This is a genomic window from Thioalkalivibrio sp. ALE11, from assembly GCF_000381205.1.
Lineage (GTDB): Bacteria > Pseudomonadota > Gammaproteobacteria > Ectothiorhodospirales > Ectothiorhodospiraceae > Thioalkalivibrio.
The window spans coordinates 1-57,671 of sequence record NZ_KB906172.1 but is presented as its reverse complement, the minus strand read 5'-3'; the positions used below and the strand labels follow the sequence as shown (position 1 = coordinate 57,671).

Below are 57,671 nucleotides of genomic sequence, written 5' to 3'. Positions count from 1 at the left end.
GCACCTGGTCGCCCACGCGAATGGTGGCGCTATGGTTGTCCAGCACCATGATCGACGGGGAAGAAAGCACCTCGACACGGGAATCCTCCGCGAGGGCGCTGAGTACGGCACGCACTTCGCCGGCATTGTCGACGAGGGAGTAATTGAAGCCAGGGAACTGGCGCGAGATGTCGGCCGACGAGGAGGTGCCAAATATACCGCGCCCCTCGTACGAGCCCATGCTGTTTTCGAAGAACCACTGCAGACCATAGCGAAGTTCGTCGCGCAGCGTGACCTCCACGATGCTGGCATCCACAAGAACCTGCCTGGGCGCGATATCCAGCTCACGCAGGGCGTCGCGCAGGATCTCGTAATCCCGCTCACTGGCCATGATCAACAGCGCATTGTTGGTTTCGTCGGCGAGGATGCGCACATCCCCTTCCAGGGCACCACCCATGCTGGATTCGTCGGCGGAGACGGCGGTCGCCCGTGTCTCCGGGGCGTCCGCAGCCCCTCCATTGTCATTGGGGTTCCCTTCACCCGAGTCCTCTGCCCCCAGGCGCACCTCTTCCATTCCCGGCGCCAGGCTCGGCGAGTCCTCGTCTGCCGCCGGAGCATCGGAAACGGGCTCACCGTCAAAGAGCTGTGAAAGGAGATCGGCAACCTGGCCCGCCTTGCCATGCTCCAGACGGTGCACATGCAAACGGGTGCTATGCGGATCACGGCCGCGGTCCAGCCGCTCGACCCATTCGCGGGCCTCACGGAGGTATTCCTCCTGGGGCGTAATGGCCAGGATCGCGTTGAGCCGCTCGACTGGAATGAACCGAAACAGTCCCGCCACCGGGGACTCGCTGTCTGGGCCGAACAGGCCTTCCAGTTCGCCCACGATATCCTGCACGTCGGCGTTCGCCAACGTGAACATGCCCACGGACATGCCTTCGAGCCAATTCACATCGAAGATCTCGATAGTCTCAAGCCACTGCCCGAGCTGCTGGCGGTTACCCGCCAGGATCAGCATGTTCCGGGCAGGGTCGGTACGCACGACGGCCCCGCTGGAGGTGAATGGCTCGAGGATCTTCGCCATCTCCGACACGGCGATGTACTCCAGGGGCACGATGCGCACGTTCATGCCGGGCTGCCCGGAATCCAGACGAGGAACCTGACCCCGCAATGCCCCTTCCCGGGGCACGACCCGGAACAGACCATCATCCTGAACGAGTGCCGCGCTATTCATCTGCAGGAGGTTTTCCAGCGTCGGCAGAAGGTCGTCGCGCGACAGGGGGCGGGAAGTCTGCAGGGTGACTTCGCCGGATACGGCAGGATCCACGACGTAGTTTTCGCCCAGCTGCTCACCCAGGATGAAGTGCGCGACCTCGGTCAGGTCCGCGCGTTCAAAATTGAGCGTGAGGTCTCCGGTTTCGGGATCGATGCGTGCGGGCTGGCGTGCACGATCTTCATCAAAGAACCGGCCGGTGCCGGGAAACAGCTGGACCCGTTCCTCGTCGTCCGTGTCCACCACCGCCGACGCATCGGGATCCAGGGGCAGGGGCTCCACACGGCTGGCGGCCCGGGAAGAACGTTGAACCCGGCCCTCCGGTGCCGGTCTCTCGGTTGCCGACCTTTCAAGCACCTGCTCGAGACTGCGCGATTCATCTTCACCAGCGCCGTCGCGCTCGCCCAGGGAGGCACACCCGCCGAGGAGCAGGGCAGCCCCGGCCACCATTGCCAGCCACACTCCCCGAGGCACCTTCAGGGGAGTACTGGACACTGGCCCGAGGGAAAGACGACGCGAATTTGGTTGCATTGATGGACCGCTCTTGATCATGTTCATTCGTCATTAACTCGCAGGGGGCTCATCCGGATTGTCACCACCCCCACCAGGCGCACGCCCCATCCTCAGTCGCGCGCACGCGGACGGGATCGGACGGGTTCCGCCGGATCCCCGACCGATCCGGAAGGCCGCAGTTCCAGCCGTTTTCGGGAATCGCCAGCAGTGAATTCCACGAACGAGGGCTCGATCACATCCAGGCTCCAGCCTTCGATTTCCTCACCGGGTGCCAGACGCAATTCACGCGCGGCACCCTCAACCTCGAGCCACGCATAACGAGCCTCGCCGACAACGAGGACGCTCCTCAGAGTGGCCTCCAGCGGGTCGGGCGGTTGTTCGGGCTCTTCGACCTCGGGTTCAGGATCCTCGTCGGGAGGATCGTCCACCGGGGGACGCCGCGTGCTCATAAACAACGGACGCTCGATCATGTTGGTATAGGACGGCGCCACCAACCCCGGCCGGAGGGTCGCTTCCAGCGCCATTTCATGGGCCGTGGCGTCGGAGGCCGCCACTGGCTGCTGAAGCGTTTCGTGCTCGCCCAGCACCCCGGCCTGCCAGCGTTCCAGCCATATCCAGGTGATCAGGGCGCCGGCCAGGATCAGGACCAGCGCGACCACCAGGGAGACATTCCCCCGCCTCACCGCCTGCTTCATGGTGCTCCGGCCCCCATATAGGCATGCAGGTCAAACTGAGCGTTGACCCGCCCGCTTTCCTCGCTCTCCATGCCCCGCCGCACGCGCCGGCTTTCCAGGCGCAGATTGAGGTCATCCACAAACATCAGCGGCGTTCGATATTCAAGCTCGGAAAGGATGCCGGCCAGCTGTTCGCTGTCCACCGACAGGCGCACCGAGACCGTAACCCGCCGAAACCCCTCTTCCTCTCGCACAGGGCGCACCTGGGTGGATTGCAACTCCCCGCCATGTCCCGTGACGACATCGGAAAGAAGCTGCTGGACCTCAGCCGCCGCAAGGGCGGGGGTCTCGGCTTCCAGAACATGCCCCAGGGCTTCATGCTGTTCGCGCAGGGCCTCCACCTCAGTGCGCAGCCGCGGCAACTGCGCGGCGGAACGTTCCAGACGCTCCCGTTGATGCTCAGCTGTGGCAATCGCATCCAGGTAATGCGGGTAGCGAGCCAGGTATGGCCCCACAAGGGCGAACACCACGATCATTACCAGGGCGAGCAACAGACCGACGGCCACGAATCGCCGCTCACGCTGGTTCCACTGCTCAACCTTCATCGGCCGCTCCGCTCGTTACCCGCAGGCTGATTCGGAACGAATCCTGACCCGAGCGGGAATCCGTGGTCACCGGCGCGGCGAAGGAAACATCCCGGAACAACGGCGAAGACTCCATCCGTTCAATCAGCCCGGAAGCGGAGGCCGCCAGCCCCTGGATCTCAACGCGATCACCCCGCACCTCCAGATCCCGCAGCCAGGCCTCGTCAGGCAAGGTGGCGCTCAGCTCTTCCAGGATCTCCAGTGCCGCTGGCTGTTCCTGCTTGCGGGACACCAGATACTGTGTTTGATGTTCGAGCGAATTCCGCTCTTCTCGCAGGTCTTCGGCTTCCATCGCCACTCCGCGCAGGTCCGCCACTTCCTGGTTCAATTGAATGGCGGTATCGCGAAGCACCCAGAGGGGGAGAGTCAACGTCAGGAGAAGCGCGACCGCGACCGCACCTGTCAGGAGTTTCCGGACGCTCACCCACGAACGTGCCGACACGGTTTGCCCCGAACGAGGCGCAAGGTCCATCCCCACGGCCCCGGCCGCGAACACATGGGCGGGATACACCTCGCGAACACGCAGCCGTTCCATAAGGCCATCGAGACGCTGACGCAGCGCAACCGCCAGCTGCACCCGTAGCGCATCGTCGGGAGTCCGCCCAAGAATCCGGTAGGAGTAATAGACAGAGTCGGCAGTGAACGGAGTATACCGATCCATCTCGTAACGCAGAACCTGGGCGAGATTCTCACTGGCCGCCGCGGGCAGCTGGATCTCACGGACCAGCGACTGCGGTGGATGCAGGCACAACACCAGCTTGCTGTCCGATCCGAGCTCCTCCCGAGCCCGCTCCAGCACTTCGTGCAGTTCGGCGAGGTCATCGTCGACCTGTCGTTCAAGGACCTGCTCTTCCAGGGCCAGCGCAAGCACACGAACGGAGCCGCCGTCCGTGTGCAGTTCGATCCGACGATCCGCGAACCGCAGGCGCTCACGCACACGAGGAGGCAGCATGCCCGCCAGTTCGCCGACCCACCAACGCAGGAAATCGCTGGCGCGCCCACGCCAGGCACGCAGCTGCCCGCCGAGCGTCCCGGAACGCTCGATCACGCCAACCTCATGTTCTGAGAAATCTGATCAGCCGAAGCCGGCCGACCGTTTTCAATCCGAGGCACTGCGCCCCCCCGTTCTGTAACGCGTAATTTGAAAGGGCTCGACTCCCTGATCCCGCGCTCGAACCATGTCGACCTCGATGCGGTACTCGAAACCGGAGGGCAGGCGAGCGGAAGACTCGACAGTGTACGCGTCCGAGACTGCTGACCCCAACCGGTCCGTACCATCCAGACCGGGTACCGGTTCACCGGCCTCCTGTGCCCGAACACGCTGTTCGAGGAAGCCGTCGACGGTTGCCTCATCGGCCCCGGGAAGGGCCATCAACACCGCCCTCGACGCCGATGGACGATGGACCGAGCCCTGACGTGAATGCACCGTCACCATGGGTTCCAGTCGACGATAAACCTCGGGCGTCATCCCCGGCACAAGAAGCAGCTCCTCCACCGAACGAAAAGGAGCATTGAGCGGCCCGTAACTCAATCCGGCCGCCCGATACCCTTGCTCCCCCTGACTGGCCTGACGCCTGTGCGGGCTTGAATCACGCCAGTCAAGGAGATTGTCCAGCACCATGTCGCGCTCGTCAGCGTGCTCCAGTCCCGCCTGCAACAGGGCCCCATCCAGCAATTCCCGACCCGCTGAGTTGAGGTCAATACGGGCCGCTACCGAGGTCACACGGACGTCCAGCTCCGCAGACTGCCATTCAACGGTGCGTACCCGCCCATCAGCTTGCCAGCGCCTCTCGTCGTCCGGATGCGCGAGCCCGAGCATCGCCAAGCGGACACCGGCTTCCGCCGTCGAGCGCCCCTCGACCGTATCGATCATGTTCTGGACCGTCCGGGCCTCCCGAGTCATCCCCAGGCTGAAGCTGGACGCGATTACCGTGAGCAGGGTCACAACCCACAGCACCATAATCAGGGCCATGCCACCCTGGACCGGACGCCCCCCCGGTCGGATGACGCGCTTACACATAGAAGCACGCAAGGGGCCCCGACGGGCCATCATCGATGAGGCCCAATGTCAAATTGAGGTGTGGGCTTCGCCTGGCGTGGAGCGACCGACAGATATATCGACGTCTGCGAACCACGGTCGCTCTGCAGGGTCAACGTAACAAGATCGGGGAGCCGGTCGCGGACGGACCATTCACTGAACCACTCGGCTTCCTCATCCAAGTTCGACCGACCATAATAGGATAACTCCATCGCATCGATTCCCGCCAGCAGCAATTCAGTATCTTCGACCTGGTCAGCCGGGGCCTCCAGCGTATCCGGATGCAGCAGACGAAAACGCAAGACTAGACCCTCGCCGCGCGCGGTCTCTCCGAGCTCCAGGGTCTGCCACTGGATCCCGCCGCCGCCCCGGTGAGCGGGCAGCGGCGAGGCCCAGCGCACGCGGTTTGGTTCACCCTCGAAGGCGATCCGCGCCTGTTCGCCGTCGCGCTCGAGCATCAGCGGCATGGCCAGGGCAAGCTGCCGGTCCAGCAACCGCAGGGCCAGCTCCTCTTCTGCCGTTTCAGCAACGCTTCGCTCGGCTGCGTCCCAGCTGCTCACCCCCAGACGCAACGCCGAAAACAACGCCGTCATAATCAGGCTGAGCAGGACCAGCGCGATCAGGACCTCCATCAGGGTGAAGCCTCGGGCTGACACTCGCCCAGGCATCGACGACATCAATTTTCCTCCTGAAGGCGCAGCGTCGAAAGACTGAATTCCCTTTCGCCTCCCCGCCCTTCCCACGTCACACGAGCCGTTATGCGATATGCGACAAACGCATCGGATTGCAGATTCTCCGCGAGGTCCGATTCCTGCTCGACCCACGTTTCCCAACGATAACGCGTGCCCTCGAATGCGCCTGACCTGTGGCCGGTTTCCAGCGGACGCTCGACAGAACGTTGCTCCAGCAACGACTGCGCAAAACGCTGGGCCGCAGTGTACTGTTCCGCCATTCCCGCAGTACGCAAACCGCTGGAGAACACCTGGAACAGAACGGCCAGGACCAAAGCCATGATGGAGAAAGCCACCAGGACTTCGATGAGCGAGAAGCCACCCGCCCGCCGACCTGATCGACAGGCCCCCGGTTCCTTCAAAATACTGCGGTTACCCATCCCGGATACTCACTCGCCCGGTGAGCCAACGAACGTCCACGACGTAGCTGCGCCCTCCGGATTCCAGGGTCAAGCGGCCACCGGTGGAAGATCCGTCCGGGAAAAAGGCGATGCTCCCCTGGTGCTCGCCTCGCACCTCCGAGCGTCCGGTCACCAGTTCCAGGCTGGTATTCTTTCCGAGATCGTGGAGCCGATCATCGTCCACACCTTCCAGGTGGTAGCGACGCTGTTCAAGATCGATCACCACTGCCGTTTCGCGCTGTTCGGCGATTGCCCGACCCCGCGCATAGCGCAGGCCCGAAGCCACATCGCGCGCCGCGCCCTTGAGTTCCATACCTGGCAGCGCTGCCCCGAACTGCGGCATGACCAGCGCCATGGCCGCCCCGGCAATCACCATGACGACCATCAATTCGATCAGGGTAAACCCACGGGAAGCCGTTATGGGTCGAGATTCAGCCATCAGCAAACCTGCCCCGCGCGCTTCCGAAACGCCCCGACGCAATGGCATCAATCCCAGCTGGTAACTTCCTGATTCTCTCCTTCGCCGCCCGGCTGATTGTCAGCGCCGTACGTCCACAGATCGAATCCGCCGTGCTCGCCTGGCTGGCGATAATTGTACGGATTGCCCCACGGGTCATCGGGCACCGAGTTGCGGCGCAAATACGGACCATTCCAGTTTCTGACACCCGAGGGCTCCCTCACGAGGGCTTCGAGCCCCTGATCGCTGCTGGGGTAGCTACCGACATCGATTCGATACAGGTCCAGCGCGGCACTCAGGTCCTCGATCTGCAGCTGAGCGGTCTGTGTCTTGGAGTCACTCAGATACCGCATCACTTGTGGCCCCACAAGCCCGGCAAGCAGGCCCAGAATCACCAGCACAACCAGCAGCTCGATCAGGGTGAACCCCTTGCGTCGAGAGGATGCACGGCGCGCAACGCCCGTTTCATGTCTTTGCGGATACATCATTTTCGTATTTCCCGTAATCAAAACCATCAAAGGCGGATGCGGCCGGCGCCGCGAGGCTCGCTCCCGCCCACACCCGACTCCTGCCGATGGGACCAGCCGTCAGAATGCCAGTTCATTCACACTGACGATCGCAATCAGGATCGACAGGATAATCAACGCGATCACCACACCGAGAGTCACGATCAACAGGGGCTCCAGCAGCGCCAGCATGCGCTGAATGGCGGTACGGACCTCGCGATCGTAGATGTCCGCGACCTGGATCAGCATGCTTTCCATCTGGCCGGTCTCCTCGCCGACCTTGATCATCTGGAGCCCCAGTCGCGGGAACAGCCCCCCTTCCATCAGGGGTTCGCTCATGCCCTCCCCGCTCTTCAGCCCTGCCTCGGCCGCTTCAACCCCTTCCGCCAGAACCTTGTTGCTCAGGGTCTCCCGGACGATGGACAGCGCGGTGAGCAACGGAACGCCGTTCGCCAGAAGAGTACCGAGCGTTCGGCTCATGCGAGCGACCTCGATCTTGCGCACGAGGTCGCCCACCAGGGGCAGACGCAGGAGCCGACCGTCCCAGCGGCGGCGAGTCCGCGGGTTGGCCAGTTGCTGCCGCATGAGCAACAGAATGACCAGGAGCCCTCCCAGCAGCGCCCACCAGAAGTCACTCAGCCACTCGGCCGTCCCGACGACCACCTGCGTCAGCAGCGGCAGCGCCTGCTCGGCATCTTCGAACAGCTGGGTGAAATGCGGGACCACGAAGACCATCAGCACGAATACCGAGATGACCGCCACCGTCAACAGGATTGCCGGATAGATCAGCGCGGAGACGACACTGTCGCGCAATTCACGGGCACGCTCGAGATAGTCGGAGAGCCGCTTGAGGACCTCCTCCATGGCGCCCCCCATCTCCCCCGCGCGGATCATGCTGATATAAAAGCGGGAAAACACGCCTGCCTGCGCCTCCAGGGCCTCGGACAGCGCCTGGCCCTCCCGCACCCGCTCCAGCACACGTGTCGCCATCCGATTGACCTTCGGATCCTCGGCCAGTTCCACGATGATCTGCAACGAACGGTCCAGTGGCAGGCCTGCCCCCAGAAGCGTTGAGAGTTCATGCGTAAAGACCTGGATATCCTGCGCCCGAATCCTGGAGGCGCCGAATGAAAGCCCGCCCATTCCTCCGGCGGGCGCCACCCGGATCGGGATCTGTCCGGCCGCCTGCAGCTGCGCGATAACCTGCTGTTCGTCCGCCGCACTGACTTCGCCCTCGGCCGTCTCGCCACCCTGCATGACGGCCTTGTATCGATACACCGGCATCGCGCTCAGTCCTGCGTCACGCGGAGAACTTCTTCCAGGGTCGTCATGCCCCGCGCGACCTTGTCCAGACCATCTTCGTACATTGTACGCATACCCTCTTCCCGCGCGGAGCGTTCAATGTCGCTCGAGATAGCGTGATTCATGACCTTGCTGCGTACCGAATCCGTCATTACCAGGAACTCCATGATCGCCAGCCGCCCCCGATACCCCGTACCCGCGCATTCATCGCAACCGACCGGACGATGGACCTGCAGACCGTCCGGCGGGGCGAATCGTTCCAGACCGTATTCCTCGCACACTTCGGGGAGCAGCTCCACCGGTTCACGGCAATGCGGACAGAGCTTGCGAACCAGACGCTGCGCCAGGATCCCGTTCACGGTAGAGGTCAGCATGTAGTCATCGACCCCCATGTCCAGCAGGCGGTTCACCGTGCCGGCAGCATCGTTGGTATGCAGCGTACTCAGGACCAGGTGGCCCGTCAGAGCCGACTGCACCGCGATCTGAGCCGTTTCCAGGTCGCGCATTTCGCCGATCATGATGGTGTCCGGGTCCTGACGCACGATGCTCCGCAGCGCCGAAGCGAAATTCAGTCCGATCTGAGGCTTCACCTGGATCTGGTTCACCCCCTCGAGCTCATACTCAACGGGGTCCTCGACCGTCAGGATCTTGCGCTCCGGCGTATTCAAACGAGACAGGGCGGTGTACAGCGAAGTACTCTTGCCACTCCCGGTAGGCCCCGTCACCAGGATGATGCCATGCGGCATATCCAGGACCCGCAGAAATCGCGCAAGGCCTTCCCCCTCGAACCCCAGGGTCTCGAAGTCGAGCACGATGCTCTGCTTGTCGAGCAGCCGCATCACGACACTTTCGCCGTGCATGGTCGGCACTGTGGACACACGGAGATCCAGTTCCTTGCCCTGGATCCGGATCTTGATCCGGCCGTCCTGTGGCAAGCGGCGTTCCGCAATATTCAGGCGCGCCATGATCTTGATGCGCGAGATCACTGCAGCGGTTGAACGTGCCGCAGGGGCATCGATGTCGTGCAGGATCCCGTCGATACGCAAACGCACCTTCAGCTTGCCCTCGAATGGCTCGATGTGAATATCCGAGGCGCGCGATTCCACCGCACGCTGGAGGATCAGGTTCACCAGGCGGATGATCGGTGCCTCGCTGGCCATGTCCCGCAGGTGCTCGACGTCCTCCTCGCGCACGTCTTCGTCGCCGCCCGCTTCCGCGGCGACTGACTCCTCGGCACTCTCTTCGGACCGAACGATGCGTTCCAGAGCCGCACCGATATCGGCCGGCAGTCCGATAGCCGGGCGCACGGTCTTCCCCGTTGCAAGCTGAAGAGCATCCCGCACGAAGCGGTCCCGGGGATCTGTCATTACCAGCCACAGACCGTCATCCTCGGCCTCCAGCATCACCGCACGCGCCTCATTGAGGAAACGCAGCGATGTCCCCTGCGGGATTTCGATGAGTTCCGGATAATCCGACTCCGCCAGCAGCGGCCACTCGGTCAGCGCCGCCAGGGCATCGGCATGATCGCGGTCGGTGATCATGCCGAGCCGCAGCAATACGGCCATCAGGTCAAGGGATTCGCTACGGGCGAGACGGCGGGCCCGCTCCAGGTCCTCGGGGCGCAGCCGGCCCTGCTCACTCAGCCAGACCGCGAGCTGCTCATCGGCAACGGAGTCACCGGCAGCTTCTGCCGGCGGCGACACTAATTGGGCTTCCATCTGGATTTCCGGCTGGGTCAAGGCATGGAACAACATGCAACCGGCCCTTCGGGCCCGGCTGCCGAGGCCTATCATACGCCTCGGCGCAAACCATCGCTAACGTTCACGCCACGCCCATCCGGATAATGCAGCAGCTCCCTGGTGATCGCTATCGCAGCCAGCGGTGCAGGCCGCCGCCACGGCGGATGCGGCGGCCCGCGGCGGTTTCGAGGCGGCCGGGGCGAGGTTCCAGCAGGGTGAAACGGCGGCTGGCGCGGGTGATGGCGGTGTAGACCAGCTCGCGGGTCAGGATCGGGCTGTCGGTGTCCGGCAGGATCAGGGCCACGTGGTCGAACTCGGAGCCCTGCGCCTTGTGCACGGTCAGGGCGAAGGCGGACTCCACGCCCTCCAGGCGGTTGGGCGGGATCCAGCGCACCCGACCGTCGGTGGCGAGGAAAGCGACCCGCAGCACCCGCGACTCCGGCCCGGAAGAGGCTTCGTCGTCCTGCGGCCCGTCCTCGCCCGCGGCCAGCCAGCGCGGCACGGCCAGCGCGATGCCGATGTCGCCGTTGATCAGGCCCAGGGCGTAGTCGTTGCGGGTGACGATCACCGGCCGTCCCTCGACCCATGTGCCCTCGCCCGCCAGCAGCCCCCGCTCCCGCAGGGCCGCCGCGATGCGGCGGTTCAGCTGCTCCAGCCCCCGGGGGCCGCGACGCACCGCGCACAGCAGCTGGAAATGCCCGTGCGCCTGCAGCACCTCGCGCGCCCAGTCCTCCCATGCACCGCGCGCGGCGCCGCCGGCCGGCCGCAGCCGCGCGAGGGCCTCGAGGTAATGGCGATACCCGGCGGCCTCGCGCTGCGGGTCGCCGTCCAGCACCCGCGCCAGCCAGCCACGCCCGTCGCCGGCCTCCAGGGTCAGCCGATCCACCGCGCCATCGGGCGTGGGCAGACGCACCTCCCCGGCCCGGCCCACGTTGACCGCGGTGGCCAGCTGACCGATGCCGCTGTCGGCATCGAAACGATGGCTGTGGCGCAGCATCACCACGTGCTGATCCAGCGCCTGGCCGGCGCCGTCCTGCAGCGCGGCCGGGATCTCCGCGCCGGCATGTGCCTTCAGCCAGGCCACGGTCTCCGGGGTGTAATGCCCGTCGGATGCGCGGGCACAGAGTTCGCCCATCACCGCGCCGGCCTCCACCGAGGCCAGCTGGTCGCGATCGCCCAGCAGGATCAGGCGCGCGTGGCGCGGCACCGCCTCCACCAGCGCGGCCATCAGTTCCAGATCGATCATCGACGCCTCGTCCACCACCAGCACGTCCACCGGCAGCGGGTTCGCCGCGTCGTGGCGAAAACCGCGCGCCCCCGGTCGCGCCCCCAGCAGGCGATGCAGGGTCACCACCCCGGCGGGGATGCGGCTGCGCAGGCGCTCGCCGTCCGGCAGGGCCTCGAGGTTCAGGCGGTCCAGCGCCCCGCCCACCGACGCATTGAGCCGCGCGGCGGCCTTGCCGGTGGGCGCGGCCAGACGGATGCGCAAAGCCTCGCCGTCGCCCTGCAGGCCCTGCAGCAGCGCCAGCAGGCGCAGCACGGTGGTGGTCTTGCCGGTGCCGGGACCGCCGGTGATCACGCCGAAGCCGCTGCCGGCGGCCAGGACACAGGCGATGCGCTGCCAGTCCGGACCGCCCCCCGGTGCCGTGGCGGGAAACAGCCGGTCCAGCCATTGCCGGGTGCGGGCGGGGTCCAGGGCCTCGCGCCAGGCGGGTGCGTCTTCCAGCCGGGCGCGCACCGCCTCGCCCACCCGGCGCTCGGCCTCCCAGTAGCGGCGCAGATAGAGCTGCCCCCGGGCACGCACCAGCGGGCTGGCGCCCGGCGTGTCGTCGGCGCACAGCCGCGCGTCCGCCAGCGCGTGTTCCAGTTCCGCCCGGGTGGTTCCGCGCAGGGCCTCGGAGGGCAGCACCGCGGTGGCCGCCTCGCCCTCGGGCGGCAGCGCCAGGGTGCGGTCGGGGGCCTCCAGCAGCGCGTCCAGATCGAGACACACATGCCCGCGCCCGGCCTGATGGCTGGCCAGCGCCGCCAGCAGCAGGGCCAGCGGCTCCAGCTCCGGGAGTTCCTCGTGCAGCAGACGCACCAGCGCGCGGTCCACGCCGCGCAGCCAGCCGGCCTGTTCCCATTCGGCCAGCCGCGCGAGCACGCCGGCAGCATCCGGCCGGGTTGCGGTGGCCACAGTCATGCCCCGGCCTCCGTGGAGCGCACCGCCGGGCGATCCGGACCTTCGGCGAAGGCACGGTCCAGCCACTCGATCAGCTCGCGCGGCGGGCGCTGATGGAACACGCCCCGCCCCGGCGCATCCACCCCGCGCAGGAACAGGTAGACCCCGCCGCCCATGTGCGTGTCGAAGTCGTAGCCGGGCAGGCGGGCCTTCAGCAGGCGGTGCAGCGCCAGGGTATAAAGCACCAGCTGCAGGTCGTAGCGGTGATCCAGCACCGCCGCGTTCAGCTGCGCCGTGGTGTAGGCCTCCGGCCCGGCACCCAGGCGGTTGGACTTGTAGTCGGCCACGTAATAACGCTCCCCGTGCCGGAACACCAGATCGACGAAGCCCTTGAGCATCCCGTTGATCCGCTTGCGCCCGGCCGGCGGGCGCGCCTCCCCGGGCAGGACATCACGGCGCACCGCCGCATCCAGGGTGTCGCTGTGCAGCCAGCGGGTCTCGAACAGGAACTCGAGCTCGGCCTGATAGCTGTCCAGCCCCGCCAGCGAGAACCCCCCTGTGCCGTCCAGCGGGAACTCGGCCGCCAGCAGGTCGTGCATCCAGCCCTCCAGCACCGGCACCCAGTCGTCCCAGCCGCGGGCACCACAGCGCCGCGCGACCTCGGCGTGCAGACGCGCGCGATCGCCGGCCACCCGCGCAAAGCCCTGTTCGCCGGCCCATTCCAGCAGCCCGTGCAGGAAGGTGCCGGGCTCCGGGCCGTGCGGGAAATCGTGGTGCCCGCCGGCCGGGGCCGTGGTCACCGCCCCGGACTCACGATCGCTGTCCGCGTCGAGGTCACGCCCACCGGCATCCTCGCGCAGGATGTCCTCCTCGGCGGTATCCGGGGCATCGGGGCCGGCATCGGCGAGCGCGGCACTGTCGTCCGGGCCCGGCTCCTCGCGCCGTGCGATGGCGCTGTAGCTGGCCACCCACCAGGGCTCGCGCACCCGGCGCCGCGGGACCCGCGCGGGCCCGGTGGCCGGCGCGGCCTCGCCCGCGCGGCAGCGTTCGGCCGCCGGCGGCGGCAGCGGCTCCACTCGCACGTGGCCTTCGTCGTCGCGCAGTTCCTCCATGCGCGTGGCCAGTGCCGGCGGCTCCACGCCCTCCGGACCGAACAGCAGGTAGCCGACGGCCGTGCGGTGCAGATCGCTATCCTTGCGGTTGCCGTGGCGCACGGGCGCGATCGCCATCCAGCAGGCGTGGCGGGCGCGGGTCATGCCCACATACAGCAGACGCAGGTCCTCGGCGCGCTGCTCGCGCTGCTGGCGTTCCTTCGCCGCGTCGTCCATGTGAAACCGCCACTGCGGGGCCGCGCCCGGCGAGCGGTCCAGGAACGGTACGTCCTTGCTCGTCACCTCGCGGAAACCGCAGACGAACGGCAGGAACACCAGCGGGTACTCCAGGCCCTTGGACTTGTGCAGGGTGACCACCTTGACCAGGTCCTCGTCGCTCTCCAGGCGCAGGATCTGCTCGTCACCGGGCGCGAAATCCGCATCGCGATGCTCGGCCAGGTGGCGGATCAGCGCCTGCTCGCCGTCGAGTTCCGCGTCCGCCTCCTGGAGCAGCTCGCTCAGATGCAACAGGTTGGTCAGCGCGCGCTCGCCGCCCTCGTCCGCGAGCAGGGCACGCGGCACGTCGAAATCGTGCAGCAGGGCGCGCAGCATCGGCAGCACCCCGCGCGCCTGCCACAGCCGGCGATAGGCGCGGAACTGCTCCACCCGCGCCTCCCAGCGCAGCTCGTCCACGGTCAGCCGGTGCAGCTCCGCCAGCGGCAGTCCCAGGGTCGGCGTCGCCAGGGCCGCACGCAGCAGCCGCTCGCTGGTGGGCTCGGCACAGGCGCGCAGCCAGCGCAGCAGATCCCCGGCCTCGGCGGTGGTGTAGACCGAGTCCCCGCCCGAGAGGTACACGCTGCGCACGCCCCGCTCGCGCAGCGCGCGTTCGATCTCGGCGGCCTCCTTGCGATCGCGCACCAGCACGGCCATGTCGCGCGGGCGCAGGCGGCGGAAGCGGGCCTCGCCCGCGTCCCCGCCCTCGACGAAGCCGGTGTGACCGTCCTCGCCGCCGTTCAGCAGCTCCACCATGCGGCTGGCGCAGGCCGCCGCGGCACTCGCCCGCCAGTCGCGGATGCCCACCGGTTCGTCGCCGCCGGCCTGCCACAGGGTCAGCGCGGGCAGCGCGGTGCCGTGTTCCGTCAGGGTCTCGGAGCGGCCGCGGGCGGTGACCGAATGGAACGGGAGCTCCCCGCCCCCGAAGCCGAACGCGCCGTCGGGCCAGGCCTCGGCACGAGCGAACAGGTGGTTCACGCCGGCCACCAGGGATTCCACCGAGCGGAAATTCTTCGGCAGGGTGTAATGCCGCCCGGCGGTGGCGTGGCGGGCACGCAGGTAGCTGTGGATGTCGGCCCCGCGGAAGCGGTAGATCGCCTGCTTGGGATCCCCGATCAGCAGCAGCCCGGTGGCGTCCGGGTTCTCCTCGATGCGGTACACCTTGTCGAAGATCCGGTACTGGTCCGGATCGGTGTCCTGGAACTCGTCGATCAGGGCCACCGGGAAGCGTTCGCGCAGGGTGCGTGCCAGGGCCTCGCCGTCGGGACCGTACAGGGCGTCGCGCAGGCGGGTGAGCAGGTCGTTGAAGCCGATCTGCGCGCGCTGCTGCTGGGCACGGCGAAAACGCCGGTCGATCGCGGCCGCCGCGGCCTTGAGCAGGCGCTCGCTCTCGTCGGCACAGACCTCGGCGTGGTCGTTCAGCGCGATGAACGCCGGATGCAGGTCGGCGGGCAGGGACTGGCCCTTCTTGCAAAACCCCTCCTGCGCCATGCCGGCCGCGCTCATGCGCTCCAGAAGCGGAGTGCTGCCGCCGATGCGCGGCTGCAGCAGCCCCGGGGTGTCCGCCCATTCGCGCATCGCCTCCAGCAGCTGGTCGGGGTTCTTGTATCTGGTCCCGTTGAGCACGTCACGATGCAGCTGGCGGAACTGCGCCTCCACGGCCTCGCGGTCCTCGTTCCAGCGCTGCTTCATCGCGGCCAGCCGCTGCAGGCGATCACCCAGCCAGGCGTTCAGCCCGTCCGGGGTGGTCAGCGCCTCGGTGGCCGGCGGCAGCGGTTCCACCCGCCCCAGCAGCGCGCGCACCTTGCCCAGCAGGGCCTCGGGGTTGGCACCCCAGGCGCCGCGCAGCAAAAGCAGGGCATCGACGCCCTGCGGATACATGAAACTGCGCCAGAAGTCCCGCGCCGCCTCGGCCAGCAGTTCGCGCTGGTCGGCCGCCAGCTCCTGACGGAACGGGCTGCCGGAGGCGAAGGCGTGTTCGCGCAGCACCCGCTGGCACCAGGAGTGGATCGTGGACACCGCGGATTCGTCCATCCACTCGGCGGCCACCTCCAGGCGCCGCGCCGCACCCGCGCGTTCGTCCGGGTCCGGCCACTGCGCGCGCAGATCGAGGTGGACGGGTTCGGCGCCGGCGACCTGCTCCGGGGCTTCGGCGCGGAACACCCGCGCGGCGGTGGCCAGGCCGTCGCGGATGCGCTCGCGCAGTTCCTGGGTCGCCGCCTCGGTGAAGGTCATCACCAGGATCTGCGGCGGCGTCAGCGCCCCGCAGCCCTCGGGCAGCGGGCCGTGTCCCAGCACCAGACGCAGGTACAGCGCGGCGATGGTGTAGGTCTTGCCGGTGCCGGCGCTGGCCTCGATCAGCCGCGAGCCGTGCAGGGGCAGCGCCAGCGGATCCAGCTCGCGCACGTCCTCATGGGTGTCCGTCCCGGGCGCGTGGGTCATGCCGTCTCCTCCCCGGTGTTCAGGCTGTCGAACAGCGGGCGATACAGGCGCGTGCTCCAGTGCGCCATCGCCGGGTCCGCCAGCAAGGCCTGCGGATCCGGCCAGGCGCGCGCCAGCGCCGGGCGCCGGGCCAGTTCGCCGGCCTCGTGGTAGCCGTCCCCTTCCAGCACGCGCAGCGCGGCCGCGTGCGCATCCCGGTCTTCATCCTCGGCCCGCAGCCAGGCCCCGGCCGCCGCGGCCGCCAGCGGCAGCGGGCGTTCCAGCGCGGCGGCCCAGCCTTCCAGCAGGGTCTCCAGATGCGCGCGGGCGGTGGCCCGGTCGAGGGCCACGAAACGGCACTCGGTATCCAGGCCCACCAGACGGGTCTCGACATCGGCGCGCGCGGCACACGCGATCAGGTGACGCACCCAGGCGCCCGTCAGCTTGTCGATGCGCCAGGCCTTCTTGTCCTTCAGCCGGCTGACCGTGGATTCCAGCTGCAGGGCCGCCTCCTGCGGAGCGCCCTCCGGCGGGATCCGCAGCGCGGCCGGCAGGGCCTCCAGCTGCCAGCCGGCCGCCGCCACGCGCACCGCCGGCAGCGCCGGGGCCCGCCGCGGGAAGGCCTGCAAAGGTTCGGCGATGCGTTCCAGGAGTCGTTCGGCGTCCCCGATCAGTTCCGTGCGCTGCAGCTCGCCGGCCGCCCCCAGCGGCAGGTGCCCGGCGCGCAGCAGGCGACGGGATTCCGCCTCCAGGGTCGGACGGCGCCGCTGCAGCCATGCCTGCGCGTCCTCGTCCGCCTCGATCTCGCCGTCCTCCAGGGCCGTGGCCACCAGCCGCTGGCGCAGCTGCCAGCCCTCCAGCCCCGCCACGCCGAACGGCTCCAGGTCCTCGGTCGCGCCCGGGTCCTCATCGAAATGCACGCCCAGACGCTGGGCGAAGAACACCTCGACCGGGTCCTTCAACAGCCGCACCAGGGTCTCCGGCCCGAGCACGGCGTCCTCCGCCTCCGGAGCCGGGGGTGGCAGGGTTTCGTCCTCCACCATCGCGTCCGCTGGCGCCGCGCCCGCCGCCGGGGCGGCGTGCACCGCCTCCCATTCGGCGGCATAGGTGAAATGCCGCGCCGGCGCGGACGCCGGATCCGGATCCCCGGCGGGGAAGTTGACCGGCGCGAAGGGCTGCAGCGGGTGTTCGATGGTCAGCTGCTCCAGCAGGGGCGTCTCGCCCGGGGGCTGCCAGCCGGCCGCCAGATGGTCGCGCAGCTGGGCCACCAGCACCGACGGCGGACGCGGTTCGTTGTCGCGCACGCTGCGCCCCACCCAGCTGACATGCAGATGGTCGCGCGCGGACAGCAGGGCCTCCAGGAACAGGTAGCGGTCGTCCTCGCGCCGCGAACGGTCGCCGGGGCGGTAATCGCGGGTCATCAGGTCGAAGTCCACCGGCGTCGGGCGCCGGGGGTAGTCGCCGTCGTTCATCCCCAGCAGGCAGACCGCCCGGAACGGGATCGCGCGCATCGGCATCAGGGTGCCGAAGTTCACCGCCCCGGCGAGGAAGCGCTGCCCCACCCCGGCCTCCTCCTGGCTCGCCAGCCACTGCTCGCGCACCACGGTCAGCGGCAGGGCCTCGGTCAGGCCGGCGGCGTCACAGTCCTCGCGCCACTGCTCCAGGGCATCCTCCAGACGCCGCAGGCTCAGCAGCTCGTCCTCGTCTTCGCCCAGAAAGAAGTCCTGCAGCAGGCCGTGCAGACAGGCGGCCCAGTCCTCCGGGCTCTGCGCGCGGCGCAGGGCCTCCCAGGCCCCGGACAGCGCCTCGATCAGGTGGTCCAGCGGCCCCAGCAGCGTGGCCGCCAGTCCGCCGCTCTCGGCAAACGGTTCGATCGCCTGCCAGGCCTCGCCGTCGCCCACCGCGTAGCCCAGCAGCATGCGCCGCAGGCCGAAGCGCCAGGTGTTCTGCTCCAGCCCCCCGGGCAGGCCCAGGCCGGCGCGCTGACGGGCATCCAGCCCCCAGCGCACGCCGGAGGCCTCGGCCCAGCGGTGCAGGGCCGCCAGATCGTCCTCGCCCAGGCCGAAGCGCCGCCGCACCGCGGGCACGTCCAGCAGATCGAGCACCTCGCTCACGCCCATGCGGCTTTCCGGCAGGGCCAGCAGGCGTTCCAGCGCGATCAGCACCGGGTCGCGCCCGCGCGGCCCCTGATCGGCCAGGGTGTAGGGGATGTGCCCGGGCTCGTCGGGCCCGCGCTGGCCGAACACCGCGTCGATGTACGGTGCATACACGTTGATGTCCGGCACCATCACGATCACGTCGCGCGGGCGCAGGTCGGGATCGGCATCGAACAGTGCCAGCAGGCGGTCATGCAGGATCTCCACCTCGCGCAGCGGGCTGTGCGCGACATGGAAGCGTACCGAGGCATCGGCCGGGTCCACCGGCGGCCAGGCCTCGCGGGTCTCGCCGAGCGGGCGCAGCGCGCGGATGTCCTCCTGCAGCTGGTGCAGCAGACAGGCCTCGCCGTGCGGCTCGAAGAAGTCGATGCGCTCCCAGTCCAGCCCCTCCAGCACATGGCGACGGCGCGCCGGATCGTCATGCTCGTCGAGCAGGGCGATGTAGTCGCGCCCCTGGCGCCCCCAGGCGGCCAGCAGCGGATGGGCGTGGCTGTGCAGCGTGGTCTCGTCCAGCACCTCGGGCATGTCCGGGCGCCGCGCCTGACGCCGGCGGCGGGCGCGCAGCAGGTCGCGGTCGGCCACGATGTCGGCCCAGTAGTGCTCGCAGGGGTTGTGCACGCAGACCAGGATCTGACACACGCCCGCCAGCCCCTCCAGCGCCTCCAGGATCTGCCCCGGCATGGAGGAGATGCCGAACACGATCAGCCGCCGCGGCACCCCGGCGGGTCGCTGCTCGAGATCCGCCACCGCCCGCATGTAGCGCTCGTGCACCGCGGAGCGGCTGACCCACGCCTGTTCGTCGCCCACGTCGTCCAGCAGGGCCCGCCACAGCTCGGCCTGCCAGCGCTGCTCCGGGGCCAGTTCGGGCTCCTCGCCGCGCGCCCCGCGCAGCACGTCACGGCCGTCGGCCCAGTCCGCCAGCCAGTCGGCACGGTACACCTGATACTGGTCGAACAGATCGGCCAGACGCTCGGCCAGCTGGTAACGCTTGCGCAGGTCGCCGCCCGCCTCCGGGCCGTCGTCACGCAGGAATTCGGCCAGCGGGGCAAAGGCCGGGCGCTGCAGCAGCGCCGGCAACAGGCGCATCAGCCGCCACAGCAGCGGGCGCTTGGCGAACGGGGATTCCAGCGGCACCGCCTCGGCACCCAGCACCGCGCGATAGGCGGACCAGATGAAGCGCGAGGGGAGCTGCATGTCCAGCGCCGCGGCGATCCCGCAGCCGGGCGGATCGGCATCCGGATCGGCCGCCAGCGCGTGCCGCAGCCACTGCGCCATGCCGTTGCTCTGCACCAGGATGGTCTCGTTCTCCAGCGGCGCCGGCGGCGCCCGCCGCACCCACTCGACCACCAGCGAGCGCAGCGACTCCAGCCGGTTGCCGTGCAGCACCACCATCCCTGGCTGCAGTTCCTCGCTCGCCTCCACGCCCGCTCCTGCCGCTGTCCGTCGTCGTGCCGGCTACCGTCGCAAAAGCCCGCCGGGGTGTCCAGCGACCCCGCAATCCGGCACCAGGGTCCACGTCACCTCCGGACAAAAGGCTGTGACCTCAATACGGCTCAGGTAAACTCCCCGGCATGTTTGCGGACTCCGGAACGTTCATGCGCACGCGGCTGCCCGGCCTGCTCAACCTCGGGCTGGTGGTTGCGCTGGCGTGGATGACGGCCGGGTTGATGTGGCTGGCACTTGCCCCCGAAGCCTCACTGCCGCCCGCGGACCCGGCCGCGGCCCCCGCCACCCCGCCGTCATCGGCCGACACCTCGGGCGCAACGGACGCCGACCGGACCTCGGGTTTCGCCCGCAGCGCGCGTCACGAGCCTTTCGGCAGGCCCGAATCCGCCGCGCCCCCGCCGATCGAACAGGCCCCCGAAACCCGGCTGCAGCTGGAACTGAAGGGGGTCCTGGCGGATGGCCATGGCGACGGGACCGCGTTCATCGCGGCCGGCGGCGGAGACATCGAGCTCTACCGGCCCGGCGACACCATCGGGGATCAACTGGCCACGCTGGACCAGGTGCACCCCGATCGCGTGGTCCTGGTACGGGATGGCCGACACGAGATCCTGCGGCTGCCGGGCGGCGAGGACCTTCGCATAACGAGCGCATCCGCGGACGCAACCGAGCGCGGACAGCCGGTATCCCGGGCCCCGGAGCCATCCACGGCGCCCGCGACGGGGGCCGATGGCCGCCTCAGTCGCGACCGCTGGCTGGAGGATCCCGAACGGGTCATGGAGGTCGTACGCGCCCGCCCCGTGATCCGTCAGGGGGAAGTCGCCGGAGTCGAGGTCCGGCCGACGCGCAACCGCCGCGATTTCGAACGTACCGGTCTGCAACCCGGCGACATCATCACCTCGGTGAACGGTCGCGGCATCGGTACCATCGAAGATCCGGAAAGCCTGCTCGCGGACCTGCAGGGCGCGCGTCAGGTCAACGTCACTGTCGAACGCGACGGGCAAACCCGTTCGCTCAGCATCGAGTTCACCGAATGAGATTCCGCCTGCTCCCCGCCAGCGCCTGGCTGACCGCGATCCTGCTCGCCATCCCGGCCGCCCCGCTGGCCGCCGACGAGCTCACGCTCAACCTGCGCGACACCGACATCCACAACCTGATCGACCTGGTGGCCGAGGAAACGGGCACCAATTTCATCGTGGATCCCAGGGTGCGGGGCGAAGTCACGGTGGTTTCCAGCCGTCCGGTCGCGCGCGACGAGCTGAAGGGTCTGTTCCACGAGATTCTCGAGATCCACGGCTTCGCCGCTACACCGGCAGACGGGGGCGTTCGCATTGTTCCCGACGGCCGGGCCAAACACGAGCCCACGCCCCTGCTGACACCGGATGCCGACACCCCGGAAACCCATGGTGCCGCAATCGTGACCCACATCATCGAACCGCGCCATGTCGACGCGACCCAGCTGGTGCCGGCCCTGCGCCCCCTGCTCCCCCAGGGGGGGCACATGGCGGCTGCGGCGGAATCCAACACGCTGCTGGTATCGGGCACCCGCAACAATATCCGCCGCCTGCAGCGGATCGTCGAACGCATGGACCGCCCCATGGATTCCGAATTCGACGTGGTCGAACTGGAGCATGCACGCGCAGCCGACGTAAGCGAACACGTGCGCGAACTCATGCCCGAACGCCCGGGGGGGCTGCAGGAGCCCCGCGCTCAGGCCGACCCGCGCAGCAATGCCATCATCCTGTCGGGGGACGAAACCGACCGCCTGCGCATGCGTGGCCTGATCGCCCAGCTGGACCGCGAGGTCCACCAGGGCAACACCCGGGTCCATTACCTGCGCTATGCCCGCGCCGAAACCATCGCCGACCTGCTACGCAGCATCGCCGAGCACGACCCCGGGATGGAGACCGAGAGTGGCAATGGTCCGCGCATTCACATCGAGGCGCACGAGAGCACCAACGCCGTGGTGACCTCGGGGCCGCCGGAACGGCTGCGGGATTTCGACGATATCATCGATCGCCTCGACATCCGGCGTGCCCAGGTCCTGGTCGAGGCCGTGATCGCGGAGGTTTCCTCCGACCGGGTCGAGGAACTGGGAGTCCAGTGGGGCGCAATCGGCAGCAGTGCCGCCGGCATCCTCAGTTTTTCCGACAATCGGACCGGCATCGTCGAAATGGCCGCAGGGATCGATGCTTACCTCGGAGGCGAGGTGGCCAGCCCGCCGGGGCTCGGCGACGGGCTGACGCTCGGCGGCGCGGGACAATCCGGGAACAATGCCATCGCGGGCCTGGTGGACATGCTGCAACGCGACAGCGCCACCAACATCCTCTCGACTCCCAGCCTGCTCACGCTGGACAACGAAGAGGCCGAGATCGTCGTCGGCCAGAACGTGCCGTTCGTGGTCGGACGCTCGGTGGAAGACTCCGGACAGGCCTTCGACACCATTCGGCGCGAGGACGTGGGGGTCAAACTGCGCGTGCGCCCGCAGATCAACCAGGGCAACGCGGTGCGCATGGAGATCGAGCAGGAGGTCTCGCAGCTGGCCCCCGGCACCGCGGGTGCCGCCGACCTGATCACCAACACCCGCACACTGACCACCCATGTCCTGGTGGACGACGGCGACATGCTGGTGCTCGGCGGACTGATCGAGGAACAGCAGACCGACCAGGAGGCCGGTGTCCCGGGGCTCGGGAACATCCCGGGGCTGGGCCGTCTGTTCCGCGCCGACCGCCACCAGACCGAAAAACGCAACCTGATGGTCTTCCTCCATCCGCGCATCGTTCGCGACAGCACCGATGGCGCCGAACTCACCAGCGAAAAGTACAGCTTCATCCGCGGTGAGCAGCTGCGGGAACGGGCCCGCAGCCAGGGGCGCGGCGACACCACCCCGGTCCTGCCGCAATGGGACCGGCTGACCGAACTGCCCCCGGCCTTCGAAGAACTCCACCCCGCCTACGCCGCCGACCATGCAGACTGAACAGGCCTTCGATCCGCACGCGGAAGACGACGACTTCAGCGTCAGCTACGGCTTCGCCCGGCGCGTGGGCGCGGTGCCGGGCGAGATCCGGGACGGCGAGCGCGAGATCATCCTGCATCCACAGGCGGACCCGGCGGGGCTGGCCGAGCTGCGGCGACGCAGCGCCGAGCCGCTGCGTCTGCACCCGGTTGACGAGGCCACCTTCGAACGGCGCCTGCGCGACCGCTTCGAATCCAGCTCGTCGGAAGCGATGCAGTCGATGGAGGGCCTGGACGACAGCCTCGACCTTTCCAGCGTCGCGGAATCTCTGGGAGAGCCGCAGGACCTGCTGGAAACCGAAGACGATGCGCCCATCATCCGCCTGATCAACGCGCTGCTGACGGAGGCGGTGCGCGAGAACGCCTCCGACATCCACGTCGAACCCTTCGAGAACCGCCTGGCCGTGCGCATGCGCGTGGACGGGATACTCCGCGAGGTCCTCACCCCTCCGGCAGGACTGGCACCGCTGATCGTCTCGCGCATCAAGGTGATGGCCCGTCTGGACATCGCCGAAAAACGACTGCCGCAGGATGGCCGCATCTCCCTGCGCATCGCCGGGCGGCCGGTGGACGTGCGCGTCTCCACCCTGCCCTCGGGTCATGGCGAACGCATCGTGCTGCGGCTGCTGGACAAGCAGGCCGGACGCCTGGACCTGGCCCATCTGGGCATGGAGGCAGAGACCCACGCGGCCCTGGAGCGGATCGTGACGCGGCCACACGGCATCGTGCTGGTCACCGGGCCCACGGGCTCCGGCAAGACCACCACCCTGTATGCCGCCCTTACGCGGCTGAATGACCGCAGCCGCAACATCCTTACCGTTGAAGACCCCATCGAGTACTACCTCGACGGGATCGGCCAGACCCAGATCAACAGCCGCATCGACATGACCTTCGCACGCGGGCTGCGCGCGATCCTGCGGCAGGATCCCGACGTGGTCATGGTCGGCGAGATCCGCGACCTGGAAACCGTGCAGATCGCAGTGCAGGCCAGCCTGACCGGGCATCTGGTGTTTTCCACCCTGCACACCAACACCGCGATCGGGGCCGTCACCCGCCTGCGTGACATGGGCGTCGAACCCTTCCTGCTGTCTTCCACGCTCAACGGCATCCTGGCGCAGCGCCTGGTGCGGGTCCTGTGCCCCGAATGCCGCGAGCCATACCCCGCCAGTGCGCGCGAATGCGCCCTGCTGGGACTGGAAGACCCCGGCGACGACCCGGCACCCACGCTTTACCGGGCCCGCGGCTGTCCCGCCTGCAACGAGCTCGGGTATCGTGGCCGGACCGGGATCTATGAACTGGTGGAGATCGACGACAGCCTGCGCACCCTCATCCATGACAACGCCGGGGAACAGGAAATGACGCGCGCGGCCCGGCAACACAGCCACAGCCTGCGCGCGGACGCCCGCCGCCGCGTCCTCGACGGCACCACCAGCCTCGAGGAAATGCTGCGCGTCACGCAGGAGGACTGACGCCATGCCCGCGTTCGAATACCAGGCCCTGGACGCCGGCGGGCGCACGCGCAAGGGTGTCGCCGAGGGGGACACCGCACGCAGCGTCCGGGCTCAGCTGCGCAGCGACGGCCTGACCCCCCTGGAACTGCGCGAGATCGACGATGCCGGGGCCCGAACCGGCGCCGGTGGCGGCGGTGCGACCGGCGGGCGCGGACGCATCGCCCCGCTGGACCTGGCCCTGGCGACGCGGCAGATGGCCACCCTGGCGCGTGCCGGCCTGCCGGTGGAGGAATGGCTGGCCACCGTCGCACGCCAGAGCGAAAAACCGCGGGTGCGCAACATCCTGCATGCGGTGCGCACCCGCGTCATGGAGGGACACTCCCTGGCCAGCGCGCTGGCCGGCTTTCCCCGGGTGTTCCCCGAGATCTACCGCAGCACCGTCGCCTCGGGCGAGGCCTCGGGACATCTCGATCGGGTGCTGGAGCGCCTTGCGGATTATCTGGAGAGTCGGCACGCGCTGCGCCAGCGGGTGCTGCTGGCCCTGATCTACCCGGTCGCCCTGACCGTGGTCGCCATCCTGGTGACCGTGGGGCTGGTGGTCTATGTGGTACCGGAGGTGGTCCAGGTCTTCGACGGCCTGGACCAGCAACTGCCGGCGGTCACCCGGGGGCTGATCGCCACCAGTGACGCCCTGCGGGACGGGGGTCTCGCGGGCCTGGCCGTGCTGGCGGCGCTGGGGGGTGCGCTGGCCTGGGCGCTGCGCCACCCCGGCCCGCGCACGCAGTATCACCGGCTGTTGTTGCGCCTGCCCCTGATCGGCCGTCTGATCCGCGGCATCAACACCGCGCGCTTTGCGCGCACCCTGAGTATCCTGTCAGCCAGCGGGGTGTCCCTGCTGGAGGCCCTGCGCACCGGGTCCGAGGTGGTCTCCAACCGGCCCATGCGCACCGCGATCGAGAACGCGACGCTGCGGATCCGCGAAGGCAGCAGCATCGGCCGGGCCCTGGAAGAGACCGGTTTCTTTCCCCCGATCACGGTCCACCTGATCCGCAGCGGCGAGTCCAGCGGCAATCTCACCGAGATGCTGGAACGCGCCGCCGAAACCCAGGAGCAGGAGGTCGAATCCCGCATCAGCGTGAGCATGGGGCTGTTCGAGCCGCTTCTCATCCTGACCATGGGCGGGGTCGTCCTGACCATTGTCCTGGCGATACTGCTGCCCATATTCGAACTCAACCAGCTGGTGAACTAGAGAGCCATGAAACAATCCCGTCGCAACACCGGTTTCACCCTGATCGAGGTCATGGTGGTCGTCGTGATCCTCGGCATCCTTGCCGCCATCGTGGTCCCGCGCGTGATGGACCGGCCGGACGATGCCCGCCTGACCAAGGTCAAGCAGGACATCCGGACGATCGAATCCGCGCTCAATCTCTATCGCCTGGACAACTTCCGCTATCCCAGCACCGACCAGGGTCTGGAGGCGCTGGTGGAGCCACCGACCAGCGGCCCCGAACCCGCCCAGTACCGTGACGGCGGCTACATGGACCGACTGCCGAGCGACCCCTGGGGCAACGAATACCAGTACCTGCACCCCGGACGCCACGGCGACTTCGACGTCTTCAGCTTCGGCGCCAACGGCCGCCGCGGTGGCGAGGGCATCGAAGGTGAGATCGGCAACTGGAACATCGACGACCTGTGACGCGAGCCCGGCAGGCAGCGGGTTTCACCCTGCTGGAGGTCCTGGTGGTGATGGTCATCATCGGCCTGCTCGCCGGGGTCGCCCTGTTTTCGACCGGCCAGCTGAGCGGGCGGGGCCTGGAACATACCGGCCACCAGCTGGTCGGCCAGATCGAGCTGGCCCGCGACCAGGCCCTGCTGACCGGCCAGCCGCTGGCGATCGGGATCGGCCGCGAGCGGCTGGCCATTCACGAGCGGCAGTGGCTGGACGACCGGCAGGTCACCTGGGTCCCGGTGGAACAGGGGCCGCTGGCACCGCGCGACCTGGCCGCCGCAGGGCTGGAGCCCCGCCTGTGGATCGAGGATCGACGCGTCAGCCTAAGCGAACGCCCCGAGGAAAACCTCATCGACATCAACAGTGCCGGTGATATCCAGGCCTTCGAGCTGGTCCTGCGGCGCGCGAGCGACGACTCCTCGCTGCGCCTGCACAGCGACGGCACACGGCGTGTCCGCATGGAGCGGGAGTCACGATGACGGGGAGCCGCGGCTTTACCCTGATGGAACTGCTGGTGGCGCTGGTGGTGCTCGCCGTGGCGCTGGGGGCGCTGATCAAGGCCGGCAGTGAACACGCACGCAATACGGCCTACCTGCAGGAACGCACCCAGGCCCAATGGGTCGCGGCCAACGTGCTGGCGGACTACGAGGCGGACCTGCTGCCGGCGGATCCGGGCACCCGACACACTTCCGAAACTCTCGGCGGACGCGAATGGGAAGCACGCGTGGAGATCGAAAACCGCCAGTTCGAGGCCCCGCTGGAACTGCCGGCAGTCCGCCGGATCGAGGTGCGGGTATGGCCGGCCGACGGCGATCCGGACCGTCCGCTGGGGCGCGAGACCGGTTATGCACTGCCCTGAACGCCGCCAGTACGTACGCACACGCGGGCCGGGCCGCGCGGACGGGTTCACCCTGCTGGAGCTGCTGGTGGCGGTGGGGATCTTCGGGATCGTCGGTCTGCTTGCGATCGGCGGGTTGCGCAGCGTGCTGGATGCCGACGAGGCCACGCGCGAACAGACACAACGACTGGCCGAGCTCCAGATCGCCTTCGCCACACTGGAACGCGATCTGCGCCACGCGGTTGCCCTGAACCCGCGCGACGGCTTTGGCGATCGCCAGCCGCCGCTGCGGTACAGTCCGGTCACCGACCCCGAACAGCTGGAATTCGTGCGCGCAGGTCTGGGGGGCGAACAGCGGCTGGGACGTGTGGCGTGGCGGATCAGCGAAGATGGCCTGGAACGCATCACCTGGCCCGCCGTGGACGGCTCGCCGCGGGACAGCGAACAGCGGCGCCGCTTCCTGCCCCCGGGGCAGGGACAGGACGGCCGCGCCGTGCCCCCGCGAATCCGCTTCGATTTCCTCGATCCGCGCACCGGGGAAGAACTCGACGCCTGGCCGCCACTGGAAGACGGGGCCGAGGCCACGCTGCCTGCGATGATCCTGGTCCGCCTCGACGCCCCCGGGGCAGGCGAGGTCGAACGCCGGATCCCGCTGACCGGAGCTCGACCATGATCCGCCCGGGGCCCCGCCGCCAGTCCGGCGCCGCGCTGATCACCGCATTGCTGGTGGTGGCGATCGCCACGGTCACCGCGACCACCATGGCCCTGCGCGACCAGCAGCAGATCCATCGCGCGACCCTGCTGCAGGAACAGGACCGCGCTCGCCAGCTCACGCGGGGGGCGGAGGCCGTCGCCCGGCATCTGCTGGAAGAACAGCGCGACCTGACGGAACTGCCGTGGGAGGGCTGCCAGTCGCCCCCCATTCCCATCGAGATCGATGGCCTGACCGTCACCGGGCGCCTGGACAACCTGCATTGCCGGTTCAATATCAACAGCCTCTCCCGGGCCGAAGATCCGCCGCTCGGGGCCTTCGCCACACTGGTCGAGGAGGTGCTCGCGGACACCGAGGGTAGCGGCACCAGCGGACGCAGGGTCGCAATGGCCGTACACGACTGGATGAACCCCGAGACCGATGATCCGGTGTATCGTGGGCTGGAGCCGCCCCGCTTGAGCGGCAACCGTCCGATGCGGGTCGCATCGGAGCTGCTGCAGGTGGAAGGGGTGGATAACGAACTCTGGCAGGCCCTGGCCCCGCAGGTCGCCGCCCTGCCCTCCAGCGACAACCGTGTCGACCCCGAAAATGCCCCGGAAGCGGTGCGCCGCGCCGTCGAGGCGGATGCTGCAGCCCCGGACACGCGTGACGGGGAATCGCGCGGGCCGCGCTATTTCCGTCTGCAGCTGGTTGTGCGCACGGGCGGACGCGAATATTTTCATTGTGCAGTGATCGATGCCCCCAACGGGCAAACCGTCCTGCGTGAACGGACCCCCTGCGAGCCCTGACCATGATCGCCACCCGCAACGCAGCCGGCTGGCTGCTGTTCGAACTGCCCGAGCCCGAAGCCCTCGCCGATCCGGTGAACGGTGCCGGCGATCGCCTGCGCTGGATGCGCCTGGCGCGTGACGGCGATGTGCAGTCCGGCGAGGCCTCCGCGGCGGAACTGACGCAACAGGCCCAGCCCGGCGATCGCCTGCTGGCCCTGATACCCGGCGAGCGCGCCCCGCTCCACCGGGTGGCGGTCCCCGGCAAGTCGGCCCGCGTACGCCAGCGCGCCCTGCCCTATGCCCTGGAAGAACGTCTGAGCGAAGACCTGGAATCCGTCCATATCGTGGCCGGTCCGTCCCATGGCGACGATATGACCGCCTGCGTGGTCGCCCTGCGCCATCTCCGGCAATGGGAGGCCTGGCTGCAGGAACGGGGACTCGGGCATGCGCGCCCGGTCCCGGACATCGCCCTGCTGCGCCGGCTGGCCGACGGGAATCAGCACCGGGTCATCGCCGGGGAGGCACGCAGCCTGCTGCTGCCGGCAGATGCCGAGCCGCTGGCCCTGCCGCGTGACCTGGCGGCCTGGTGGCTGAACGCCCGCCAGCGGCCCGCGCCGGATCCCGGAGACGCCAGCGACGCCCCCCTGCCCCCGCCCGCCGGGTGGCAAGGGGGCGTGCTCGCGTTGCTGGCCGCATCCGTGCAATCCGGGGAACTGGAGCCCGACCGCCTACGACGCTGGCTGCGCGAGGCCCTCGCATTCGAAGTCGGAACCCGCAAGGAACCGGCGGGACGGACGGCCCTTCTCCCGGGGCCGCGTTGGCGCCTGCCGGCGGCCCTCACCCTGATCGTCGGCCTGGTCTGGCTGGGCGGGCAATGGCTGCAGATCCACCACCTGGAACGCGAACTCGCCGCGACCGAAGATGCGATCGCCGAAGTCTTCGCCCGCACCCTGCCCGAGCGACGGATGGTCGACCCGGTCGGCCAGTTCGAGATCCTGCTGCGCGAACGCGAAACCGCCGCCGGTCCCGCAACCAATGGCAGTCCGCTGGCCGGGCCGATGGCCCTGCTCGCGGAGCAGCTCGACGACGACGCCCTGACCCTGCACCATCTACGCGGCAACGCCCGTCGGCTCGAGCTGGAACTCGATGGCCCCGGCCTTGCCGAGGTGGAACGCCTGCGCGAAAACCTGGAACAGGCGAGCGAACGACGCGTCCGCATCACCTCCGCCGAGTCCGGCGACGACCGGGTGCGCGCCCGGCTGACCCTGGAAGAGCAGCCATGAGGGAATACTGGAACAACCTGCGCACACGGGAGCAGCGGATACTGCTGCTGGGAGGCGCGATCGCGGCCGCGGCCCTGGTGTTCCTGCTCCTGGTGGAACCGACACGGGAAGCCCGCCAGCAGGCGGAGCAGCGCCTCGCGGAAACGCGCGGCCAGCTGCACTGGATGCAGGCGCATGCCGACACGGTCGCCGAACGCGCAGCGGCCGGCGAATCCGAATCGGGCGGCGGCCCGGGCGGAGGACACTCCGGTGGATCCCTCCTCGCCCACGTGGACGCCGCCGCGCGCGCCGCCGGCCTGCGCGAGCCCCTGCAGCGCGTCCGCCCCTCCGGGGACGGCGTCAACGTCATACTGGAAGACGCCGCATTCGGCGAACTGATGACCTGGCTGGACGACCTGGAAACCGAAGACGGGGTGGTCCCGGTGCGCCTGTCGCTGGAACGCGGCTCGCGCAGCGGCCATGTACATGCCGACCTGCAGCTTGAGCCCGCGGGTTTCGACGATGACTGAACCACGCCGCCTCTGGCCCCTGGCCATCGTGTTCCTGATCGCCCTGGCCGGTGCCCTCGCGGTCCGGGCGCCCGCCGCATCCTGGGCCGCAGGGGCCGAGCGCCTGGGTCTGGTACCGGCCGGGGTCCGCTGGGACAGCCTGCAGGGCCACCCGTGGCAGGGGCAGGCGACCGGCGTGGTCGCGCCGATGGGCGAGCTCGGAGACATTCGCTGGGACCTCCGCCCGACGGCGCTGCTGCGCGGCCGGGTGGCCCTCGACCTTGCCTGGGAGCCGCCCCGGGGCGGCCACCTGCGGGGTACCGGCGTTGTCGGACCGGGCACGCGCGGCATCCGCGAGCTGGAGGGCGAACTGCCGGCCTCTACCCTCAACCACCTGGATACCGATATCCCGCTGCTGCTGGATGGCACCCTCCGGGCCCACGGAGCCGCGCTGCAGGTCGACCGCTCCGGAGGCACTGTGACCGCCGGTGGCTCGCTGCAGTGGATGGAGGCCGCGGCCGGAGTGCCCCGTCCCGTTCCGCTCGGTGAACACCAGGCGACCCTGGAAGCCACCGACGAACGCCTGCAGCTGCAGCTGGCTTCCGCCCCCGAAGCGGCCCTCGGAACCTCGGGCACTCTATGGGTCGACCTGCGGCAGCGGCCACCGGCGATCGAAGCCGATCTGCAATTCGAGGCCCGGGATCACGCTGACCCCGGCCTCCACAACTTCCTGAGCCAGCAACTGGAACCCGACCCACAGGGACACTATCGATGGACCACCCAGCCCGACACCTGACCCCCAACCCCACGCGGCGCGCCGCCATGGCCCTGGTCGCGCCGGCCCTGATGGCGCTCGCCGCCGGCTGCGCCACCGGTCCCGATGCCCGTCCCGACCGCGCCGACGGTCCGCTTCAACGCGCCCTGGAACAGGGCGACTGCCGCGAAGCCTACCCCCTCGTCATGCCGGATGCCGACGGCGCGGCCATGCCCGGCGAAGTCGATATGGACAGCCGCCTGCAGGTCGCACACGGGTGCCTGCAACAGGGGGAATTCGAACGTGCGCGCGATCTGAGCGACGCCATCGAGCGGGTTCATGGCGACCACCCTGACCTGGACTACGCGGCCTATCTCGGCTCGCTGGCGCGCCTGGGTATCTGGAACCGCGCCACCGCTGCCCCGCCGCGGGAGCGCATCCGCCACGGGCGCGAGGTCTTCCGGCACCTGGCCGGATTCATGGAGCAACACGCCATGTCACGCCATGCCGAGTCGCTCGCCCCGCGTCTGGCCCGGCTGCGCGAGGATCTGGCGGGCATTGAACTGCAGCTGGCCGAGTCGACCGCCGAAAGGAACGAGGACGACGAGGCCCATGCCCGCCTGCGCTACATCCGTGACCATTTCCCGGGGACCGACGCCGCACGAATCGCGGCCGAGCGCCTGGAAGACAGCGACCGCGGACAGGCGAGCACCCGCAATTGATGCGGAAAGCTCCCGACGGCATCCCCTTTGGACAGAATGCGCCGATGTTCAGCCCCCTTCGATCACGCACCGTACTGCCCCTCATCCTGATCGCTCTGGTCGGGCCCACGGGTTGCGGTGGTTCCTCATCGTCTTCGGATGCCGACAGCTTTGAGCTGTCCGGTACCATCGCGCCCTCGGCCCTGCACCGCGTCGACCGGGACACCAACGATCCCGAAGCCACCCCACGGGACAACAACTCGCCGGCCAGAGCGCAACCGCTGCCGGTGCCGTCGATCACCGGCGGGTTCGTGGCCGCCCCGGAGACCCTGTCGCGCTTTGGTCCCGCGGGTGATCAATGGGATGTCTATTCGGTCGAACTGGAGGCCGGACAACAGGCGCTTCTGCACTTCCCCTCTTCGGGCAGCACCAATCTGGATCTGCTCCTGCTGGACGAATCCGCGAAGATCGTCGACACCTCGCGTGGCACGGGGCATTCCGAACGCGTGGTTGCCCCGGAGGACGGAGAGTATTTCGTGGCGGTAGAGGCACGGCGGGGCGCGACAGGGTACCAGCTGCGCCTCGACAGGCCGTGGCAAACCCCTTCGACATCCGCCATGGCTTACCCCTCGCCGCGTGCCTCCGAATCCTTCGCGCCCGGAGAGGTGATCGTGCGCACGCGCGCGGATATCAGCTCGGCCGGCCGTGCGTTCGATGAAACGCCAGGCCCCACAATGGCCGGCCTGCACGCCCGCACCGGAGACACGAGCCGCGAGCAGCTGTGGCGTATCCCCGAGGGCCGGACCGATCTGGCAATGAGCGCTCTGGGAGCCTCACCGACCGGCGGTCCGCAACTTGCACACGGCTGGGCCAACCGGGGCATCGAGGCCCGCGACCGCACCCTGCGGGTCATCCAGGCCCTGCAGAACCATCCCGATGTGGTCTCCGCGACCCCCAATCACTACGTCACCGCGCAGCTCCGGCCGAACGATCCGAGGCAACCGGACCAATGGTTCCATGACGCGATCAACCTGCCGGCCGCGTGGGATATCACGACCGGCGACACGCCCGATGACGATGTTATCGTCGCCATCGTCGACACCGGACTGCATCGCGACCACGAAGACATGGCGGCGAGTCGCCTGCTCCCGGGGAGAAGCTTTCTGCAACAGGACGATGCAGGCAGAATCTTTCCTCATGGCACTCACATTACCGGGATCATCGGCGCAGCCTCGAACAACGCTGTCGGTATCTCCGGAGTCTCGTGGCACGCGAAACTGATGCCCGTCCGGACCCTCGACGGCCAGGGCCGCGGGACGGTGTACGACATGCTCCAGGGCGTCCGCTACGCGGCCGGACTGCCCAACGACTCCGGAGAAATCCCGGACAGACCCGCTGACATCATCAACCTCAGCCTGGGGCATGAAGGCACTCCCTCCGAAACCGCGGCGGAGCTGTTCCGCGAAGTACGCGAACTCGGGATCCTGACAGTGGCATCCACGGGCAATAACGGGACCGAGGACATCTCACTGCCCGCCGACTACCCCGACGTTCTGGCCGTGGGGGCCACGGACCGCAACGACCGCCGTGCGACCTACAGCAATTACGGGGCAGGACTCGATCTGGTCGCCCCCGGGGGCCTGATGACCTCCGCAGGGGATCCCGACGGAATCATCAGCACCTGGTCCCCGGATACGTATGCGTTTCAGCAGGGCACATCCATGGCAACCGCCGTGGTTTCGGGAACGCTCGCCCTCGGGCGCGCGATCAACCCGCAACTGGATCTGCCCGGGGTCCACTTCCTGCTGGCATCCGGCAAGATCACCGAGGACCTGGGTCCAGCGGGATGGGAGCCCGAAACCGGCTGGGGGAGGGTTGACGCTCGCAAGATGGTAGAGGAGCTCGAGGATTTCAGCGCCGCAGAGCTGCCCCCCATGCTGTCGTCGCAGCCATCGGGTCTGGCACTCGGATATACGCAATCCGTTGGAAGACTGGACCTGCGCAACTCGGGCGCCGGGAACCTGGCCATCGAAGCGATCGACGTGACCGTTGAATGGCTCATGATCGAGCCCCATCGAATCAATGACGACGGACTCGGACTCTATGAGATTCGTGTAGCTCGCGGGTTACTGGATCCGGGCCGACACACCACCCGAATCGAGGTGACCGCCGACAACGGGGAGATTCTCGAGGTGCCGGTGCAACTCCACGTGGCGAAAACCGATCCGCGTGAAGATACGGTGGGGCGCGTGGTGGTGGAACTGCGCGATGCGGAGGACAACCTGGTGCGACGCACCACCGCATCGCAGGAAGACGGCGCCTATCATTACCGCTTCGATGACCTCCCCGAAGGCGACTACAGGGTCATTGCCTCCACGCGCATGACGGGTGCCGGCACTACCTGCGGTGTATCGGAGGCCTGCGGCACCTGGCCGTCCATCTTCCATCCCGCCGACCTGAAGCTCGACCGTGACCGCCACGATGTCGACTTCCGCATCGCCTGGCCACCGGAGCGCCCGGAAAGCACTCACCTCGATTGACGTTCCAGACTGTCCAGCGGACTGGTGGTATCTCGCAGCCCCATCCAGCAGGCGATACTGGCACGCCAGCGACGGGTGGGGAGCACGGCGTGGGGCATGCTCTGGCTGAGGAAGATCGCGAGGGTGCCGGCCTCGGGGCGCACGCGTTCCAGTTCGCGAGTTTCGTCGCCCTCGCCCTGCGGCGTGTAGAACGCCAGCTCGCCACCATCACGGGCGCGCCAGTGGCGGTTGAGATAGAGCACCAACGACAGCCGCCGGCGGTTGCCCGCGCGAAAGGCGTCCACGTGGCGGGCGTAACCCGTGCCGGGCGGGTACAGCGCGAAGTGTGCCTCGCTCTCGAACAGCCCCGGGAGCAGGCCGCGAGCGGCGACCCGACGCAGCTGATCCAGACGCTCCAGCAGTTCCCGCTGGGCCGGCGTCGCGCCTTCCAGCCAGTGGATGCGGTCACCGCGTTCGGCGGCATCGTGCCGGCGCTCGCGACCCCGACCCACCCGCGCGGAGCGCAGGCGTGCGGCATTGCGCAGGGCGTACACCTCCTGGCGCAGGGCATCGGTCAGGCGGTCCTCGAGAAACCCGGGGAACACCGCCCGCCCGTCACGTGCAAGCGTGTCGAGCCAGCCGTCATCCGCCAGCGATGCTGCGGCGAGGGATTCCTCCCGGATGCCGTCCGGCGGCACGGGACGGGGCCCGGCGACCGCGCCGGATAATCGGTGCACCGCCGGGACCGGGGCGGCAGGGGGTATCGCGATGTCCGGGGTGCCGGTGTCGGCGGGACGGGCATTCATGAACGGGCGAGGCCTCGTACGGATCCGCGGCAGGGCGCAGCGGGTATCCTCCGGAATATACCCCGTTCTCAATGCTCGAGGAAGCCGCCGTCCACCAGATGGCGCCGCAGGGCAGCGCGGGCCTCGGTCACGCGCGGCGCGGGCCCCCGCAGCCCCAGCTCCACCTGCGGGGCCCCGTCGCGCATGCGCGGCAGGCAGGAGATGCGCAGGTCGGGGAAGGCCGCTTCCATGGCCTCCAGCACCGGGACCAGGCGGCTCTCGGTCACGCCCTCCAGCGTCAGGCCCTCCTCCACCGCGCCGGCGGAGGCATCGCGACCCGGGAAGCGCTGGTCCAGGACCCAGCGGATCATCGGCTCGGCCATGTCGGGGAAACCGGGCACGCAGTGATGGCGGGCGCAGGAGAAGCCCGGGATGCCGTTGACCGGGTTGGGGATCAGTTCGGCCCCTTCCGGCAGGTCGGCCATGCGCACGCGATGCGGCCGGGCCTCGGCGCCGAAGCGCCGCTCCAGCAGCTCGATGAATTCGGGATGGGGCCGCAGCGACAGACCCAGGGCCTCGGCCAGACAGGCGCGGGTGCGGTCATCGGGCGTGGCCCCAATGCCACCGAAGCTGAACACCTCGGCATCGGTGTCCGCGGTCTCGCGGAAGGTCCGCACGAGGCGCGCAGGATCATCCCCGACGATGCGCAGCCACGCCAGCTCCAGGCCCTTTTCCGCCAGCGCGGCGGTCAGATTGGCCTGGTGGCGGTCGCGCCGCTTCCCGCTGAGGATCTCGTCGCCGATGATGACCGCGCCGATCTCGATGTTGCGTCCGTCGTGGGGCTCCATCCCGCCCTGCTCTCCCCTGCTGTCACGCCGGTGGCGGCACCGGTCCGTTCAGTTCTCCGCACCCAGCGCCAGGGCGCGTTCGCGGGCCGCCGCCCGCTGCTCGGGGCTATTGTCCGGATCCCCCAGCCACGGCGCCAGATGCCGCCCGGCGAGTTCGGCCAGGAACTGCAGATGGTCGTCGCGATCGTTGAGCGCGGGGATGTAATGGAAACGCTCGCCGCCGGCCTCGAGGAAGATCTCGCGGTTCTCGTCGGCGATCTCCTCCAGGGTCTCCAGGCAGTCGGCGGAAAAGCCGGGGCAGATCACGTCCACCGAACGCACGCCCTGGCCCGGGAGCGCCTCCATGGTCTTGTCGGTGTAGGGCTGCAGCCACTCCTCGCGGCCGAAGCGCGACTGGAAGGTAACCTGCCACTGGTCGTCCTCGAGCCCCAGGGCCTGCGCCAGCTTGTGCCCGGTGGCATGGCACAGGCAGTGATAGGGGTCGCCATTGAGCAGATAGCGCTTCGGCACGCCATGGAAGGACATCACCAGCCGTTCGGGCTGGCCGTGCTCCTCCCAGTGTTCGCGCACGCTGTTCGCCAGCGCCCGGATGTAGCCATCCTCGGCGTCGTAGCTGGCGACGAACTGCAGATCCGGCACCCAGCGCCAGCCCTTCAGCACCTCCGCCACGGCGTCAAAGGTCGAGCCCGTGGTTGAACCGGAATACTGCGGATACAGCGGCAGCACCACGACCCGCCGCACGCCCTGGCGCCGCAGCTCGTCCAGCCCTTCCTCGATCGACGGGTTGCCGTAACGCATGCCCAGCGCCACCGGCACGTCCTCGCCGGTCTGCTCCGCCAGGCGCGCGCGCACCCCCGCCGTCTGGCGTCGGCCGATGGCCAGCAGCGGCGAACCTTCGTCGGTCCACACGGTGGCGTATTTCGCCGCGCTGCGCCGCGGACGCACGTTGAGGATGATCCCGTTGAGGATCAGCCACCAGATCGGCCGCGGCACCTCGACCACGCGGGGATCCCACAGGAACTGCTTGAGGTAGCGCCGCAGTGCCGGGGCGGTGGGTTCATCGGGGGTGCCCAGGTTGGTGAGCAGCACGCCGGCGTCGCGCGCCTGGCCGTGGCGGTAATCCGACTCTCCGAAGTACTTCATGACGTTCCTTAATGGCTGGATCCGGCGATGCATGGGAGTCCCGGCCACCGTCAAAGGTTCGACCGGAACGCATCAGGATAGCGCGTCGCCCTCGAGACGTCCCCGCAGCGGGCTGGTCCGCGGGAAATGGGCCTGCAGGAATTCCATCTGGTCCGCCAGCACCCGGCGTCCCTTCAGGTAGATGTACTCGGCATGCGTGGGCGTGAACGGGATCGCCAGCAGCTGCATGCCGGCCTGTTCCGGTGTGCGGTCGGCCTTGTGGTTGTTGCAGCGCTTGCAGGCGGTGACCACGTTCTTCCACATGTCCTGCCCCTGCTGGCTGACCGGAGTCACATGATCGCGCGAGAGCTCGCGGGCGGGGAAATGGCGGCCGCAGTAGAGACACAGGTGGGCGTCGCGCCGGAACAGGGTGGGATTGTTGAGCGGGGGGACGTAGTTATCGCCCTGGCGGGCGCGGGTACCGTGGGTGGCGATGATGGAGTTGACCTCCACCGAGGACTGACGGCCGGAACGCGCGTTGATGCCGCCGCGCACGCGATAAAGCGGTCGGCCGCAGGCGTAGGCCACCTGCTCGCAGTAATAAAGCCGCACGGCCTGTTCCAGGCCGATCCACTCCAGCGGCATCCCGGAGGCATCCGTGCGCAGGACCTGATGCTCGGTCGGTAACATGACCTCGCCCACCCTCAAGGAAACACGGATTTCCTCACGCGGCTCACGGTTCCGGCGACCCCCGCGCCCGTGAACAAACCGGTGCTTCCTCGGCACGTATTCGCACAATAAACGGCGTCGGCGCGCAATACAATTTCATCCACATGAATCGTCCCGTCGCCATACTCCGGCCCGGACTCCGGTTTATGCGGGACGGCGATTCCGCTACACTCACGGGCTCGTTTTTCGCTGCGGGGCGCTTTCGGCCCCGCGGCATCCGGTTTTTCCACCACCCGCGAGCGCGGTCGTGCCTCCCTTTGCCATTGGGGCCATCGGGATTGCGGGAACGCACGGCCCGGGGAGAAAGCGCATGGCAATCAGACTAACCGTACCCAAGGAGAGTGCCAGCGGCGAACGCCGTGTCGCACTGGATCCGCTGGTCACCGGCAAATTCGGCCAGCTGGGCGTAACCGTTCAGGTCGAGAAGGGCGCCGGCGAAGCCGCCGGTTTCCCCGATTCGGCCTACGAGGGCGCCTCCCTGCTGGACACCGAGGCCGCCTATTCACAGTCGGACATCATGGTCCGCGTGGCGCCGCCCACGGTCGAAGAGGTCAACCAGCTGCCGGAAGGCTCCACGCTGGTGGGCCTGTTCCACGCCCATCGTCATCCCGAGGTCGTCCGGGCCATGCAGGAGCGGCGCATCCAGAGCTTCGCGATGGAGCTGATTCCGCGCATCTCGCGCGCGCAGAGCATGGACGCGCTGTCCTCACAGGCGGCCGTGGTCGGTTACAAGGGCGCCATCCAGGGCGCCGACCTGGCCTGCCGGTTCTTCCCGATGCTGACCACCGCGGCCGGCACCATCCGCCCGGCCAAGGTGATCGTGATCGGCGCCGGCGTGGCCGGGCTGCAGGCCATCGCCACGGCCAAGCGCCTGGGCGCGATCGTCGAGGCCTACGACGTGCGCTCGGCGACCAAGGAGCAGGTGGAATCACTGGGCGCGAAGTTCCTCGACCTGGGCGTATCCGCCGAGGGCGAGGGCGGCTACGCCCGCGAACTGACCGCCGAGGAAAAGAAGCAGCAGCAGGATGCGCTGGGCGAATTCATCGCGCAGGCCGACGTGCTGATCACCACCGCGGCGATCCCGGGGCGCGAGTCCCCGAAACTGGTGCCCGAAGACATGGTCAAGGGCATGAAATCCGGCGCGGTGATCGTCGACCTGGCCTCCGAGGGCGGTGGCAACTGCGTGCTGACGCAGCCGGGCGAGACCGTCACCCAGCACGGCGTGATCATCCACGGCCCGCTCAACGTGCCGTCGCAGGTTCCGCTGCATGCCTCCGAGATGTATGCCAAGAACCTGCTGAATTTCCTGACCCCGATGCTTCCCGAGGGCGAATTCCAGCCCGACTGGGAAGACGAGGTCATCGCCCAGAGCGTGCTCACGCGTGACGGCGAGATCGTGCATGCCGCCACCCGTGATGCCATCCAGGGAGCTTCCTCATGATCGAGATCTCAGGTTTCGTAGCGCTGTATATCTTCATGCTCGCGGCCTTCACGGGCTTCGAGGTGATCTCCAAGGTGCCGGTCATCCTGCATACCCCGCTGATGTCCGGTTCCAACTTCGTCCACGGGATCGTCCTGGTCGGGACCATGGTCGCGCTGGGCCACGCCCAGACGCCGCTGGAGCAGGCGATCGGCTTTGTCGCCGTCATCCTCGCCGCAGGTAACGCCGCCGGCGGCTACGTGGTCACCGAACGCATGCTGGAGATGTTCAAGTCCAGCAAGGACGACAAGGGAGACAAGGCATGAGTCTGATCATCAACCTCGCCTACTTTGTGGCGGCGGTGCTGTTCATCGTCGGCCTCAAGCAGATGTCGTCGCCGACCACCGCGCGGCCCGGCATCATCTGGGCCGGCGTCGGCATGGTACTGGCCACCGTCGTGACCTTCGCGCATCCGGAGATCTCCGGCGGCGTGAACTACACCCTGATCGTTCTGGGTATCGCCATCGGCGGTGCGCTGGCCTGGTGGAGCGGCAAGAAGGTCCAGATGACCGACATGCCGCAGATGATCGCGCTGTACAACGGCATGGGCGGCGGCGCCGCGGCCGGCATCGGTGCGATCTACCTGCTGCAGGCCACGCCCGAGACGGTGACCACCACGGGTATGGCCATCGCGGTGATCGGCTCGGTCATCGGTTCGGTGGCGTTCTCCGGCTCGCTGGTGGCCTACGCCAAGCTGCAGGGCCTGATGAAGAAGACCCTGAACTTCCCCGGGCAGCAGGTACTGAACCTGGCAATCATCGCCCTGGTGGTCATCCTCGGCTTCGTGATGGCGCTGGGTGACGGCACGATCGGCGGCGGCACGCTGCTGGCATTCTTCATCCTGTCGCTGGCCTTCGGGGTGCTGATGACCCTGCCGATCGGCGGCGCCGACATGCCGGTGGTCATCTCGCTGTACAACGCCCTGACCGGCCTGGCCGTCGGCTTCAAGGGCATCGTGCTGGACAACCCGGCCCTGATGATCGCGGGTATCGTGGTCGGTGCCGCCGGCTCGCTGCTGACGCAGCTGATGGCCCAGGCCATGAACCGGCCGCTGAAGAACATCCTGTTCAGCCAGTTCGGTGGCGGCTCCAGTGCCGCGGAAGAGGAGATCGAAGGCACGATGAAGGAGATCCAGGCCAACGACGCCGGGATCATGATGGCCTACTCCAGCAAGGTGATCATCGTGCCCGGCTACGGCATGGCCGTCGCCCAGGCCCAGCACAAGATCTGGGAGCTGACCGAGCTGCTGCAGAAGCGCGGCGTGGACGTGAAGTTCGCGATCCACCCGGTGGCCGGCCGCATGCCCGGGCACATGAACGTGCTGCTGGCCGAGGCCGGCGTGCCGTACGACATCATCTACGACCTCGACGAGATCAACGACGAGTTCAAGACCGCCGATGTCGCGATGGTGATCGGGGCGAACGACGTGGTGAATCCGGTCGCCCGGACCAACCCCGATTCGCCGATCTACGGCATGCCGATCCTCAACGCCGACGAGGCGCAGAACGTTATCTGCGTCAAGCGCGGCCGCGGTTCCGGTTTCTCCGGCATCGAGAACCACCTTTTCTATGCCGAGAACAACCGCATGCTGTACGGCGACGGCCAGAAGGTCGCCGCGGAGCTGGTGGCCAGCGTCAAGGCGCTCGGCTGAAGCCCGCGGCCGGAGGGCGGCATCGCCGCCCCTCCGGGACGCCCCGGACGGACCCGGAGACCCGGCCCCTGTGGCCGGGTTTTTTTGTGCCCGCGCGCCGTGCGCGGCCCGCAACTTGTACACAACCCCTACAGGTCCCGCGCTCGCCCGGCGACCAGGGCGCACTTGCAGCAACGTGCGCTCAAACGGGCTTACATAATCTCAATATGTCTTTGTTTTTTCAGTTTTTCTTAGAAAGATGGTCATTCCGTAACCAATCTGTCATCGTCCGCGACAGTACAAGGGTTTAGGAAGTTTCCCACCGCTTCTTCCACAGAGTTATCCACAGGTTCTGTGGAAAACCTCGCCCCACCCACGGACTCGGGAGGCGTGGCCACGTCGCGTACACTGACCCCATGCCCGACACCCCCTCATCCACACCGTCCATCGTCCGGGTCGCCATCGACCGCCCGCTGGACCGCCTGTTCGACTATCGCACGCCGCCGGATCGCGACGTGCGGCCCGGCATGCGCGTGCGGGTCCCGTTCGGCCCCACCCGCCTGACCGGGGTGGTGATCGAAACGGGGGTCACCAGCGAGATGGAACCCGAGCGCCTGCGTGCGATCACCGAAGTGCTGGACGCCACCCCGATCCTCCCCGACTCGCTGCGTGAACTGCTCGGCTTCGGTGGCCGGTACTACCACCACCCGATCGGCGAGGTGGTGCTGGGGGCCCTGCCACCCGCCCTGCGTCGCGGCCGGCCACTCCCGCAAGCCGCCACGCCCGAACCGCTGTGGGCGGTAACCGAGCAGGGACACCGCGCCCTGGCCGACGGCGCCGTGCGCGGCGAACGCCAGCGCGCCATCCTCGCGGCGCTGGCCGACCCCGACAGCGCCCCCGGTGGTCGCCTCGATCGTCCGACCCTGGCCGGCATCGTCGGCCGCCGACCCGCCCCGCGCGAGCTGGAACGCCTCGCCGAACGCGGCTGGCTGGAGTGCCGCGCCCCGGAACACCCGACGGATGCCCCGCCGGGGGCCGATAGCGCGGCAGGGCGCCCCCTGACCCCCGAACAGCAGGCCGCGGTGGACGCGCTCACCCCCGGCGAAGCCCGACCCCTGCTGCTGGAGGGCGTGACCGGCTCCGGCAAGACCGAGGTCTACCTGCGCATGGCGGAACGGGTCGTCGCGCGTGGCGAGCAGGTGCTGGTGCTGATCCCCGAAATCGCCCTGACCCCGCAGCTGGCAGCCCGTATCCAGGCGCGTTTCCCCGGCCGGGTCGCGCTGCTGCACTCCGGCCTGGCCGAGGGCGAACGGCTGCGGGCCTGGGCCAGCGCGGCCCGCGGCGAAGCGCGGGTGGTGGTCGGCACCCGTTCGGCGCTGTTCACGCCGCTGCCCGAACCCGGCCTGATCGTGGTCGACGAGGAGCACGACGCCGCGTTCAAACAGCAGGACGGCTTTCGCTACAACGCCCGCGACCTCGCGATCAAGCGCGGCCAGCTGGAGGCCATCCCGGTGGTGCTGGGCTCGGCCACGCCGACCCTGGAGACCCTGCAGGCCGCGCGCCAGGGCCGCTACACCCACTGCCCGCTGCGCACCCGCCCCGACGGCACGGCCCCGCCGCGGATCGAGGCCGTGGACACCCGGGTCCACACCCCCGACGAGGGGCTGACCTCGCCGCTGCTGGACGCCATGCAGGCCACCCTCGCCGGCGGTCAGCAATGCTTCGTCCTGCTCAACCGGCGGGGCTATGCCCGCACGCTCGCCTGCGATCACTGCGGCTGGGTGGCCGACTGCCGCCACTGCGATGCCCGCCTCACCGTGCACGCCGGCAACCCGCGGGCGGTCTGTCACCTGTGCGGGCACCACGAACCGGTCCCCGACCGCTGCCCGGACTGCGGGGCCGAACTGGCCCGCCGGGGGCTGGGCACCCAGCGCCTGGAACAGGCCCTGGCGCGGCACTTCCCGCAGACCCCGCTGATCCGGCTGGACCGCGACAGCATCCGCCACAAGGGCGCGCTGGAGGAGGCCCTGGAGCGCATCCGCTCGCTGGACGCGGCGATCGTGGTCGGCACCCAGATGCTGGCCAAGGGCCACGACTTCCCGCGCGTGGGACTGGTGGGCGTGGTGGACGTCGACCAGGGACTGTACTCGGTGGACCTGCGCGCCGCCGAACACACCCTGCAGCTGATCGTGCAGGCCGCCGGGCGCGCCGGACGCGGCGAAGCCGGCGGACGGGTGCTCCTGCAGACCGGGCACCCGGAGCATCCTCTGATCCGCGGTCTGGACGCCGCGGACTACACCGCAATGGTGCGCCCCCTGCTGGACGAACGCGCGGAGAGCGGCTTCCCGCCCTTCGGTCATCTGGCCCTGGTGCGGGTGGAGGCCGAGGACGCGAACACCGCGGAAAACCGCGCCGGCGAGGTGGCCGCGCCCCTGCGCCGCGCGGCCGCGTCCGGCGTGCGCGTCCTGGGTCCTGCCCCGGCCCCGCGCCACCGCGTGAACCGGCGCTACCGCGAGCAGATCCTGGTGCAGTCCGGCGACCGCCGTGCCCTGCACGCGACCCTGCATCAGGCGCGCCGGGCCTGGGAGGGGCTGACCCTGCCGCGCGAGGTGCGCATCGCGCTCGACGTGGATCCGGTCAGCCTCGCCTGAAGCCGTCCTATTCGCCTGCAAGCAGGCGAACAGGGCGGCATCCCGGGGCCCGAAAGGTTAGAATGCGCGTTTTGCCAGCACGGACCCGCGACCCTTGAAAGACACCCTGACCCAGGCCCTGGAAACCGCCCTCGCAACCCTCGTCGCCGACGGCCGCGTGCCCGCCGATCATGGCGTGTCGGTGGAGGTCAGCCGCGCGCGCGACCGCGAGCACGGCGACTTCGCCAGCAACCTCGCCATGCAGCTGGCCAAACCCGCGCGCAGCAAGCCGCGCGACCTGGCCGAGGCCCTGACCGCCGCAATGCCCGAGGTCCCCGGCCTGGCCAGCACCGAGATCGCCGGTCCCGGCTTCATCAACTTCCGCCTGGCGGCCGATGCGCGCACGCAGGTGCTGGAGCACATCGCGGGACGGGCCGGCGATTTCGGCCGCTCGAACGCCGGCGGCGGACGCCCGGTGCAGGTGGAATTCGTCTCCGCCAACCCCACCGGGCCGCTGCACGTGGGGCATGGCCGCGGGGCGGCGTTCGGCGCGACGGTCGCCGACCTGCTGGACTTCTCCGGCTACGACGTCACCCGCGAGTACTACGTCAACGACGCCGGGCGGCAGATGAACATCCTCGCGGTCAGCGTGTGGATGCGCTATCTGGAGCGCCACGGCGTGGAACTCCCGTTCCCGGCCAACGGCTACCGGGGCGACTACATCTACCCCGTCGCCGATACCCTGACCCGGCACATCGGCGATCGCGGCGTGCATCCGGCCGCGGACGTCACCCGTGACCTGCCGCCCGACGAACCCGACGGCGGCGACAAGGAGACCTACATCGACGCGCTGGTGACGCGCGCGCGGGACCTTCTGGGCGAGGCGCTGTGGGACGAGTTCTTCGAGGGCGGCCTGAACGCCATCCTCGAGGACATCCGCGACGACCTGCGCGAGTTCGGGGTGGAATACCAGTGCTGGTTCTCCGAACGCAGCCTGGCCGACTCCGGCGCGATCGACGCGGCGGTGGAGGACCTGCAGGCGCGCGGCGCGCTGTATGAACAGGACGGCGCGCTGTGGTTTCGCTCCAGCGACTTTGGTGACGACAAGGACCGCGTGGTGCGCCGCGAGAACGGCGACTACACCTACTTCGCCTCCGATATCGCCTACCACCGCGAGAAGTTCCAGCGCGGCTTCGACCGGGTGATCAACATCTGGGGCGCCGACCACCACGGCTACGTCCCGCGCGTGCGCGCCGCCCTGCAGGCCCTGGGCCTGGAGGCCGACCGCCTGGACGTGCTGCTGGTGCAGTTCGCGATCCTCTACCGCGGGGGCGAACGCCTGCCGATGTCCACCCGCGCCGGGCAGTTCGTGACCCTGCGCGAGCTGCGCGACGAAGTCGGATCGGATGCAGCTCGCTTCTTCTACGTGCAGCGCCGCTGCGACCAGCACCTGGACTTCGACCTCGACCTGGCCAAGTCGCAGTCGAACGACAACCCGATGTACTACATCCAGTACGCCCACGCACGCATCGCCAGCGTGCTGCGCACCGCGGGCGAACGCGGCCACCAGCCCGCGGCGGCACAGGCCGACGGCCTCGCCGAACGGCTCGTCGAGCCGCACGAGGACGAGCTGCTGGACCGCCTGGACCGCTTCCCCGAGGTGGTCGCGGCCGCCGCGCAGGCCTGCGAGCCGCACCAGATCGCCCAGTACCTGCGCGAACTGGCCGGCGGCTTCCACACCTATTACAACGCCGTGCCGTTCCTCAACGCCGGAGACGACGAGCTGATCCGGGCCCGCCTGGCGCTGGTGACCGGCATCAAGCAGGTGCTGGGCAACGGCCTGCGCCTGCTGGGCGTGCACGCCCCGGAGCAGATGTAACCCCATGGCCCAGGCCCGCAAGGTACGCCGCAAGCCGGCACAAAAGAAAGAACGCGGTCCGCTGCCCGGCTGGATCTGGCTGCTGGCCGGCCTGCTGATCGGGCTGGGCGTGGCCGCAGTGCTGTACCTCCAGGGGGCGGATCGCCCCGACAGCCTGAGCGACTGGCTGAGCGAACGCGATCGCCCCGCGGCCGAACCGCGCCCGGAACCCGTGCCCGACCCCGCTTCCGAACCCGAGCCCGAGCGCGAGGAACCGCGCTTTCGCTATTACGAACTCCTGCCCGAAGACGAAGTCACGGTGCCCGATGCGCCCGCCCGCGACGATGCGGATACCGACGCCCCGCCCGCGCCGCTGGATACACCGGATGCCGACGGGCCGGTGGTGCTGCAGACCGGCTCGTTCCGGCGCGCGGAGCAGGCCGACGAGATGCGCGCCCGGCTGACCCTGCTGGGCCTTTCCCCCGAGGTCCGCGAAGCCGAGATCGACGGCGACACCTGGTACCGCGTGTACCTCGGGCCGTACAACGATCCCGAGCGCACCCGCGAAGTCCTCGAGCGGCTGCGCTCGGAAGGCATCGAGGCCCTGCGCCTGCGCGACCGGGGCTGACCATGGAGACCGGGGAGAGCGCCGCGCCGGATCTCGACGCGCTGTCCGCCGAAGTCGACGGTCTCCAGCGCATTGCCGAACGGCGCGACCTGCTGGACCTGCTCCGCCGCGCGCGACGCCGGCGCGACCGTGGCCAGGCGTTCGACCGCCTGGCCCGCAACCTGCAGCAGCGCCTCGCGACCGAACAGCAACGCGAGGCCGCGGCCGAGGCGCGTCGGCCGCAGCCCGTATATACCGGGGATCTCCCGGTGCACGCGGAACGCGAGCGGATCATCGAGGCGATCCGCACCCACTCCGTGATCGTGCTCTCCGGCGAGACCGGTTCCGGCAAGACCACCCAGCTGCCCAAGCTGTGCCTGGAGGCCGGGCGCGGTCGCGGCGGCCTGATCGGCCACACCCAGCCGCGGCGCATCGCCGCGCGCTCGGTGGCCGCGCGCATCGCGGAGGAGCTGGGCACCCCGCTGGGCGAGGAGTCCGGCGCCGCGGTGGGCTGCAAGGTCCGCTTCTCCGACCGCACCGGGCCGGACAACTTCGTCCGCCTGATGACCGACGGCATGCTGCTGGCCGAGATGGCCCACGACCCCGAGCTGCTGGCCTACGACACCGTCATCGTCGACGAGGCCCACGAGCGCAGCCTCAACATCGATTTCCTGATGGGGGTCCTGCAGCGCCTGGTGCGCAAGCGCCCGGAACTGCGGGTGATCATCACCTCGGCCACCCTGGACCCGGAACGCCTGTCGCGCTTCTTCGACGACGCCCCGATGATCGACGTGCCCGGGCGCACCTACCCGGTGGAGCTGCGCTACCGCCCGCTGGAACCGGACACCGCGGACGCGGGCGAAGACGGTGACGACGGCGAACGCGACCTGTTCACCGGCATCCGCGACGCGGTGCGCGAATGCCGCCGCGCCGGCCCCGGCGACATCCTGGTGTTCCTGCCGGGCGAACGCGAGATCCGCGATGCCCACCGTGCCCTGCGCGGCGAGGAATCCGCGCCCGACACCGAGGTCCTGCCGCTGTACGCCCGGCTGTCGGCGCGCGAGCAGTCGCGGGTGTTCCAGGCGCACTCGGGCCGGCGCATCGTGCTCGCCACCAACGTCGCCGAGACCGCGCTGACCGTGCCCGGCATCCGCTACGTGATCGACTCCGGGCTGGCCCGGGTGTCGCGCTATTCGTGGCGCACGCGGGTGCAGCGGTTGAGCCTCGAACCGGTATCGCAGGCCGCCTGCGACCAGCGCGCCGGCCGCTGCGGCCGCCTCGGGCCGGGGGTCTGCATCCGCCTGTTCTCCGAGGAGGACTACCAGCAGCGCCCGGCCTTCACCGACCCGGAGATCCAGCGCTCCAATCTGGCCTCGGTGATCCTGCAGATGGCCGCGCTGAAACTGGGCGACCCGCGGCGCTTCCCGTTCGTCGACCCGCCGGATTCGCGCCTGATCAAGGACGGCTACCGCCTGCTGGAGGAACTGGGGGCGGTGGATGCCGGCCATCGCCTGCAGGAGCGCGGCCGCCAGCTCTCGCGCATGCCGGTGGATCCGCGCCACGGGGCGATGCTGCTGGCCGGCGCCGAGCATGGCTGCGTGACCGAGACCGCCACCATCGCCGCGTTCCTGTCCCTGCAGGACCCGCGCGAGCGCCCCGCCGATGCGACGCAGGCGGCCGACACCGCACATGCCGAGTTCCGCGTCGAGGGCTCCGACTTCATGGGCATGCTGCGGCTGTGGCAGGCCTGGCACGATGCGCGCGAGGCCCGCGGCTCGAACGCCCTGAAGCGCTGGTGCCGCGAGCACTTCCTCAACTTCATGCGCATGCGCGAATGGCAGGAACTGCGCAGCCAGCTGCTGCGCCTGGCGCGCGACATGGAACTGCACCCGGGCCGCGCGACGGCCGAACCCGAGTCCGTGCACCGCGCCCTGCTGAGCGGGCTGGTCAGCCAGATCGGGCAGAAGACCGAACGCGGCGACTACCTCGGCGCGCGCAACCGCCGCTTCCAGATCCATCCGGGCTCGGTGCTGGCGAAGAAAAAGCCCAACTGGGTGGTCAGCGCGGAGATCGCCGAAACCACCCGGGTATATGCCCGCGAGAACGCGCGCATCGAACCCGACTGGCTGCTGGAGGTGGCCCCGCACCTGCTGCGCCATCATATCTTCGAGCCCCATTTCCAGCGCCGGAGCGGGCGCGTGGGCGCCTACGACCGCATCACCCTCTACGGCCTGGTGGTCGCGGCGAAGAAGCCGGTGGACTTCGCCCGCCACGACCCCGAGGAGGCCCGGCGGATTTTCATCCGCGAGGGGCTGGTCGGCGGCCAGCTGCGCACCCGTTCGCGCGGCGTGCGCGCCAACCGCGAGGCGGTGGCCGCGATCACCGAGGAGGAGGCCCGCGGCCGGCGCCGCGACCTGCTGGCCGAGGAGGACCGGCTGTTCGAGTTCTACGCCGCGCGCATCCCGGAGGACGTGCGTGACGGCCCGTCGTTCGAGCGCTGGGTGCGCAAACGCGAGCAGGAGGACCCCGATTGCCTGCGCATCGACCCCGCCGAGCTGCGCAACGAACCGGAAGAATCCCTGCCGCAGGGCGCCTACCCCGATCACCTCGAACTGGAGGGCCTGCGCCTGCCGCTGCATTACCGCTTCGAACCCGGGAAGGAAGACGACGGGGTGACCGTGGACGTCCCGGTGGCGGTACTCAATGCGGTGCCCGACTGGCTGGGCGACTGGCTGGTGCCGGGGCTGCTGGAGGAGCGGGTCACGGCGCTGCTGAAGAGCCTGCCCAAGAGCCTGCGGCGCCAGTTCGTGCCCGCCCCGGACTTCGCCCGCGCCGCGCTGGCCCGGCTGGAGCACCGCCAGGGCCCGCTGCTGCCGGCGCTGGCGGAAGAACTGGAGCGCATGACCGGCACCGCCATCCCGCCCGATGCCTGGCGCCCGGACACGCTCGAACCGCATCTGATCCTGCGCTTTCGCATCCTCGACCCGGACGGGAACGAGCTGACCGCCGGGCGCGATCTGCCGGCGCTCAAGGCCGAACTCGGCGGCACCGCGGAGGCCACCTTCGACCCCGGCCCGACGAGCGGCCCCCAGCGCGAGGGCATCACCGAATGGGACTTCGGCGCATTGCCGGAGAGCGTGGAACAGGAACACCAAGGCGCCCGCATGCGCGCCTTCCCGGTGCTGGTGGACCGCGGTGACTGCGTGTCGCTGGAACTGGAACCCGACCCCGCCGCGGCCGAACGCCGCCATCGCGCCGGGCTGCGTCGGCTGTTCCTGCTGGCCCTGCGTCCGGCGGTGCGCGATCTCAAACGCCAGCTGCCGGACATGGACCGCGCCAGCCTGCACTACGCCACGCTGGGACAAGGCCGGGGTGAGGGCATCGCCCTGCGCGACCAGGTACTGGAGGCGGCGGCCGACCGGGTGTTCCTCGCCGACGCCCCGGAACAATGGCCGCGCGATGCCGAGGCCTTCGCCGAGCGTCTGGAAGCCGGGCGCAGCGAACTGGGCCCGACCGCCACCCAACTGGCCCGCCTGGCGGCCGACATCCTCGCCCGCTGGCACGACCTGCGCAGCCGGCTGCACGGTGATCTGCCGCTGTCCTGGATCGAGGCGGCGCGCGACATCCGTGACCAGCTCGACGCCCTGGTCCCGCCGGATTTCCTGCTGAGCACCCCGCCCGACGTGCTGCCCGAGTTCCCGCGCTACCTGCAGGCCATCGACCGGCGCCTGGAGCGCCTGACCCGGGCCCCGGACAAGGACCGCGCCGGCCGGGTGGCGGTGGAGCCGCTGTGGCAGAAGGCCCGCGACCTGCTGGAACGTCGCCCGGATGACCCCGATGTCCTCGCCTTTCGCTATCGCATCGAGGAGTTCCGCGTATCGCAGTTCGCCCAGGAACTGGGCACCCGCGAGAAGGTCTCGGCACAGCGCCTGGAACGCGAGTACGACACGCTGATCAAACGCTTTGCCGGATCTTTGTAGGCAACGGGAGGGGAGCGCATGCATGTGGTGGTCATCGGAGCCGGCGTGATGGGGGTCACCACCGCGTGGTATCTGCGCGAGGCCGGACTCGATGTCACCCTCCTGGATGCCGCGACCAAACCGGCGGCCGGCGCCAGCCATGCCAACGGCGGCATGCTGCACGCCAGCCATGCCGAGCCCTGGAACACCCCCGGCGTGGGCCTCGACCTGCTGCGCTATCTGGGGCGCGAGGACTCCCCGCTGCTGATGCGCCCGCGCGCCCTGCCGGGACTGGCCGGCTGGGGTCTGCGTTTTCTGTGGCACAGCCGGCGTTCGGCCTTCCAGCGGCACGCCCTGGTCAACGCCCGCCTGGCCGCTTTCTCCCTGCGCGAGACCCGGCGCCTGAATCGGGAACTGGCCGGCTCCGGCCTGGACTTCGACTTCCGTGAATCCGGCATCCTCAAGGTCTTCCGCGATCCGCAGAGCCAGGCCCGCAATCGGCATGCGGCCGAGGCCATGCAGGACGAGGGCGTGCGGTTCGAGGCCTGGGACACCGAGCAGGTGATCAACCGCGAACCGGCGCTGGCCGGGGTGCGCGACGAACTCTGCGGCGGGCTGTATTTCCCGGATGATGCCATCGGGGATGCGCGCCGCTTCACCACCGGACTGCTCGAGCTGGCGCGGGACCGCGGCCTGCGCTACCGGCCCGCGACACGGGTGCGGCGACTGCGCACGTTCCAGGGGCGAATCGACGCGATCGAGACCGATGAAGGACCGATTGCAGCCGATGCCTGCGTAGTCGCGAGCGGACACGAGGCCCCGGCGCTGCTGCGCCCGCTCGGGCTGCACCTGCCGGTGGCCCCGGTGAAGGGCTATTCCCTGAGCCTGACGATGGATGCCTCACGGCGACTGAACCTGCCGCTGATCGACGACGCCAACAAGGTGGTCATGACCCCGCTGGGCGATCAGCTGCGGCTGGCCGGCACCGCCGAGTTCGCCGGCACCGACGCGCGCATGGAACCCCGACGCGCAGCCAACGTGCTGGCCCAGTGCCGGCGCACGCTGACCGCGCTGCCGGCGGAGCTCGACCGCGAGACCATGGCCCCGTGGGCCGGGCTGCGCCCGATGAGCGATCGCGGTACGCCGATCCTGGGTCCCACGGCGGTACCGGGCCTGCATCTCAATACCGGCTCCGGGCACCTCGGCTGGACCTTTGCCTGCGGCGCGGCGGCGCTGGTGCGCGACGGCCTGCTGGGGCGGGCACCCGAGGCCTCGCTGGAGGACTTCCGGCTCTGAGACGGGCGCACACGGGCCTCAGTCGCCGACCGGGGCGAACACCAGCCGCAGCCGCGCGCCACCCAGCTCCGGCGCACGCTCGATCTCCAGCTGACCACCATGATCGCTGACCAGGGTGTGGATGATGCTGAGCCCCAGGCCCTGGCCCGCCGCCTGTCCGTCCGCGTCTTCGCGCGTGTCGGCCCGCTGGCCGCGTTCCAGGACCCGCTCGCGATCGGCCGGGTCGATCCCGGGCCCGTCGTCATCCACCGTCAGCACGGTTTCCCGCTCATCGCAGTGTGTGGTGATCCGCACCCGCGAGCGGGCGTGGCGCACCGCGTTGTCCAGCAGATTCCCCAGGAGTTCAAGCATCGCGCCCGAATCCATGCGCAGGGCACAGCCCTCCGCCACATCGGTCTCCAGCGACACCCCCTGGTGCTCCGCCAGCCGCCGCAGGGCGCGGCAGGTGCGCTCGATCACCGGGGCCAGCGGCTCGGGCGTCTGGAACGGCACCGGGCCCACCCGCTGGGCCTGGTTGAGCTGGTGCTGGACCATCGCCTGCAGGCGGTCGACCTGGCGCCGCAGGTCCTCGTGATCGGGGGCGTGTCCTTCCAGATTCAGGCGCAGCGAGGCGATCGGGGTCTTGAGACTGTGGGCAAGATCCGCGAGTGCGTTCTGCTGGCGCACCAGGCGCTCGCGCTCGAAGTCGATCAGGTCGTTGATGGAGCCGGTCAGCGCCCCGATCTCGCGCGGATACGGTCCCTCCAGATGCACCCGGTCACCGTGGCGCAGGGCGTCCAGCTCCGCGCGCACCCTGCGCAGCGGCCGCAGGCCCCAGAACCACAACGCCAGGATCAGGGCCACGATCAGCGACAGGGTCATGGTCAGCAGGCCCTGCCACAGACTGTAGCGGTAGCTCTCAACCTGCTCGTCGAATGCGCTGCGATCCTCCAGCATCTGGAACACCAGCGGCACCGATTCGCCATCCAGCTGCCAGCGCACCGTCATGCTGTAGGCAAAGTATTCTTCACGCGTCCAGTCATTCAGTTCGGTGGCCACCGCCGACGGCGAACGCCATACGGTATCGCCGGCAGGCCCGAGGATGCGCGCATACAACCCGCCGCCGGGCAGCTGCAGCCGGCTCTCCGGCAGCATCTGCGGCACCCGCACGTCGTCTTCCGCGAGCACCTCGACCATGCCCATCAGCAGCAGCACCTGCGCCTCCAGCCGGGTTTCGGCCGCGTCCGCGGCATTGTCGCGAAAGGCGGTTTCCAGCACCCATGCGGTCAGCACCGAGAACAGCAGCACCACCGCCACCGCCACCAGCCCCATGCGCAGGAGCAACGGCGCGCGGGCGGCGCGATCGGCCAGGGAACGCTCGGCAAGGGCCATGGAAGGGCGTGACGTAACCGTTCAGGCGTCGGCCGAAGCGGCGTCGGGCTGCAGGGCGAAGCGATAACCGCGGCCGCGCAGGGTCTCGATCACGCCCAGCCCGCCGTCCGGGTCCAGCTTGCGCCGCAGGCGCCCGATCAGCACCTCGATCACGTTGCTCTCGCGGTCGTCGTCGTGTTCGTAGAGATAGTCGGCCAGGGCGTCCTTGCTCAGCACCCGGCCGGGCTGGCGCGCCAGATGCAGCAGCAGGCGGTACTCGAAGGTGGTCAGGCTGACGCCCTCGCCGTTCAGCCACACGGCATCGGAGGCAGTGTCGATCACCAGCGGGCCAAAGCGCAGCGCCTCGTGCCCCGACTGCAGGCTGCGGCGCGCCAGCGCGCGCAGGCGCGCCACCAGCTCCTCCACGTGGAAGGGTTTGGTCAGGTAGTCGTCGGCGCCTGCCTCCAGACCCTCGACCTTGTCCTGCCAGCGGTCACGGGCGGTCAGCACCAGGATCGGCAGCCGCGGCTTGTGTTCGCGGGTCCGGCGGATCACGTCCAGGCCGTCCATCCCGGGCAGACCCAGGTCCACCACGGCAATGTCGCAGTTGTATTCGGTCAGCAGATACAGCCCGGTGTCGCCATCGGCAGCGGTGTCCACCCGGCAGCCCGATTCCTGCAGTTCTCCGGCCAGCTGGCCGCGCAGCGCCGAATCATCCTCCACCAGCACGATTCGCAGGTTCATCGCCGCACCTCCGTGCCCTGTTCGATCCGCAGCGTCCGGACCTCCTGATTCTCGGTCAGGATACGCACCACGAAGACCCGCACGCTGCCCTCGCCGTCATTTTCCCGGGCCGAAAGGATCCGCCCGGGATACAGCGCCTCCACCTGCTCGACCGCCTCGTCCAGCGTCCACACCGGGTTGCGATCCGCCCCGTCCTCGCGCGCACCGGCGCCCCCCGCCAGCAACAGGATCAGAAGGAACACCACGGGGGCAAGACGGGTCATTCGGATTCCCCACACACTGGACAACATCAACAATCTCTCCCTGACTGAGTTCGACGGACGGTTGCAGTGCCAAGGGTATCCGCCTAGCCTGAACCGCATCTGAAATCCGCATGCGACACAGCCGAGCGACCATGTCCGAACCCAGCGATCTTCCCGTCGAACCACCGGCCGACCCCGAAGCCGAAATCCCCATCGAGGAGGAGGCCGGGCCCATCCGCTGGAGCGAGCTGATGCCCCATTTCGCCCGCGGTGTCGTGATTCGCGTGGCCCCCGAACTGGACCTGATCGAGGTGGCCCGCGCCTTCCGTGACGATTCCACCCACGAGGTCAGCGCGTGGCTGGCCAGCGGCCAGGTGGCGCGCGCCTCCGACGAGGACGCCCGCCGCTGGACCGAGGCCGATCCGGTGTTCACCGCGATCGTGGCCGCACCGTGGGTGCTGGCCCAGGAGCGGACGACGGCGCATTAGGCGGGTCGGCCCTGATCGGCCGGAGGGCCGGCCTCCTACCCCCCGACCGTAGGAGGCCAGCCCTCTGGCCGATCAGGGGCCACCCCCGGCGCCGGATCGCGCAGGGGGCTGCGCTCCTACAAGCCCCCAGCCGTAGGAGGCCAGCCCCCTGGCCGATTGGGTTACCCCGCGGCCGACCCCGCGCGATCAACCCCCATCGCCTCGGGGTCGAACCTCACCGCAATGCCGTCCTCGTGCACACGCACGACCTGGGCACGGACCTTCGGTGGCTCGTCACCGTCCCCCAGCAGGCCGAACACCTGCAGCATCAGCTCGTCGTCCGACTCGAGCTCCAGCAAGCCCCTGAGGTCCGGTTTCTGCCCCTCCTCCCAGCGCAGGAAGGCCCCGCCGCCGGAGATGTCATTGGTGGTCAGGGTCACCGGCTCGCCCTCGCCCGCCGATACCACCACGTTGACCGTCATCGGTATCCGCGGATGACGTCGCCGCTCCTCGATCATGGTTCCATCCCCTTGCTGTCTTAGAAAACGCTAATCGAAAACGGTTTTTTTTTGTGCTATACCGTCGTGGCAATGATCGACCCAAGGCGAGATCATGCGCAAGGCCGGGCATGAACCCGGCCGCGCCAATGAAGAGCCCGGATCGTCACACCGGGCCGGAGGATGAAGGCAGCGCATCACGGCTGTCGCCGCTAAAACAGCAAACCTTCAAGACGGAGGAGTCCGTAACAATGAAGAAATCGCGCCTTACTTTCGCGGGGCTGGTCGGGGCCGTGGCCCTTGCCATTCCGTTCGCTCAGGCCACGGCCGGCGACGAAATCACGCGTGGACAGCTGATGGCCGACACCTGCGTGAACTGCCACAGTGCCGCGTCCGCCGAGGCCGGGGGTGCCCCGGATCTCAGTAACTATCCCTCCAGCCTCATTGTCAGCCAGATGAAGGCGTTCCGCGATGGCGAACGCCCGGCCACGGTCATGGACCGTCACGCCACCGGCTACACCGATGAGGAAATCGAGGCCCTGGCCGCCTACTTCGGCCAGTGAACGGCCCAGCACACAAGAGAGGGAGAGACATCATGCAGGAATTTTCCCGCCGTAATTTCATCAAGGTCGTCGGCGCGGGGAGCGCCGTGGCCCTGACCGGCGTCGGCTGCGCGCCGCAGAAGACGCGTGGCGCCGACAAGGCCCATGTCGTCGTGGTCGGTGGCGGCTCCGGTGGCGCCACCGCCGCGAAATACCTGAAGAAGTATTCGCCGGAACTCAACGTCACCCTGGTCGAGCCCAACGCCCGCTATTACACCTGCTATGGCAGTAACTGGGTGCTGGGCGGCATCGTCGACATGGACTTCATCGAACAGACCTACGGCGCGCTGGAAAGCCGCCACGGGGTCCGGGTCGTGCAGGATCGCGTGACCGCGGTGGACGCCGACGGCCGCAACGTCCGTCTCGCCAGTGGCGAGACCCTGCAGTACGACAAGCTGGTCATGTCCCCGGGCATCGATTTCCGCTACGACCGCACCGAGGGCATCAGCGAGGCCGACGCCGAGCGCATCCCGCACGCCTGGAAGGCCGGTGACCAGACCCGTATCCTGCGCCAGCAGCTCGAAGACATGCCCAATGGCGGCACGTTCGTGATGGTGGCCCCGCCGAACCCGTTCCGCTGCCCGCCCGGGCCGTATGAGCGCGTGTCGCTGATCGCGAACTACTTCAAGCAGGAGAAGCCCCGCTCCAAGATCATCATCCTCGACGCCAAGGACGGCTTCTCCAAGCAGGGCCTGTTCGAGGAAGGCTGGGCTCAGGAATACGGCGACATGATCGAATGGCGCCCGGCCTCGGACGGCGGCCTGGTCGAGGAGGTCGACGTGCGCAACATGACCGCGGTGACCGAGGCCGGTTTCGAGCGGGTCGAGGCCGACGTGATGAACTTCATCCCGGCCCAGCGCGCCAACCAGATCGTCCACGATGCCGGCCTGACCAACGCGGAGGGCTGGTGCCCGGTGCGTCAGGACACCTTCAGGTCCGAGCGTGACGACAACATCTACGTGCTGGGCGACGCCTCCGTGGCCGGTGCGATGCCGAAGTCGGGCCATTCCGCCAACACCCAGGGCAAGATGGTCGCCGCCGCGATCAGCCACGAACTGGCCGGCCGCGATCCGATCACCCCGACCGCGGTGAACACCTGCTACAGCCTGGTCACGCCGGACTACGGCATCAGCGTGGCGGCGGTGTACCAGTTCAAGGACGGCCAGATGGCCGGCGTGGAAGGCGCCGGCGGGGTCAGCCCGACGGGTGCATCCAGCCGCTTCCGCGAGCAGGAAGCGCAGTACACCCGCGGCTGGTACGCCGGCATTACCGCGGACATCTGGGGCTGACCGAAGCCTTTAGCCTCATCACACGAACGGGATGGACCCTGTTGACGGCGCCCTCCGGGGCGCCGTTTTTTTGCGCCCCCTCCCGCCACCGCGCCTTCCTCAGGCGTTCAGATCCGGGATCAGGCGGCTGCGCAGCCGCGCAATGGTGTCCTTGAGCTGAAGCTTGCGCTTCTTCAGCCGACGGATCTCGAGAAAATCCGGGGACGGCCCGGCGTGCATGGCGGCGATCGCCGAATCCAGCGCCCGGTGCTCCGCCTCCAGTTCCGTCAGTCGTGCCCTGATCTCGCTGTCGTATTCCACGTCCGCTCCCCGGGACCCAACGCCTCACGTATCATCCCAGACCAGCCCGGTCAGGGCCACAGGCCCGTCCACCCGTAACCCCGGAGACCGCAACATGGCCGTACGCAACACCTCGCTGTCCATCCCCACGCCGCGCGGAGTCCGGCTGAGCGGCGTCCTGGTGGAACCCGAGTGGCCGCCGCGCGGCAAGGCCTGCATCGCGCACTGCTTTGCCTGTTCCAAGGACTTCCCCGCCACCGTGCGGCTGGCCCGCTCGCTGGCCGAGGAGGGCTACGCAACCCTGCGCTTCGACTTCGCCGGACTGGGTGAGTCCGAAGGGGCGTTCGCGGACTCCACCCTCCAGACCGGCCGCGAGGACCTGGAAGCCGCGCTGGACGCCCTCGCCGCGCATCATCCGGACACGGAGCCCACCCTGCTGCTCGGCCACAGTTTCGGCGGAGCGCTGGCCATTCTCGTCGCCCCCGAACGCCCGGAGGTCGACGCCGTGGTCACCATCGCCGCCCCCAGCCGTCCCGGGCACGTGCGCCACCTGTTTCAGGATCACGCCGAAGAGATCGCGCGCGAGGGGCACGCCCGGCTGATCATAGGGGGGCGCCCGGTTACCATTGGCCGGGCGCTGCTGGAGTCCATCGAGGAGCCCACGCTGGAGACCGCTCTGGCCCGGCTCAACCGGCCGATCCTGCTGCTGCACGCCCCCGGGGATACCGTGGTCAACGTGGACCACGCCGGGCATATCTTCCGCATGGCGCAGCACCCGCGCAGCTTCGTCGCCCTCAACCGCGTAGACCACCTGCTCTCACGCCCGGAACACACCCGCTACGTCGCCGGCCTGATCCGCGCCTGGTCCGCCAACCTGACCGATTGACACCGCCCCGAATCGCGCAGAGGGCTGCGCTCCTGATATGGATTGACCTGTCAACGGTTGGCTGTAGTGTTCGATCGAGACCTCCAGTTTTCCATGCCTTCGAGGCAGGGCACGAGAAGCGGATTGCGACGGTGGATCACTCTGATATACGCGGGTTGGTTACCGACCGGACTTCACTTCGTCGCGGAGCTGCCCTTCTCTACGGGCGAGGGTCAGCCCTTCCGGGGAAGGGGTGCCTCATAGGAGCGCCAGGGGTTCTCCTCACCGGCCTCTCATGCCCTGTCCCGAAGACACGGATGCGGGGTTCAT

At 69.0% G+C, this 57,671-nt stretch carries 49 protein-coding genes (1 of these 49 running past the window's edge); 26 read left to right on the top strand and 23 right to left on the bottom strand.

Annotated elements, in window-relative coordinates:
• The 14 genes from gspD (F620_RS14335) to recC all read right to left on the bottom strand — a co-directional run.
• Positions 1–1,810: the 5' portion of a type II secretion system secretin GspD gene (gene gspD, locus F620_RS14335; RefSeq protein WP_231373891.1), read on the bottom strand. Its footprint begins 560 nt before the window's first position; only the first 1,810 of its 2,370 coding nucleotides appear in the window; its start codon is at positions 1,808–1,810; its stop codon lies beyond the left edge, outside the window.
• Between the two features lie 65 nt (positions 1,811–1,875).
• Positions 1,876–2,460: a hypothetical protein gene (locus tag F620_RS0110365; protein ID WP_019570502.1), complete on the bottom strand. Its 585-nt coding sequence runs from the start codon at positions 2,458–2,460 to the stop codon at positions 1,876–1,878.
• Entirely contained in the window at positions 2,457–3,044 is a 588-nt protein-coding gene (gene gspM, locus F620_RS0110360; protein WP_019570501.1) for a type II secretion system protein GspM, read from the bottom strand. Before gspM (F620_RS0110360) ends, F620_RS0110365 begins: the two co-directional genes overlap by 4 nt.
• Positions 3,034–4,131 (bottom strand): PilN domain-containing protein, encoded by a 1,098-nt coding sequence (locus tag F620_RS0110355; RefSeq protein WP_019570500.1) that lies wholly within the window; start codon positions 4,129–4,131, stop codon positions 3,034–3,036. The genes gspM (F620_RS0110360) and F620_RS0110355 overlap by 11 nt, the downstream gene beginning before the upstream one ends.
• Before the next feature lie 51 nt (positions 4,132–4,182).
• The gene (locus F620_RS0110350; RefSeq protein ID WP_026331423.1) at positions 4,183–5,055 is read right to left on the bottom strand and encodes a general secretion pathway protein GspK; all 873 of its coding nucleotides are present in this window, start codon (positions 5,053–5,055) and stop codon (positions 4,183–4,185) included.
• 77 nt (positions 5,056–5,132) lie between these two features.
• Complete coding sequence (locus F620_RS0110345; RefSeq protein ID WP_155987008.1) at positions 5,133–5,789, bottom strand: prepilin-type N-terminal cleavage/methylation domain-containing protein; 657 nt, start codon at positions 5,787–5,789, stop codon at positions 5,133–5,135.
• Between the two features lie 8 nt (positions 5,790–5,797).
• The gene (locus tag F620_RS0110340) at positions 5,798–6,232 is read right to left on the bottom strand and encodes a prepilin-type N-terminal cleavage/methylation domain-containing protein (RefSeq protein WP_019570497.1); all 435 of its coding nucleotides are present in this window, start codon (positions 6,230–6,232) and stop codon (positions 5,798–5,800) included.
• Positions 6,225–6,692 (bottom strand): GspH/FimT family pseudopilin, encoded by a 468-nt coding sequence (locus F620_RS0110335; protein ID WP_026331420.1) that lies wholly within the window; start codon positions 6,690–6,692, stop codon positions 6,225–6,227. The genes F620_RS0110340 and F620_RS0110335 overlap by 8 nt, the downstream gene beginning before the upstream one ends.
• A 47-nt stretch (positions 6,693–6,739) precedes the next feature.
• Positions 6,740–7,198: a type II secretion system major pseudopilin GspG gene (gene gspG, locus F620_RS0110330; RefSeq protein ID WP_019570495.1), complete on the bottom strand. Its 459-nt coding sequence runs from the start codon at positions 7,196–7,198 to the stop codon at positions 6,740–6,742.
• 99 nt (positions 7,199–7,297) lie between these two features.
• Positions 7,298–8,500, bottom strand: coding sequence for a type II secretion system F family protein (locus tag F620_RS0110325; protein WP_019570494.1), 1,203 nt, complete (start codon positions 8,498–8,500; stop codon positions 7,298–7,300).
• Positions 8,501–8,505: 5 nt separating this feature from the next.
• Positions 8,506–10,236: a type II secretion system ATPase GspE gene (gene gspE, locus F620_RS0110320; protein ID WP_038030923.1), complete on the bottom strand. Its 1,731-nt coding sequence runs from the start codon at positions 10,234–10,236 to the stop codon at positions 8,506–8,508.
• A 148-nt stretch (positions 10,237–10,384) separates the two neighbouring features.
• Positions 10,385–12,439 (bottom strand): exodeoxyribonuclease V subunit alpha, encoded by a 2,055-nt coding sequence (gene recD, locus F620_RS0110315; RefSeq protein ID WP_019570492.1) that lies wholly within the window; start codon positions 12,437–12,439, stop codon positions 10,385–10,387.
• On the bottom strand, positions 12,436–16,224 hold the full coding sequence (gene recB / locus F620_RS0110310) for an exodeoxyribonuclease V subunit beta (protein WP_019570491.1): 3,789 nt from the start codon (positions 16,222–16,224) through the stop codon (positions 12,436–12,438). Before recB ends, recD begins: the two co-directional genes overlap by 4 nt.
• Entirely contained in the window at positions 16,221–19,781 is a 3,561-nt protein-coding gene (gene recC / locus F620_RS0110305; RefSeq protein WP_026331419.1) for an exodeoxyribonuclease V subunit gamma, read from the bottom strand. The genes recB and recC overlap by 4 nt, the downstream gene beginning before the upstream one ends.
• 173 nt (positions 19,782–19,954) lie before the next feature.
• Between recC and F620_RS0110300 the strand changes: the two genes are divergently transcribed.
• From F620_RS0110300 to F620_RS0110235, 14 genes are read left to right on the top strand one after another with little or no spacing between them, the layout of a single operon-like run.
• Positions 19,955–20,839 (top strand): type II secretion system protein N, encoded by an 885-nt coding sequence (locus F620_RS0110300; RefSeq protein ID WP_026331418.1) that lies wholly within the window; start codon positions 19,955–19,957, stop codon positions 20,837–20,839.
• Positions 20,836–22,779, top strand: coding sequence for a type II secretion system secretin GspD (gene gspD, locus F620_RS0110295; protein ID WP_019570488.1), 1,944 nt, complete (start codon positions 20,836–20,838; stop codon positions 22,777–22,779). Before F620_RS0110300 ends, gspD (F620_RS0110295) begins: the two co-directional genes overlap by 4 nt.
• Positions 22,769–24,286 (top strand): type II secretion system ATPase GspE, encoded by a 1,518-nt coding sequence (gspE, locus tag F620_RS0110290; protein ID WP_019570487.1) that lies wholly within the window; start codon positions 22,769–22,771, stop codon positions 24,284–24,286. The genes gspD (F620_RS0110295) and gspE (F620_RS0110290) overlap by 11 nt, the downstream gene beginning before the upstream one ends.
• Positions 24,287–24,290: 4 nt before the next feature.
• Complete coding sequence (gene gspF, locus F620_RS0110285; protein WP_019570486.1) at positions 24,291–25,517, top strand: type II secretion system inner membrane protein GspF; 1,227 nt, start codon at positions 24,291–24,293, stop codon at positions 25,515–25,517.
• 6 nt (positions 25,518–25,523) lie between these two features.
• Positions 25,524–25,964, top strand: a complete 441-nt coding sequence (gspG, locus tag F620_RS0110280) for a type II secretion system major pseudopilin GspG (RefSeq protein ID WP_019570485.1) — start codon at positions 25,524–25,526, stop codon at positions 25,962–25,964.
• The gene (locus tag F620_RS0110275) at positions 25,961–26,476 is read left to right on the top strand and encodes a prepilin-type N-terminal cleavage/methylation domain-containing protein (RefSeq protein WP_019570484.1); all 516 of its coding nucleotides are present in this window, start codon (positions 25,961–25,963) and stop codon (positions 26,474–26,476) included. Before gspG (F620_RS0110280) ends, F620_RS0110275 begins: the two co-directional genes overlap by 4 nt.
• Entirely contained in the window at positions 26,473–26,856 is a 384-nt protein-coding gene (gene gspI / locus F620_RS0110270; RefSeq protein WP_019570483.1) for a type II secretion system minor pseudopilin GspI, read from the top strand. Before F620_RS0110275 ends, gspI begins: the two co-directional genes overlap by 4 nt.
• Positions 26,843–27,508, top strand: a complete 666-nt coding sequence (gspJ, locus tag F620_RS0110265) for a type II secretion system minor pseudopilin GspJ (RefSeq protein WP_019570482.1) — start codon at positions 26,843–26,845, stop codon at positions 27,506–27,508. Before gspI ends, gspJ begins: the two co-directional genes overlap by 14 nt.
• Entirely contained in the window at positions 27,505–28,335 is an 831-nt protein-coding gene (gene gspK / locus F620_RS0110260; RefSeq protein WP_019570481.1) for a type II secretion system minor pseudopilin GspK, read from the top strand. The genes gspJ and gspK overlap by 4 nt, the downstream gene beginning before the upstream one ends.
• A gap of 2 nt (positions 28,336–28,337) precedes the next feature.
• On the top strand, positions 28,338–29,600 hold the full coding sequence (gspL, locus tag F620_RS0110255) for a type II secretion system protein GspL (RefSeq protein WP_019570480.1): 1,263 nt from the start codon (positions 28,338–28,340) through the stop codon (positions 29,598–29,600).
• Positions 29,597–30,109, top strand: coding sequence for a type II secretion system protein GspM (gspM, locus tag F620_RS0110250; protein WP_019570479.1), 513 nt, complete (start codon positions 29,597–29,599; stop codon positions 30,107–30,109). The genes gspL and gspM (F620_RS0110250) overlap by 4 nt, the downstream gene beginning before the upstream one ends.
• Positions 30,102–30,884, top strand: coding sequence for a type II secretion system protein N (gene gspN, locus F620_RS0110245; protein WP_019570478.1), 783 nt, complete (start codon positions 30,102–30,104; stop codon positions 30,882–30,884). The genes gspM (F620_RS0110250) and gspN overlap by 8 nt, the downstream gene beginning before the upstream one ends.
• Positions 30,860–31,564, top strand: coding sequence for an outer membrane protein assembly factor BamD (gene bamD / locus F620_RS0110240; RefSeq protein WP_019570477.1), 705 nt, complete (start codon positions 30,860–30,862; stop codon positions 31,562–31,564). The genes gspN and bamD overlap by 25 nt, the downstream gene beginning before the upstream one ends.
• A 44-nt stretch (positions 31,565–31,608) precedes the next feature.
• Positions 31,609–34,083, top strand: a complete 2,475-nt coding sequence (locus F620_RS0110235; RefSeq protein ID WP_155987001.1) for a S8 family serine peptidase — start codon at positions 31,609–31,611, stop codon at positions 34,081–34,083.
• Here F620_RS0110235 and F620_RS0110230 read toward each other — a convergent pair.
• The 4 genes from F620_RS0110230 to F620_RS0110215 form a co-directional block, all read right to left on the bottom strand.
• A complete protein-coding gene (locus tag F620_RS0110230; protein ID WP_026331415.1) occupies positions 34,071–34,760 on the bottom strand; it encodes a 2OG-Fe(II) oxygenase in 690 nt (229 codons plus the stop codon). The genes F620_RS0110235 and F620_RS0110230 overlap by 13 nt on opposite strands.
• A 176-nt stretch (positions 34,761–34,936) precedes the next feature.
• Entirely contained in the window at positions 34,937–35,695 is a 759-nt protein-coding gene (locus tag F620_RS0110225) for a molybdopterin-binding protein (RefSeq protein ID WP_019570474.1), read from the bottom strand.
• Between the two features lie 48 nt (positions 35,696–35,743).
• The gene (hemH, locus tag F620_RS0110220) at positions 35,744–36,838 is read right to left on the bottom strand and encodes a ferrochelatase (protein WP_019570473.1); all 1,095 of its coding nucleotides are present in this window, start codon (positions 36,836–36,838) and stop codon (positions 35,744–35,746) included.
• Positions 36,839–36,910: 72 nt separating this feature from the next.
• On the bottom strand, positions 36,911–37,507 hold the full coding sequence (locus F620_RS0110215; protein WP_019021709.1) for an HNH endonuclease: 597 nt from the start codon (positions 37,505–37,507) through the stop codon (positions 36,911–36,913).
• A gap of 349 nt (positions 37,508–37,856) precedes the next feature.
• Between F620_RS0110215 and F620_RS0110210 the strand changes: the two genes are divergently transcribed.
• The 8 genes from F620_RS0110210 to F620_RS0110175 all read left to right on the top strand — a co-directional run bounded on the left by F620_RS0110210 (position 37,857) and on the right by F620_RS0110175 (position 51,006).
• Positions 37,857–38,987, top strand: a complete 1,131-nt coding sequence (locus tag F620_RS0110210) for a Re/Si-specific NAD(P)(+) transhydrogenase subunit alpha (protein ID WP_019570472.1) — start codon at positions 37,857–37,859, stop codon at positions 38,985–38,987.
• On the top strand, positions 38,984–39,292 hold the full coding sequence (locus F620_RS0110205) for a proton-translocating transhydrogenase family protein (RefSeq protein WP_019570471.1): 309 nt from the start codon (positions 38,984–38,986) through the stop codon (positions 39,290–39,292). The genes F620_RS0110210 and F620_RS0110205 overlap by 4 nt, the downstream gene beginning before the upstream one ends.
• Complete coding sequence (locus F620_RS0110200) at positions 39,289–40,677, top strand: NAD(P)(+) transhydrogenase (Re/Si-specific) subunit beta (RefSeq protein WP_019570470.1); 1,389 nt, start codon at positions 39,289–39,291, stop codon at positions 40,675–40,677. Before F620_RS0110205 ends, F620_RS0110200 begins: the two co-directional genes overlap by 4 nt.
• Before the next feature lie 395 nt (positions 40,678–41,072).
• Positions 41,073–43,307 (top strand): primosomal protein N', encoded by a 2,235-nt coding sequence (locus tag F620_RS0110195; protein ID WP_019570469.1) that lies wholly within the window; start codon positions 41,073–41,075, stop codon positions 43,305–43,307.
• A gap of 94 nt (positions 43,308–43,401) precedes the next feature.
• Positions 43,402–45,165, top strand: coding sequence for an arginine--tRNA ligase (gene argS / locus F620_RS0110190; protein ID WP_019570468.1), 1,764 nt, complete (start codon positions 43,402–43,404; stop codon positions 45,163–45,165).
• Positions 45,166–45,169: 4 nt separating this feature from the next.
• Positions 45,170–45,772 carry an SPOR domain-containing protein gene (locus F620_RS0110185; RefSeq protein WP_019570467.1) on the top strand — a complete coding sequence of 201 codons (603 nt, stop codon included), beginning with the start codon at positions 45,170–45,172 and terminating at the stop codon, positions 45,770–45,772.
• A 2-nt stretch (positions 45,773–45,774) separates the two neighbouring features.
• Entirely contained in the window at positions 45,775–49,731 is a 3,957-nt protein-coding gene (gene hrpA / locus F620_RS0110180) for an ATP-dependent RNA helicase HrpA (RefSeq protein WP_019570466.1), read from the top strand.
• A gap of 18 nt (positions 49,732–49,749) precedes the next feature.
• Positions 49,750–51,006, top strand: coding sequence for an FAD-dependent oxidoreductase (locus F620_RS0110175; protein WP_019570465.1), 1,257 nt, complete (start codon positions 49,750–49,752; stop codon positions 51,004–51,006).
• Positions 51,007–51,024: 18 nt separating this feature from the next.
• On the opposite strand, the gene F620_RS0110170 is transcribed toward F620_RS0110175, so the two are convergent.
• Genes F620_RS0110170 through F620_RS0110160 form a run of 3 tightly spaced genes read right to left on the bottom strand, consistent with a single transcriptional unit; the run spans position 51,025 to position 53,363 of the window.
• Positions 51,025–52,377, bottom strand: coding sequence for an ATP-binding protein (locus F620_RS0110170; RefSeq protein WP_019570464.1), 1,353 nt, complete (start codon positions 52,375–52,377; stop codon positions 51,025–51,027).
• A gap of 21 nt (positions 52,378–52,398) precedes the next feature.
• Positions 52,399–53,100 carry a response regulator transcription factor gene (locus F620_RS0110165; protein WP_018869253.1) on the bottom strand — a complete coding sequence of 234 codons (702 nt, stop codon included), beginning with the start codon at positions 53,098–53,100 and terminating at the stop codon, positions 52,399–52,401.
• Positions 53,097–53,363: a hypothetical protein gene (locus F620_RS0110160; protein WP_019570463.1), complete on the bottom strand. Its 267-nt coding sequence runs from the start codon at positions 53,361–53,363 to the stop codon at positions 53,097–53,099. Before F620_RS0110160 ends, F620_RS0110165 begins: the two co-directional genes overlap by 4 nt.
• Before the next feature lie 131 nt (positions 53,364–53,494).
• Here F620_RS0110160 and F620_RS0110155 point away from each other — a divergent pair, with 131 nt between their 5' ends.
• The gene (locus F620_RS0110155; protein WP_019570462.1) at positions 53,495–53,830 is read left to right on the top strand and encodes a DUF2288 domain-containing protein; all 336 of its coding nucleotides are present in this window, start codon (positions 53,495–53,497) and stop codon (positions 53,828–53,830) included.
• A 161-nt stretch (positions 53,831–53,991) separates the two neighbouring features.
• Here F620_RS0110155 and F620_RS0110150 read toward each other — a convergent pair whose 3' ends face one another.
• Complete coding sequence (locus F620_RS0110150) at positions 53,992–54,327, bottom strand: PilZ domain-containing protein (protein ID WP_026331412.1); 336 nt, start codon at positions 54,325–54,327, stop codon at positions 53,992–53,994.
• 230 nt (positions 54,328–54,557) lie between these two features.
• On the opposite strand from F620_RS0110150, the gene F620_RS0110145 reads away from it, so the two are divergent.
• Both F620_RS0110145 and F620_RS0110140 read left to right on the top strand, forming a co-directional pair.
• A complete protein-coding gene (locus F620_RS0110145; RefSeq protein ID WP_018869249.1) occupies positions 54,558–54,869 on the top strand; it encodes a c-type cytochrome in 312 nt (103 codons plus the stop codon).
• A gap of 32 nt (positions 54,870–54,901) precedes the next feature.
• Positions 54,902–56,197: an NAD(P)/FAD-dependent oxidoreductase gene (locus tag F620_RS0110140; protein ID WP_019570460.1), complete on the top strand. Its 1,296-nt coding sequence runs from the start codon at positions 54,902–54,904 to the stop codon at positions 56,195–56,197.
• Between the two features lie 99 nt (positions 56,198–56,296).
• Here the strand turns inward: F620_RS0110140 and F620_RS0110135 are convergent, their stop codons facing one another.
• Positions 56,297–56,497, bottom strand: a complete 201-nt coding sequence (locus tag F620_RS0110135; RefSeq protein ID WP_018869247.1) for a YdcH family protein — start codon at positions 56,495–56,497, stop codon at positions 56,297–56,299.
• Between the two features lie 94 nt (positions 56,498–56,591).
• Between F620_RS0110135 and F620_RS0110130 the strand changes: the two genes are divergently transcribed.
• Positions 56,592–57,362 carry a carboxylesterase gene (locus F620_RS0110130; protein WP_019570459.1) on the top strand — a complete coding sequence of 257 codons (771 nt, stop codon included), beginning with the start codon at positions 56,592–56,594 and terminating at the stop codon, positions 57,360–57,362.
• Positions 57,363–57,671 lie beyond the last annotated feature (309 nt).

Excerpts from the sequence above, each read along its gene's own strand:
- F620_RS0110165 (WP_018869253.1), bottom strand. The coding sequence starts at position 53,100 with ATGAACCTGCGAATCGTGCTGGTGGAGGATGATTCGGCGCTGCGCGGC.
- hrpA (WP_019570466.1), top strand. The coding sequence starts at position 45,775 with ATGGAGACCGGGGAGAGCGCCGCGCCGGATCTCGACGCGCTGTCCGCC.
- F620_RS0110345 (WP_155987008.1), bottom strand. The coding sequence starts at position 5,789 with ATGCCTGGGCGAGTGTCAGCCCGAGGCTTCACCCTGATGGAGGTCCTG.
- gspE (WP_019570487.1), top strand. The coding sequence starts at position 22,769 with ATGCAGACTGAACAGGCCTTCGATCCGCACGCGGAAGACGACGACTTC.
- gspF (WP_019570486.1), top strand. The coding sequence starts at position 24,291 with ATGCCCGCGTTCGAATACCAGGCCCTGGACGCCGGCGGGCGCACGCGC.
- F620_RS0110195 (WP_019570469.1), top strand. The coding sequence starts at position 41,073 with ATGCCCGACACCCCCTCATCCACACCGTCCATCGTCCGGGTCGCCATC.
- F620_RS0110140 (WP_019570460.1), top strand. The coding sequence starts at position 54,902 with ATGCAGGAATTTTCCCGCCGTAATTTCATCAAGGTCGTCGGCGCGGGG.
- recD (WP_019570492.1), bottom strand. The coding sequence starts at position 12,439 with ATGACTGTGGCCACCGCAACCCGGCCGGATGCTGCCGGCGTGCTCGCG.
- F620_RS0110210 (WP_019570472.1), top strand. The coding sequence starts at position 37,857 with ATGGCAATCAGACTAACCGTACCCAAGGAGAGTGCCAGCGGCGAACGC.
- gspD (WP_019570488.1), top strand. The coding sequence starts at position 20,836 with ATGAGATTCCGCCTGCTCCCCGCCAGCGCCTGGCTGACCGCGATCCTG.
- gspL (WP_019570480.1), top strand. The coding sequence starts at position 28,338 with ATGATCGCCACCCGCAACGCAGCCGGCTGGCTGCTGTTCGAACTGCCC.
- gspJ (WP_019570482.1), top strand. The coding sequence starts at position 26,843 with ATGCACTGCCCTGAACGCCGCCAGTACGTACGCACACGCGGGCCGGGC.
- F620_RS0110225 (WP_019570474.1), bottom strand. The coding sequence starts at position 35,695 with ATGGAGCCCCACGACGGACGCAACATCGAGATCGGCGCGGTCATCATC.
- F620_RS0110365 (WP_019570502.1), bottom strand. The coding sequence starts at position 2,460 with ATGAAGCAGGCGGTGAGGCGGGGGAATGTCTCCCTGGTGGTCGCGCTG.
- F620_RS0110145 (WP_018869249.1), top strand. The coding sequence starts at position 54,558 with ATGAAGAAATCGCGCCTTACTTTCGCGGGGCTGGTCGGGGCCGTGGCC.
- hemH (WP_019570473.1), bottom strand. The coding sequence starts at position 36,838 with ATGAAGTACTTCGGAGAGTCGGATTACCGCCACGGCCAGGCGCGCGAC.
- F620_RS0110300 (WP_026331418.1), top strand. The coding sequence starts at position 19,955 with ATGCGCACGCGGCTGCCCGGCCTGCTCAACCTCGGGCTGGTGGTTGCG.
- bamD (WP_019570477.1), top strand. The coding sequence starts at position 30,860 with ATGGACCACCCAGCCCGACACCTGACCCCCAACCCCACGCGGCGCGCC.
- F620_RS0110325 (WP_019570494.1), bottom strand. The coding sequence starts at position 8,500 with ATGCCGGTGTATCGATACAAGGCCGTCATGCAGGGTGGCGAGACGGCC.
- F620_RS0110350 (WP_026331423.1), bottom strand. The coding sequence starts at position 5,055 with ATGGCCCTGATTATGGTGCTGTGGGTTGTGACCCTGCTCACGGTAATC.
- F620_RS0110235 (WP_155987001.1), top strand. The coding sequence starts at position 31,609 with ATGTTCAGCCCCCTTCGATCACGCACCGTACTGCCCCTCATCCTGATC.
- gspG (WP_019570495.1), bottom strand. The coding sequence starts at position 7,198 with ATGATGTATCCGCAAAGACATGAAACGGGCGTTGCGCGCCGTGCATCC.
- F620_RS0110335 (WP_026331420.1), bottom strand. The coding sequence starts at position 6,692 with ATGGCTGAATCTCGACCCATAACGGCTTCCCGTGGGTTTACCCTGATC.
- F620_RS0110205 (WP_019570471.1), top strand. The coding sequence starts at position 38,984 with ATGATCGAGATCTCAGGTTTCGTAGCGCTGTATATCTTCATGCTCGCG.
- gspK (WP_019570481.1), top strand. The coding sequence starts at position 27,505 with ATGATCCGCCCGGGGCCCCGCCGCCAGTCCGGCGCCGCGCTGATCACC.
- F620_RS0110170 (WP_019570464.1), bottom strand. The coding sequence starts at position 52,377 with ATGGCCCTTGCCGAGCGTTCCCTGGCCGATCGCGCCGCCCGCGCGCCG.
- F620_RS0110160 (WP_019570463.1), bottom strand. The coding sequence starts at position 53,363 with ATGACCCGTCTTGCCCCCGTGGTGTTCCTTCTGATCCTGTTGCTGGCG.
- F620_RS0110155 (WP_019570462.1), top strand. The coding sequence starts at position 53,495 with ATGTCCGAACCCAGCGATCTTCCCGTCGAACCACCGGCCGACCCCGAA.
- gspG (WP_019570485.1), top strand. The coding sequence starts at position 25,524 with ATGAAACAATCCCGTCGCAACACCGGTTTCACCCTGATCGAGGTCATG.
- F620_RS0110175 (WP_019570465.1), top strand. The coding sequence starts at position 49,750 with ATGCATGTGGTGGTCATCGGAGCCGGCGTGATGGGGGTCACCACCGCG.
- recB (WP_019570491.1), bottom strand. The coding sequence starts at position 16,224 with ATGACCCACGCGCCCGGGACGGACACCCATGAGGACGTGCGCGAGCTG.
- gspN (WP_019570478.1), top strand. The coding sequence starts at position 30,102 with ATGACTGAACCACGCCGCCTCTGGCCCCTGGCCATCGTGTTCCTGATC.
- F620_RS0110215 (WP_019021709.1), bottom strand. The coding sequence starts at position 37,507 with ATGTTACCGACCGAGCATCAGGTCCTGCGCACGGATGCCTCCGGGATG.
- F620_RS0110340 (WP_019570497.1), bottom strand. The coding sequence starts at position 6,232 with ATGGGTAACCGCAGTATTTTGAAGGAACCGGGGGCCTGTCGATCAGGT.
- F620_RS0110185 (WP_019570467.1), top strand. The coding sequence starts at position 45,170 with ATGGCCCAGGCCCGCAAGGTACGCCGCAAGCCGGCACAAAAGAAAGAA.
- gspM (WP_019570501.1), bottom strand. The coding sequence starts at position 3,044 with ATGAAGGTTGAGCAGTGGAACCAGCGTGAGCGGCGATTCGTGGCCGTC.
- gspI (WP_019570483.1), top strand. The coding sequence starts at position 26,473 with ATGACGGGGAGCCGCGGCTTTACCCTGATGGAACTGCTGGTGGCGCTG.
- F620_RS0110200 (WP_019570470.1), top strand. The coding sequence starts at position 39,289 with ATGAGTCTGATCATCAACCTCGCCTACTTTGTGGCGGCGGTGCTGTTC.
- F620_RS0110150 (WP_026331412.1), bottom strand. The coding sequence starts at position 54,327 with ATGATCGAGGAGCGGCGACGTCATCCGCGGATACCGATGACGGTCAAC.
- F620_RS0110130 (WP_019570459.1), top strand. The coding sequence starts at position 56,592 with ATGGCCGTACGCAACACCTCGCTGTCCATCCCCACGCCGCGCGGAGTC.
- gspM (WP_019570479.1), top strand. The coding sequence starts at position 29,597 with ATGAGGGAATACTGGAACAACCTGCGCACACGGGAGCAGCGGATACTG.
- gspE (WP_038030923.1), bottom strand. The coding sequence starts at position 10,236 with ATGGAAGCCCAATTAGTGTCGCCGCCGGCAGAAGCTGCCGGTGACTCC.